This window comes from Streptomyces sp. NPDC028368, assembly GCF_055565615.1.
Map to the genome: position 1 here is coordinate 1,116 of NZ_JBVHTY010000006.1, position 56,757 is coordinate 57,872.

52 protein-coding genes (1 of these 52 cut by a window edge) are annotated in these 56,757 nt (G+C 72.5%); 35 read left to right on the plus strand and 17 right to left on the minus strand.

What is annotated here, in order from left to right; translation table 11 throughout:
- On the plus strand, window positions 1-864 hold an 864-nt coding region (locus tag ACZ4S3_RS15205; protein ID WP_467934254.1), incomplete at its 5' end, for a hypothetical protein.
- A complete protein-coding gene (locus ACZ4S3_RS15210) occupies window positions 801-1,577 on the plus strand; it encodes a tetratricopeptide repeat protein (protein WP_467934206.1) in 777 nt (258 codons plus the stop codon). The genes ACZ4S3_RS15205 and ACZ4S3_RS15210, both read left to right, overlap by 64 nt.
- Window positions 1,578-1,644: 67 nt before the next feature.
- Here the strand turns inward: ACZ4S3_RS15210 and ACZ4S3_RS15215 are convergent, their stop codons facing one another.
- The 5 genes from ACZ4S3_RS15215 to ACZ4S3_RS15235 all read right to left on the minus strand — a co-directional run bounded on the left by ACZ4S3_RS15215 (window position 1,645) and on the right by ACZ4S3_RS15235 (window position 8,467).
- Window positions 1,645-3,441, minus strand: a complete 1,797-nt coding sequence (locus ACZ4S3_RS15215; RefSeq protein ID WP_467932571.1) for an IucA/IucC family protein — start codon at window positions 3,439-3,441, stop codon at window positions 1,645-1,647.
- Window positions 3,438-4,007, minus strand: a complete 570-nt coding sequence (locus ACZ4S3_RS15220; RefSeq protein WP_467932575.1) for a GNAT family N-acetyltransferase — start codon at window positions 4,005-4,007, stop codon at window positions 3,438-3,440. Before ACZ4S3_RS15220 ends, ACZ4S3_RS15215 begins: the two co-directional genes overlap by 4 nt.
- Window positions 4,004-5,338: a lysine N(6)-hydroxylase/L-ornithine N(5)-oxygenase family protein gene (locus ACZ4S3_RS15225; protein ID WP_467932579.1), complete on the minus strand. Its 1,335-nt coding sequence runs from the start codon at window positions 5,336-5,338 to the stop codon at window positions 4,004-4,006. Before ACZ4S3_RS15225 ends, ACZ4S3_RS15220 begins: the two co-directional genes overlap by 4 nt.
- Window positions 5,339-5,432: 94 nt before the next feature.
- Complete coding sequence (locus ACZ4S3_RS15230) at window positions 5,433-7,028, minus strand: pyridoxal phosphate-dependent decarboxylase family protein (RefSeq protein ID WP_467932584.1); 1,596 nt, start codon at window positions 7,026-7,028, stop codon at window positions 5,433-5,435.
- A gap of 173 nt (window positions 7,029-7,201) precedes the next feature.
- A complete protein-coding gene (locus ACZ4S3_RS15235) occupies window positions 7,202-8,467 on the minus strand; it encodes a DUF1015 family protein (protein WP_467932589.1) in 1,266 nt (421 codons plus the stop codon).
- A 166-nt stretch (window positions 8,468-8,633) separates the two neighbouring features.
- Between ACZ4S3_RS15235 and ACZ4S3_RS15240 the strand changes: the two genes are divergently transcribed.
- A complete protein-coding gene (locus ACZ4S3_RS15240) occupies window positions 8,634-9,656 on the plus strand; it encodes an HAD-IIA family hydrolase (RefSeq protein ID WP_467932594.1) in 1,023 nt (340 codons plus the stop codon).
- 38 nt (window positions 9,657-9,694) lie between these two features.
- Here the strand turns inward: ACZ4S3_RS15240 and ACZ4S3_RS15245 are convergent, their stop codons facing one another.
- Together ACZ4S3_RS15245 and ACZ4S3_RS15250 are read right to left on the minus strand one after the other, a co-directional pair.
- Entirely contained in the window at window positions 9,695-10,585 is an 891-nt protein-coding gene (locus tag ACZ4S3_RS15245) for a siderophore-interacting protein (RefSeq protein WP_467932597.1), read from the minus strand.
- Window positions 10,586-10,663: 78 nt separating this feature from the next.
- Window positions 10,664-11,692, minus strand: coding sequence for an ABC transporter substrate-binding protein (locus ACZ4S3_RS15250; RefSeq protein WP_467932600.1), 1,029 nt, complete (start codon window positions 11,690-11,692; stop codon window positions 10,664-10,666).
- Between the two features lie 87 nt (window positions 11,693-11,779).
- On the opposite strand from ACZ4S3_RS15250, the gene ACZ4S3_RS15255 reads away from it, so the two are divergent.
- The 3 genes from ACZ4S3_RS15255 to ACZ4S3_RS15265 all read left to right on the plus strand — a co-directional run bounded on the left by ACZ4S3_RS15255 (window position 11,780) and on the right by ACZ4S3_RS15265 (window position 14,818).
- Window positions 11,780-12,829 carry a FecCD family ABC transporter permease gene (locus ACZ4S3_RS15255; RefSeq protein ID WP_467932604.1) on the plus strand — a complete coding sequence of 350 codons (1,050 nt, stop codon included), beginning with the start codon at window positions 11,780-11,782 and terminating at the stop codon, window positions 12,827-12,829.
- Window positions 12,826-13,914 carry a FecCD family ABC transporter permease gene (locus ACZ4S3_RS15260; protein ID WP_467932609.1) on the plus strand — a complete coding sequence of 363 codons (1,089 nt, stop codon included), beginning with the start codon at window positions 12,826-12,828 and terminating at the stop codon, window positions 13,912-13,914. Before ACZ4S3_RS15255 ends, ACZ4S3_RS15260 begins: the two co-directional genes overlap by 4 nt.
- A gap of 82 nt (window positions 13,915-13,996) precedes the next feature.
- Entirely contained in the window at window positions 13,997-14,818 is an 822-nt protein-coding gene (locus ACZ4S3_RS15265; RefSeq protein ID WP_467932612.1) for an ABC transporter ATP-binding protein, read from the plus strand.
- Here the strand turns inward: ACZ4S3_RS15265 and ACZ4S3_RS15270 are convergent.
- On the minus strand, window positions 14,802-15,149 hold the full coding sequence (locus tag ACZ4S3_RS15270; protein ID WP_467932617.1) for a sterol-binding protein: 348 nt from the start codon (window positions 15,147-15,149) through the stop codon (window positions 14,802-14,804). The genes ACZ4S3_RS15265 and ACZ4S3_RS15270 overlap by 17 nt on opposite strands.
- Before the next feature lie 74 nt (window positions 15,150-15,223).
- Between ACZ4S3_RS15270 and ACZ4S3_RS15275 the strand changes: the two genes are divergently transcribed.
- The 3 genes from ACZ4S3_RS15275 to ACZ4S3_RS15285 are packed head-to-tail and all read left to right on the plus strand — an operon-like array spanning window position 15,224 to window position 17,296.
- The gene (locus tag ACZ4S3_RS15275; RefSeq protein ID WP_467932621.1) at window positions 15,224-15,535 is read left to right on the plus strand and encodes a hypothetical protein; all 312 of its coding nucleotides are present in this window, start codon (window positions 15,224-15,226) and stop codon (window positions 15,533-15,535) included.
- Window positions 15,536-15,542: 7 nt separating this feature from the next.
- The gene (locus ACZ4S3_RS15280) at window positions 15,543-16,358 is read left to right on the plus strand and encodes a TlyA family RNA methyltransferase (RefSeq protein ID WP_467932625.1); all 816 of its coding nucleotides are present in this window, start codon (window positions 15,543-15,545) and stop codon (window positions 16,356-16,358) included.
- Complete coding sequence (locus ACZ4S3_RS15285) at window positions 16,355-17,296, plus strand: NAD kinase (protein ID WP_467932630.1); 942 nt, start codon at window positions 16,355-16,357, stop codon at window positions 17,294-17,296. The genes ACZ4S3_RS15280 and ACZ4S3_RS15285 overlap by 4 nt, the downstream gene beginning before the upstream one ends.
- On the opposite strand, the gene ACZ4S3_RS15290 is transcribed toward ACZ4S3_RS15285, so the two are convergent.
- Window positions 17,232-17,825, minus strand: a complete 594-nt coding sequence (locus tag ACZ4S3_RS15290) for a hypothetical protein (RefSeq protein ID WP_467932634.1) — start codon at window positions 17,823-17,825, stop codon at window positions 17,232-17,234. The genes ACZ4S3_RS15285 and ACZ4S3_RS15290 overlap by 65 nt on opposite strands.
- A gap of 417 nt (window positions 17,826-18,242) precedes the next feature.
- Here ACZ4S3_RS15290 and recN point away from each other — a divergent pair, with 417 nt between their 5' ends.
- The 4 genes from recN to ACZ4S3_RS15310 all read left to right on the plus strand — a co-directional run bounded on the left by recN (window position 18,243) and on the right by ACZ4S3_RS15310 (window position 23,331).
- Window positions 18,243-19,970: a DNA repair protein RecN gene (recN, locus tag ACZ4S3_RS15295; RefSeq protein ID WP_467934209.1), complete on the plus strand. Its 1,728-nt coding sequence runs from the start codon at window positions 18,243-18,245 to the stop codon at window positions 19,968-19,970.
- 312 nt (window positions 19,971-20,282) lie between these two features.
- Entirely contained in the window at window positions 20,283-21,071 is a 789-nt protein-coding gene (locus tag ACZ4S3_RS15300; protein ID WP_467932638.1) for a hypothetical protein, read from the plus strand.
- Between the two features lie 367 nt (window positions 21,072-21,438).
- Window positions 21,439-22,599, plus strand: a complete 1,161-nt coding sequence (locus ACZ4S3_RS15305) for a glycosyltransferase family 4 protein (RefSeq protein ID WP_467932642.1) — start codon at window positions 21,439-21,441, stop codon at window positions 22,597-22,599.
- Window positions 22,600-22,671: 72 nt separating this feature from the next.
- Window positions 22,672-23,331 carry a LysE family translocator gene (locus ACZ4S3_RS15310; protein ID WP_467932646.1) on the plus strand — a complete coding sequence of 220 codons (660 nt, stop codon included), beginning with the start codon at window positions 22,672-22,674 and terminating at the stop codon, window positions 23,329-23,331.
- On the opposite strand, the gene ACZ4S3_RS15315 is transcribed toward ACZ4S3_RS15310, so the two are convergent.
- Together ACZ4S3_RS15315 and ACZ4S3_RS15320 are read right to left on the minus strand one after the other, a co-directional pair.
- Window positions 23,328-24,962 (minus strand): PucR family transcriptional regulator, encoded by a 1,635-nt coding sequence (locus tag ACZ4S3_RS15315; protein WP_467932650.1) that lies wholly within the window; start codon window positions 24,960-24,962, stop codon window positions 23,328-23,330. The two genes, ACZ4S3_RS15310 and ACZ4S3_RS15315, sit on opposite strands and share 4 nt — an antisense overlap.
- 72 nt (window positions 24,963-25,034) lie before the next feature.
- Window positions 25,035-26,096: a LacI family DNA-binding transcriptional regulator gene (locus ACZ4S3_RS15320; protein ID WP_467932653.1), complete on the minus strand. Its 1,062-nt coding sequence runs from the start codon at window positions 26,094-26,096 to the stop codon at window positions 25,035-25,037.
- Between the two features lie 154 nt (window positions 26,097-26,250).
- Between ACZ4S3_RS15320 and ACZ4S3_RS15325 the strand changes: the two genes are divergently transcribed.
- The 3 genes from ACZ4S3_RS15325 to ACZ4S3_RS15335 all read left to right on the plus strand — a co-directional run bounded on the left by ACZ4S3_RS15325 (window position 26,251) and on the right by ACZ4S3_RS15335 (window position 29,865).
- Window positions 26,251-27,222, plus strand: coding sequence for a glycoside hydrolase family 16 protein (locus ACZ4S3_RS15325; protein WP_467932657.1), 972 nt, complete (start codon window positions 26,251-26,253; stop codon window positions 27,220-27,222).
- The gene (locus tag ACZ4S3_RS15330; protein ID WP_467932660.1) at window positions 27,219-28,421 is read left to right on the plus strand and encodes a beta-1,3-glucanase family protein; all 1,203 of its coding nucleotides are present in this window, start codon (window positions 27,219-27,221) and stop codon (window positions 28,419-28,421) included. Before ACZ4S3_RS15325 ends, ACZ4S3_RS15330 begins: the two co-directional genes overlap by 4 nt.
- Before the next feature lie 94 nt (window positions 28,422-28,515).
- A complete protein-coding gene (locus tag ACZ4S3_RS15335) occupies window positions 28,516-29,865 on the plus strand; it encodes an MFS transporter (RefSeq protein ID WP_467932664.1) in 1,350 nt (449 codons plus the stop codon).
- A gap of 52 nt (window positions 29,866-29,917) precedes the next feature.
- Here ACZ4S3_RS15335 and ACZ4S3_RS15340 read toward each other — a convergent pair whose 3' ends face one another.
- Complete coding sequence (locus ACZ4S3_RS15340; RefSeq protein ID WP_467932668.1) at window positions 29,918-31,726, minus strand: glycoside hydrolase family 15 protein; 1,809 nt, start codon at window positions 31,724-31,726, stop codon at window positions 29,918-29,920.
- 405 nt (window positions 31,727-32,131) lie between these two features.
- On the opposite strand from ACZ4S3_RS15340, the gene ACZ4S3_RS15345 reads away from it, so the two are divergent.
- The 10 genes from ACZ4S3_RS15345 to ACZ4S3_RS15390 all read left to right on the plus strand — a co-directional run bounded on the left by ACZ4S3_RS15345 (window position 32,132) and on the right by ACZ4S3_RS15390 (window position 44,301).
- Entirely contained in the window at window positions 32,132-33,787 is a 1,656-nt protein-coding gene (locus ACZ4S3_RS15345) for a CTP synthase (protein WP_467932673.1), read from the plus strand.
- 98 nt (window positions 33,788-33,885) lie between these two features.
- Entirely contained in the window at window positions 33,886-34,512 is a 627-nt protein-coding gene (locus ACZ4S3_RS15350) for an NUDIX domain-containing protein (protein ID WP_467932678.1), read from the plus strand.
- Window positions 34,513-34,680: 168 nt separating this feature from the next.
- Entirely contained in the window at window positions 34,681-36,855 is a 2,175-nt protein-coding gene (locus tag ACZ4S3_RS15355) for a tetratricopeptide repeat protein (protein WP_467932682.1), read from the plus strand.
- Window positions 36,856-37,023: 168 nt separating this feature from the next.
- A complete protein-coding gene (gene ald, locus ACZ4S3_RS15360; RefSeq protein WP_467934213.1) occupies window positions 37,024-38,139 on the plus strand; it encodes an alanine dehydrogenase in 1,116 nt (371 codons plus the stop codon).
- Between the two features lie 488 nt (window positions 38,140-38,627).
- Entirely contained in the window at window positions 38,628-39,644 is a 1,017-nt protein-coding gene (locus ACZ4S3_RS15365) for a ParA family protein (RefSeq protein WP_018087947.1), read from the plus strand.
- Window positions 39,641-40,219, plus strand: coding sequence for a hypothetical protein (locus tag ACZ4S3_RS15370; protein WP_467932690.1), 579 nt, complete (start codon window positions 39,641-39,643; stop codon window positions 40,217-40,219). Before ACZ4S3_RS15365 ends, ACZ4S3_RS15370 begins: the two co-directional genes overlap by 4 nt.
- Before the next feature lie 27 nt (window positions 40,220-40,246).
- Complete coding sequence (locus ACZ4S3_RS15375) at window positions 40,247-41,317, plus strand: segregation and condensation protein A (RefSeq protein WP_467932695.1); 1,071 nt, start codon at window positions 40,247-40,249, stop codon at window positions 41,315-41,317.
- Window positions 41,314-42,009, plus strand: coding sequence for an SMC-Scp complex subunit ScpB (gene scpB / locus ACZ4S3_RS15380; RefSeq protein WP_467932700.1), 696 nt, complete (start codon window positions 41,314-41,316; stop codon window positions 42,007-42,009). Before ACZ4S3_RS15375 ends, scpB begins: the two co-directional genes overlap by 4 nt.
- Window positions 42,009-43,199: a pseudouridine synthase gene (locus tag ACZ4S3_RS15385; protein ID WP_467932702.1), complete on the plus strand. Its 1,191-nt coding sequence runs from the start codon at window positions 42,009-42,011 to the stop codon at window positions 43,197-43,199. The genes scpB and ACZ4S3_RS15385 overlap by 1 nt, the downstream gene beginning before the upstream one ends.
- A gap of 73 nt (window positions 43,200-43,272) precedes the next feature.
- Window positions 43,273-44,301, plus strand: a complete 1,029-nt coding sequence (locus tag ACZ4S3_RS15390) for an ADP-ribosylglycohydrolase family protein (RefSeq protein WP_467932704.1) — start codon at window positions 43,273-43,275, stop codon at window positions 44,299-44,301.
- 416 nt (window positions 44,302-44,717) lie between these two features.
- Here ACZ4S3_RS15390 and ACZ4S3_RS15395 read toward each other — a convergent pair whose 3' ends face one another.
- A complete protein-coding gene (locus tag ACZ4S3_RS15395; RefSeq protein ID WP_467932708.1) occupies window positions 44,718-45,404 on the minus strand; it encodes a nucleotidyltransferase domain-containing protein in 687 nt (228 codons plus the stop codon).
- Window positions 45,405-45,604: 200 nt separating this feature from the next.
- Here ACZ4S3_RS15395 and aroH point away from each other — a divergent pair, with 200 nt between their 5' ends.
- The 5 genes from aroH to der all read left to right on the plus strand — a co-directional run bounded on the left by aroH (window position 45,605) and on the right by der (window position 50,053).
- Complete coding sequence (gene aroH / locus ACZ4S3_RS15400; RefSeq protein WP_467932712.1) at window positions 45,605-45,967, plus strand: chorismate mutase; 363 nt, start codon at window positions 45,605-45,607, stop codon at window positions 45,965-45,967.
- Complete coding sequence (locus tag ACZ4S3_RS15405; RefSeq protein ID WP_467932716.1) at window positions 45,964-47,049, plus strand: prephenate dehydrogenase; 1,086 nt, start codon at window positions 45,964-45,966, stop codon at window positions 47,047-47,049. The genes aroH and ACZ4S3_RS15405 overlap by 4 nt, the downstream gene beginning before the upstream one ends.
- A 98-nt stretch (window positions 47,050-47,147) precedes the next feature.
- Entirely contained in the window at window positions 47,148-47,870 is a 723-nt protein-coding gene (cmk, locus tag ACZ4S3_RS15410; protein ID WP_467932721.1) for a (d)CMP kinase, read from the plus strand.
- A complete protein-coding gene (locus ACZ4S3_RS15415) occupies window positions 47,867-48,523 on the plus strand; it encodes a lysophospholipid acyltransferase family protein (RefSeq protein ID WP_467932725.1) in 657 nt (218 codons plus the stop codon). Before cmk ends, ACZ4S3_RS15415 begins: the two co-directional genes overlap by 4 nt.
- Before the next feature lie 66 nt (window positions 48,524-48,589).
- The gene (gene der, locus ACZ4S3_RS15420; protein WP_467932729.1) at window positions 48,590-50,053 is read left to right on the plus strand and encodes a ribosome biogenesis GTPase Der; all 1,464 of its coding nucleotides are present in this window, start codon (window positions 48,590-48,592) and stop codon (window positions 50,051-50,053) included.
- Between the two features lie 34 nt (window positions 50,054-50,087).
- Here der and ACZ4S3_RS15425 read toward each other — a convergent pair whose 3' ends face one another.
- The gene (locus tag ACZ4S3_RS15425; RefSeq protein WP_467932733.1) at window positions 50,088-50,432 is read right to left on the minus strand and encodes a hypothetical protein; all 345 of its coding nucleotides are present in this window, start codon (window positions 50,430-50,432) and stop codon (window positions 50,088-50,090) included.
- Between the two features lie 117 nt (window positions 50,433-50,549).
- Entirely contained in the window at window positions 50,550-51,350 is an 801-nt protein-coding gene (locus ACZ4S3_RS15430) for a hypothetical protein (protein WP_467932737.1), read from the minus strand.
- 296 nt (window positions 51,351-51,646) lie between these two features.
- Here ACZ4S3_RS15430 and ACZ4S3_RS15435 point away from each other — a divergent pair, with 296 nt between their 5' ends.
- The 4 genes from ACZ4S3_RS15435 to ACZ4S3_RS15450 all read left to right on the plus strand — a co-directional run bounded on the left by ACZ4S3_RS15435 (window position 51,647) and on the right by ACZ4S3_RS15450 (window position 55,245).
- The gene (locus tag ACZ4S3_RS15435) at window positions 51,647-52,186 is read left to right on the plus strand and encodes a transglycosylase family protein (RefSeq protein WP_467932742.1); all 540 of its coding nucleotides are present in this window, start codon (window positions 51,647-51,649) and stop codon (window positions 52,184-52,186) included.
- Between the two features lie 196 nt (window positions 52,187-52,382).
- Window positions 52,383-53,642: a glycosyltransferase family 4 protein gene (locus ACZ4S3_RS15440; RefSeq protein WP_467932746.1), complete on the plus strand. Its 1,260-nt coding sequence runs from the start codon at window positions 52,383-52,385 to the stop codon at window positions 53,640-53,642.
- A complete protein-coding gene (locus ACZ4S3_RS15445; protein ID WP_467932750.1) occupies window positions 53,639-54,589 on the plus strand; it encodes a hypothetical protein in 951 nt (316 codons plus the stop codon). The genes ACZ4S3_RS15440 and ACZ4S3_RS15445 overlap by 4 nt, the downstream gene beginning before the upstream one ends.
- A gap of 440 nt (window positions 54,590-55,029) precedes the next feature.
- Complete coding sequence (locus tag ACZ4S3_RS15450) at window positions 55,030-55,245, plus strand: I78 family peptidase inhibitor (protein ID WP_467932755.1); 216 nt, start codon at window positions 55,030-55,032, stop codon at window positions 55,243-55,245.
- Window positions 55,246-55,347: 102 nt separating this feature from the next.
- Here ACZ4S3_RS15450 and ACZ4S3_RS15455 read toward each other — a convergent pair whose 3' ends face one another.
- A complete protein-coding gene (locus ACZ4S3_RS15455; RefSeq protein WP_467932759.1) occupies window positions 55,348-56,382 on the minus strand; it encodes a phosphatase PAP2 family protein in 1,035 nt (344 codons plus the stop codon).
- Window positions 56,383-56,669: 287 nt separating this feature from the next.
- A protein-coding gene (locus tag ACZ4S3_RS15460) for a hypothetical protein (protein ID WP_467932762.1) crosses the window boundary here: on the minus strand, window positions 56,670-56,757 show its end. It continues 1,091 nt past the right edge of the window; only the last 88 of its 1,179 coding nucleotides appear in the window; its start codon lies off the right edge, out of view; it ends in the stop codon at window positions 56,670-56,672.

Sequence of the window (56,757 nt, forward strand, 5' to 3'; positions counted from 1 at the left end):
TCCGCGGTGGCGACCGGCGCGATGACCGTCCGTCGGGCGGCGACCGCGGGGGATTCCGCAGGGACGACCGTCGCGATGACCGTCGGGATGACCGTGGTGGAGACCGCCCCGGCTTCCGGCGTGATGACCGTCCGTCGGGTGGCGATCGTGGTGGGTACCGCGGTGGCGACCGGCGCGACGACCGCGGCGGTGACCGCGGGGGCGACCGTGGTGGGTTCCGCAGGGACGACCGTCCGTCGGGCGGCGACCGTGGGGGCTTCCGCAGGGATGACCGGCGGGACGACCGTCGCGATGACCGGGGTGGCGACCGCGGTGGGTTCCGCAGGGACGACCGTCCGTCGGGTGGCGACCGTGGTGGGTACCGCGGTGGCGACCGGCGGGATGACCGCGGCGGTGACCGTGGTGGTTTCCGGCGTGATGAGCGTCCGTCCGGTGACCGTGGTGGGTTCCGTAGGGACGATCGCCGCGATGACCGCGGGGGCGACCGCGGGGGCGACCGTGGCGGATTCCGCAGGGATGACCGTCCGTCCGGTGGTGAGCGCGGTGGGTTCCGGCGTGATGAGCGTCCGTCGGGCGATCGTGGCGGGTTCCGTGGTGGCGACCGGCGCGATGACCGCGGGGGCGACCGTGGTGGGTTCCGTCGGGATGACCGGGGGCCGCGGCGGGATGACCGGGGCGGGTTCCGTCGGGATGATGAGCGTGGCGGGCGTCGGCCGTACGGCGGCGGGCGTGGGCGTGATGACCGGCGCGACGACCGTCGGGACGACCGGCGTGACCGGGACCGGGAGCCGATCAAGCGGATTCCGATTCCGGAGGACGTCACCGGTGACGAGATCGACAAGGACGTGCGGCAGGAGCTGCTGAGTCTGCCGAAGACGCTGGCCGAGGATGTCGCCAAGAACCTGGTGATGGTCGCGAAGCTGCTGGACGAGGACCCGGAGAAGGCGTACGGGTACTCGCGGGTGGCGCTGCGGCTGGCGTCCAGGGTCGCGGCGGTGCGTGAGGCCGCGGGGTTCGCGGCGTACGCGGTCGGTAAGTACAACGAGGCGCTGGCGGAGTTCCGGGCGGCGCGGCGGATGACCGGCAGTGTGGAGCTGTGGCCCGTCATGGCGGACTGCGAGCGCGGTCTCGGCCGGCCGGAGAAGGCGATGGCCATGGCCGGTGAGCCCGAGGTGCAGCGGCTGGACCGGGCCGGGCAGGTCGAGATGCGGCTGGTCGCGGCGGGTGCCCGCCGGGACATGGGCCAGGCGGACGCGGCGGTGGTGACGCTGCAGAGCCCCGAGCTGGCGTCGAACGCGGTGCACCCGTGGACCGCACGGCTGCGGTATGCGTACGCGGACGCGCTGCTGGAGGTCGGGCGCGAGGGCGAGGCGCGCGAATGGTTCGCCAAGGCGCTGGAGGCCGACCAGGCCGGTACGACGGATGCCTCGGACCGGCTCGCTGAGCTGGACGGTGTCCAGTTCACCGATGCGCTGGAGGACGGCGACGAGGAGGACGGCGACGAGTTCGACGAGGGTGTCGAGGAGGCCGTGGGTGAGGCCGACGACGATGGCGAGGAGCGGCCCGAGAAGGGCTGAGTAGCGAAGCGGTAAGGCGAAGGGCGGGACCCCGGTGGGGTCCCGCCCTTCGGCGTTGTGGGGGGTGTCAGGGGGCGTACGGGGCGATGGGGTTGCGGAGGGTGCCGATGAGCTGGAGGGCGCCGGCCGGGTCCTCGAGGTCGACCATCTGCTGGTTGTTGCGCAGCTGGAGACGGTTGAGGCAGGAGAGCGCGAACTCGTCGGCGAACAGGTCGTAGGAAGCGAACTTGTCGGCGAGGTGGGGGTGGGAGGTCTGGTAGGCGGTGATGCAGTCGGCGACCGTACGCCAGAAGGTGTCCTCGGCGAGGGTGCCGCAGTCGGCGAGGGTGCCGGACAGGAAGCGGAAGAAGCAGTCGAAGACGTCGGTGAAGAGGGAGAGGAGCTTTTTGTCCTCGGGGACGTCGGCGCGGATGCGTTCGACGGCGGGCGGCAGGACCGCGTCGGGGTCCATGACGGCTATCTCTTCGGCGATGTCCTTGAAGATCGCGCGGGCCACCACGCCGTCCTCCAGGACGAGGATGACGTTCTCGCCGTGCGGCATGAAGACCAGGTCGTAGGCGTAGAAGGCGTGCAGGACGGGGGTGAGATAGGCGTCGAGGTAGCGGCGCAGCCAGGTGGCGGGCTCGAGGCCGGACTCTTCGACGAGGGCCGCGGCGAAGGAGGCGCCGTCGTGGTCGGTGTGGAGGAGGGAGGCCATGGTGGCGAGGCGCCGGCCCGGTTCCAGGGTGGGGACGGGGCTCTCGCGCCAGAGGGCGGCGAGCATTTTGCGGTACGGGGAGCCCTTGGTGGTGGCGTCCTCGTACTGGCGGTGGTGGTAGCCGATGGCGGCGCGTTCGCGGATGATCGAGAAGCCGGCCGCCTGGAAGGTGCCGTCGGCGGCGATCAGGCGGGCCAGCCAGTCGTTGATGGCCGGGGTGGCTTCCATGTAGGAGGCGGAGAGGCCGCGCATGAAGCCCATGTTGAGGACGGACAGGGCCGTCTTCACGTAGTGCTTCGTGGGGGTGGTGGTGTTGAAGAACGTGCGGATGGACTGCTGGGCGAGGTAGTCGTCGTCTCCGGGGCCCAGGCAGACCAGGCGCTGCTGGGCGACCTCGGCGGCGAAGGTGACGGAGAGCTTGTTCCACCACTGCCAGGGGTGGGTGGGGAAGAAGTAGTAGTCCGAGGGGTCGACGCCCAGGTCGGTGAGGGCGGTGGTGAAGCGGTTAACGGTCGCTTCGGTGAGTTCGGTGCGGATGAGGGTGTCGTAGTCGAGGCCGTCGCCGGCGGTGAAGGTGGCGTGGTCGCGGCGGGCGGCGAGCCAGATCAGCCGGAGGGGGGCCGCGGTCTCGGGGGCGTAGGCGTGGTACTCGTGGAGTCCGAAGCCGAGGCGGCCGTTGTTGGCGACGAAGCAGGGGTGGCCCTCGGTCATGCCGGTTTCGATGTCCTGGAAGCCGGACTTGGCGAGTTCGGCGGCGCTGGGCCGGCCGGCGGCGAGTTTGTAGGCGGTGCCGGAGAGGGTGGAGCTGATCTCCTCCAGGTAGACCGGGAGGATCGACGGGGCGATGCCGAGCGCGGCGCGGAGTTCGATGAAGAACTCCAGGGCGTCCAGGGGGAGTTCGGTGTGGTCGCGGTGGCGGGTGATGCTGTCGGGGTCGACCTGCCAGTGGTCCAGGGCCCTTCTGCGGGCGGCGAAGCGGTATTCGGTGGTGCCGTCGTCGCTGCGGACGGTGTAGTGGCCGTCCTGGGGGAGGCGCTGGGGCGTGAGCAGGCGCTCGTGGGCGAATTCGGCGAGGGCCTTGCGGATCAGGAGGCGGTTGGCCCGTGCCCACAGTGCCGGGGTGAGGTGGGCGACGGCGTCCTGGGCGGCGAGGTCGCGGGTGGTCATCGGTTCTCTCCTCGGGTGGCCAGGTACTGGTCGCGGGTGCAGGTGCTGAGGTAGGCGTCCTTGGAGGGGAGCGAGACGGTGCGCTGGATCTCGAAGCCGACGGCCTTGTTGAGGGCGTGGACGGCGGTGTTGCGGGCGTCCGGTTCGACGACGATGCGGCGGGTGGCCGGGTCGGCGAAGAGCATCTCCATGACGGTGGTGATGACGGCGCGGGTGAAGCCGTGCAGGGGGACGGCGGTGGGGGCCGTGAGGAAGTGCATGCCGACGTCGCCGGGTCCGGCGGCGTGGATGCCGACCAGTTCGCGGTGCGCGGGGTCGTAGCGCTCCACGAGGAAGGCCGGGGTGCCGTTGTGCAGGCCGAGGAAGGCGTCGTGGAAGGGGTCGGCGGCTATCCGCGTGAATTCCTTTTCGACCGCGGCCAGGTCGCAGTCCTGCATGAGCCAGAAGACGGCTTTGGGGTGGGTGACCCAGGAGTGCAGGAGTTCGGCGTCGGCGGGCGGGTCGACGGGCCGTAGGGAGAAGTCCCCGAGCGTGGCGTCGGTGCGGGTGAAGAGGGGGGTGCTCATGCTGCGGAGGTCTCCAGGGGGTGGTGCGGGGCGGCCGGAGCGGCGAACTCCTGGAAGGCGATGGCCTTTTCGACCGGGTAGTACTCGCGGCCGAGCAGCTCGCGGATGATGCAGGAGTTGCGGTACGCGGCCATGCCGAGGTCGGGGGTGACGAAGCCGTGGGTGTGCAGCTCGGCGTTCTGCACATAGATGCCGTGGCCGGTGGTGTCGATGCTGTAGTTGCGGGCGACGTCGTAGCGGCCGGAGTCGTCCCAGGCGATGCGGTCGTGGACGGGGGCGAGGAAGTCGGGGACGCGGTAGCGGTAGCCGGTGGCGAGGATCAGGCCCTGGGTGTCGAGGGAGAAGTCCGTGCCCTGTTCCTCCTGGTGCAGGCCGAGGGTGTAAGTGCCGGTGGCCGCGTCGTAACTTGCCTGGTTCAGGGCGGTGTTGGTGAGGAGGCGGGTGGGGACGGGGCCCGCGAGGTTCTTCTGGTAGAGGAGGTCGAAGATGTCGTTGATGAGGGCGGAGTCGATGCCCTTGTAGAGGTGCTTCTGGGTGGTGGTGAGGCGGTCGCGGGTGGCCGCGGGGAGGGCGTGGAAGTAGTCCACGTACTCCGGCGAGGTCATCTCCAGCGTGAGCTTGGTGTATTCGAGGGGGAAGAAGCGGGGGGAGCGGGTGGCCCAGGTCAGGTGATAGCGGTGGCTGTCGATGTCCTGGAGGAGGTCGTAGTAGATCTCGGCCGCGCTCTGGCCGCTGCCGATGAGCGTGATGGAGTCCTTGGCCTGGAGGACGGGCTTGGCGTCCAGGTAGTCGGCGTTGTGCAGGAGGTCGCCGCCCAGGCCCTGACAGGCGTCGGGGACGTGCGGCGGGGTGCCGGTGCCCAGGACGAGTTTGCGGGCGCGGTAGGCCGTGCGGTCGCCGGTGGGGAGGTGCTCGGCGTGGACGACGTACAGCTCTTCGCGTTCGTCGTACTCGACGGTGGTGACCTGGTGGGCGAAGCGGATGGAGCCGATTTTCCCGGCCGCCCAGCGGCAGTAGTCGTTGAACTCGGCCCGGAGGGGATAGAAGCTCTCGCGGATGTAGAAGGGGTAGAGCCGGCCCGATTCCTTGAGGTAGTTCAAGAAGGAGAAGGGGGAGGTGGGGTCGGCGAGGGTGACCAGGTCGGCCATGAAGGGCACCTGGAGGTGGCTGCTGTCCAGCATCATGCCGGGGTGCCAGTCGAAGGCCGGCTTGTTGTCGAGGAACAGGCCGTTCAGTCCGTCGATCGGCTCGGTCAGGCAGGCCAGGCCGAGGTTGAAGGGGCCCAGGCCGATGGCGATGAAGTCGTACGGGGCGGAGTGCGGGGCGGACACGGGGTCTCCGATGGGGGTGGTCGGCTCTGTGGGGGCACTCCCCCAGCTACCGCTGGGGGACCCCCAGCCATGCCGTTGAGGCATGGGGGGAGGGTCAGCGTGCGCTGAGCGCCGGCTGGGGCCGCTCGGCCAGGTAGCTGCCTGCGTGCTCGGCGATCAGGTCGAGGACGGTGGCGATGTCCTCGAGCGTGGTCTCCGGGTTGAGCAGGGTGAACTTGAGGTAGTGGCGGCCGTCGACCTTGGTGCCCGCGACGATCGCGTCACCGGAGGCGAACAGGGCATCGCGGGCATGCAGATTGACCAGGTCGGCGAGCTCGGGGTCGAGATCGCCGCCGGGGACGTAGCGGAAGACCAGGGTGCTCAGCCGGGGCTCGACGACGACCTCGAAGCGGGGATCGTCGTGGAGGAGTTTCCAGGCGTCCGAGGCGCGGTCGATCACCTCGTCGAAGAGCTCGCCGATGGCCGGTGCGCCCATGATGCGCAGGGTGAGCCAGAGTTTGAGGGCGTCGAAGCGGCGGGTGGTCTGGATCGACTTGTCGACCTGGTTGGGGACGCGCTTCTCGGCCGTCCGGCGCGGGTTGAGGTAGTCCGCGTGGTAGGTGACGTGCTTCAGGGTGGCGCGGTCGCGGACCAGGATGGCGCTCGAACTGACCGGCTGGAAGAAGGACTTGTGGTAGTCGACGGTCACCGAGTCGGCGCGTTCGATGCCGTTCAGCAGCTCGCGGCGGCGGGAGACCAGCAGTCCGCAGCCGTAGGCGGCGTCGACATGCATCCAGGCGCCGTAGCGGGCGCACAGGTCGGCGATCTCGGGGAGCGGGTCGATGGAGCCGAAGTCGGTGGTGCCGGCGGTCGCGACGACCGCCATGGGTATCAGGCCGTCGCGGTGGCAGCGCGCCAGTTCGTCGGCCAGGTCGGCGGTGCGCATCCGCTTGTGCTCGTCGGCCGGGACGGCGATGACGGCCTCCGCGCCCAGGCCGAGCAGGGTGGCGGACTTGCGGATGCTGAAGTGGCTGCACTCGGAGGTGAGGATGCGCAGCCGGGGCAGGACGTCGGTGAGCCGGGCGCCGTCAGGCGCGCCGCGGGTGAGTTCCCGGCGGCAGGCCTCGTCCCGGGCGAGCAGCATGGCCTGGAGGTTGGACTGGCTGCCGCCGCTGGTGAAGATGCCGTCGGCCTGCGGGCCGAGGCCTGCGCGCTCGGCGGTCCAGTCGATCAGTCGCCGCTCGATGAGGGTGCCGCCGGCGCTCTGGTCCCAGGTGTCCAGGGAGGAGTTGACGGCGGCGAGGACGGCCTCGCCGACGAGGGCGGGGATCACCACGGGGCAGTTGAGGTGCGCGAGATAGCGCGGGTGGTGGAAGTAGACGGCGTCGCGGAGGTAGACCTCTTCGAGTTCGTCGAGTGCGGCGGCCGTCTCGTACAGCGGCGCCTCGAGGTCGACGGCGGCCACGGTGGGCGTGAGGCCGTCGACGGAGATGCCGGTGAACGGGCGTGCGGTCGCGGCGATTTTGGCGCTCACCCGGGCGACGGAGTCGGTGACGGCGGCGCGGTAGCGGGCGGCCGTGGCGTTGTTGAGCAGGTGGGTCCTGCTGTCGGCCGGTTCGGTGACCGGGTCGGTCACGGAGGTGCCGGCCGGGTCGGGGGCGGATGTGTCGGCGGGCGACGGGTCCTCGGCGAAGGGCGCGAGGAGGCTCATGAAGGTGTCCTCCCTGATACGGACTTGGCCACGTCCTGCGCAGGGCGGAGGGGTGCGCAGAGGTGGAGAACCCACCCGGGCGACGTAGTGAGGTAAGCCTAACCTAACTAGTCATCCGGGTGGGTGCGGGGTGCCGTCCAGGGGGCTGCCTCAGGGGCCGGCCCGCGGTGGGTTCAGTTCTCCTCGTCCTCCAGCGAACGCAGTACGAGGCCGGTGGCCGGCTTGGGGCCGAAGGAGGTGGACTTCCGCGGCATCGTCACGCCGTGGCGGGCGAGTTGACGGACCGTGTCCTCGGAGGTGGCGCGCATCAGGACGGCCGTGCCGCCGTGCCGGGCGGCCTGCGCGACGGCGGCCTCGGTGTGATGCAGATAGCCGATGTCCGACGGATGGTCAGGAATGCGCCAGACCTCGTCCAGAAGAACGGAGTGCAGCACGGTGGCATCCAGCCGCCGCCAGGCCTCGGGCCGGTCGGTGCGGATCGTGCGGTCGAGCAGCGCGGGGTCGGGGCGGTCCAGGAGATGGAAGGAGTCCGGCCCGTCGGTCAGGACGAAGGCGTTGCCGGGTGTCTCCTGCAGCGCCTCGAGGGCGGCGGTCAGCTCGCCCGGCAGCCGGCGGACGCGAAAGGCGCCGGCCACCCCCATCAGCGCCTTGCTGAGCGGCAGATGCGGCAGTACGCGATGGATCGCCCGGACCTGGAGGGGATAGCGGGCCGTGTCGACCAGCAGCACCAGGCCGGACGCCCAGGGGGAGGCCGGAGTGGCGCCCGGCTGCTGCTCGTACAGCCGCTGATACGTGGCCCAGCGGTGGTGGCCGTCCGCGATCAGGGCCTCCCGGCGCGCGAGATCGTCGTCGATGGCGGCCAGGTCGGCGGGGTCGGTGACGGCCCAGAGGCGGTGCGCGAAGCCGTCCTCCGTGGTGGTGGCGAGCAGCGGGGCGGACTGGACGGTCCGCTCGATCACGGCGGTGGCGCCGGTGGCCGTGCCCTGGCCGCGGTAGGAGAGCAGCAACGGCTCGAAATTGGCGGCCGCCGCACGCATCAGCGCGACCCGGTCCTCGACCACCTCGGGGATGACGTCCTCGTGCGGCAGCACCGGCCCGTCCAGGCGCAGCGCGCCGATCAGCCCGCGCTGCAGGACCTCGCCGCTGCGCTGCTCGTACACATACAGCGCGGGCTTCGCGTCCGGCGTCAGGATGCCCTCCTCGCGCCAGCGGCGCAGGGTGTCGGCGGCCTGGCGGTGGCGGGCGGCGGGGTCCGGGGCGTGCGGAAGGATCAGCCGGACGATGTTGTAAGGGTCCGCGGTCTCCAGTTCGCGCACGCCGTCCGGCCGGACCACGACGTCGTACGGCGGGGAGGTGACAGCGGTGAGGCTGCTGACCCGGTCCGGGGCATAGCGCAGCCCACGGAACGGGAGGAGGCGAAGGCCGTCGGTGCTGGTCATTGAAGAATGCTATGCCGCTTGCGCAATGAGGGAAGATCGGGGTTCAGCCTGCATGTGGCTGGAAATATCGGTATCCGCGCGTCGGAGCACGGCCCCCGGAGCGCACACGTCCGGGCGTGCGTCGGACACTTCTCGTACGACGCGTGGGAGTGAGGAGCGAGACGGCATGAACGAGGTTCGTAGGCAGCCCGACGGGTGCGAGCGTGCGCTGACCGAGGCGTATGACACCGCGCTGCTGGATCTGGACGGGGTCGTCTACGCGGGTGGGGAGGCCATCGCCCACGCCGTTCCGTCGCTGACGGCGGCGCGCGAGCGCGGGATGCATCTGGCGTATGTGACCAATAACGCCGCCCGTACCCCGCAGACGGTCGCCGATCAGCTCACCGGCTTCGGGCTGCCGACCGGCCCGGACGATGTGATCACCTCGGCGCAGGCGGTGGCGCGGCTGATCTGTGAGCAGGTGCCGGCCGGTGCGCGGGTGCTGGCCGTCGGGGGCGAGGGGCTGCGGGTGGCGCTGCGCGAGCGGGGCCTGGTGCCGGTGGAGTCGGCGGACGACGATCCGGCGGCCGTGGTGCAGGGCTTCGACCCGGCGCTGGACTGGGCGCGGCTGGCGGAGGCGGCGTACGCGGTGCAGCGCGGGGTGCCGTGGTTCGCGTCCAACACCGATCTGACCATCCCCAAGGAGCGCGGGATCGCCCCCGGCAATGGCGCGTTGGTGGCGGCCGTACGGATCGCCGCGGGCGGGAGTCCGCAGGTGGCGGGCAAGCCGCAGCCGCCGATGCACCGCGAGACCGTGCTGCGGACCGGCGCGAAGCGGCCGCTGGTGATCGGTGACCGGCTCGATACCGACATCGAGGGCGCCTGCAACGGCGGGGTGGACTCGCTGCTGGTGCTCACCGGCGTCACCACCGCGGCGGAGCTGCTGGCCGCGCCGCCGCAGCACCGCCCGACGTATGTGGACGCCGATCTGCGGGGTGTGCTGGGGCCCCAGCCCGCGGTGACCCGGGAGGACGACGGTTTCCGGTGCGGTGGCTGGCGGGCCTCGGCGGCCGGGGACACGCTCGTCCTGGAGGGCGACGGTGCGCCGCTGGACGGGCTGCGGGCGCTGTGCGCGGCGGCCTGGACGGTGGCGGGGGAGGGCAGTTGTGCGGCGGACGCGGGGAAGGCGCTGGCGCGGATCGGGAGGTGAGGAGTGGGGGCCCCGCGCTGTGCGGGGTCCCCGCCGGCTCAGTCCTCCTCGGGCGCCGCCGTGCCCGCGGTCAGCTCCGCGATCAGGTCCTCCTCGGTGGCGCCGCGACGCCAGTAACCGGTGAACTTCACCGCCCTGCGGTCGATTCCGCGCTCGCTCACGAGATGCCGGCGGACCGCCTTGACGGTCCCGGCCTCGCCGGCGATCCAGGCGTACGGGGTCCCCTCGGGCAGCTCCGCGGCGCGCAGCGCCTCCAGCACCGGCTCGCGGTGCGCGGCGCCCGCCCCGTCGCGTACCAGCCAGGTGATGTCGGCGTCGGCGAAGGTGGGCAGCTGCTGCCGGTCGTCGTCGTGGGCGATCTCGATCCAGACCTTGGCGTGGGTGCCGGGGGAGAGCCAGGACAGGATGCCGGCGATGGCGGGCAGCGCCGTCTCGTCGCCGGTGAGCAGGATCCAGTCGGTGCCGAGCGGCGGACGGAAGTCGACGCCGCCGTTGTCCTCGACGGCCGGGGCGAGGACGGTCAGCCGGTCGCCGGGCCGGGCGCGGGCGGCCCAGTGGGCGGCGGGCCCGCCGGCCGGGGAATCCGCCGCCGTCCCGGCGCCGTGCAGCGCGAAGTCGACGTCGAACTCCCGTGGCTCGTGGCGCTGTTCGCGGATCGTGTACGAGCGCATCACCGGGCGCTCGGCCGGGTCCTGTGCCCGCCAGGCGGTGTACCAGCCCTCCGAGGTGTCCTCGAAGGCCGGCCGGTCCTGGTGGGGCTGCGGAAGGAAGAGTTTGAAGCGCTGGTCGCGGCCGCCGGACGCCAGCTCCTCCAGCCGCTCGCCGCCGAAGGTGATCCGGACCACGGAGGTGCTCACCCGTCTGGCGCTTACGACCTGCACATCGAAGAAGCGGAAGGGCGCGGTGGCGGGGGCGGCGGTCGTGGTCATGTCGGGGACCTTCCGTACGGGGGCGGGGGTGGGTGAGGCCGCGGTGGCCCAGGGCCGGCGATCCACCGCGGCCGTACGTCAGTTGACCTTCTTGGCGTTCTCGATGGCCTTGGCGAGCGACTCGATGAGCGGCGCGGCGCCCGCGTAGGAGAAACGCGGCTCGCTCGACCACGGGGTGATCTGGCCGGCCTTGACGGCGGGCAGCTTGGTCCAGGAGGGCTTGGCGGCCAGGTCCTTGGGCTGGAGGGTGGCGGTCCGGTTGTCCAGCAGCAGGACATCGGCCGGGTACTTGTCGGCGTTCTCCCAGCTCAGGCTCTCGAAGTAGCCGCCCTTGTCCAGGTGGTCGGGGACGATCAGATCGACGCCGAGGGACTTGTAGTACATGAGGTCGGCGTTGATGCCGGGGTTGGAGGCGTAGAAGAGGTCGGGGCTGCCGGAGCAGGCGAGCACCTTGACCGGGTTGCCCTTGGCGGCCTTGCGCAGCGCCGCGGCGGCCTTCTCGAAGCGGGCCTTGGCGTCGGTGACCTTCGTGGCCTCCAGGTCGGCGCCGAGCGACTTCGCCAGCGCGGCGTACCGCTCGATGATCTTGACGAGCGGGACCCGCGCGGAGGTGATGGCGACGGACTCGGCGAGCGGCGTGATCTTGCTCTTGCTGTCGTCCGGGACGAACCACAGTGCGCCCGGCTCGTACATGTTGGTGACCAGCAGATCGGGGGCCAGGCTCGCGTACTTCTCGACGTTGAACTGGTTGTAGGCGTTGCCGATGATGGTGACCTTGCCGATGTCGAGGGCGCCCGCCTGCGGGTCGGGCTTGCCGTTCTTGAGCTTGGTCGGGCCGAAGACGCCCACTATCCGGTCGTCGATGCCGAAGTCGTGCAGGGCGGCGGCGGTGCCGGTGAAGGCGACGATGCGCTGCGGGGTGTGCCCCAGGGAGACCTTCTTCCCGCGGTCGTCGGTGAAGGACCAGGGGCCGCCCTTGGCGCCGCCGTTGGCGCTCCCCGAGCCCTTGTCGCCGCCGCATGCGGCGAGCAGGGCGCCGATGCCGACGGCGCCGCCCGCGGCCAGGATTCCGCGGCGGGACACGGTTACGCTTCGGGGGGTGCTCATGGGGTGCGCTTCTCTCTGGAGGGGCCCGGCACGCTCGCCGAGGGAGGGCCTGCAATATCGATGTGAGGGTAGGCTAACCTAACCGTCGTGTTGGTTGACAGTCCCCCCGAAGCAACAACGGCCCCGGCCCGAGCGGCGCCGCGGCGTCGGCAGCTCACGCGCTCCGCGGGGCTGGTCGCCTCCGTGGCCGTACTGGCCCTCGTCACCGTTCTCGGCATCGCCGTCGGCGCCAAACAGATACCCCTCGACCAGGTATGGCACGGGGTGTTCCACTACTCCGGCTCCGATACCGACGTCGTCATCCGTGATGTGCGCCTGCCCCGCACCCTCCTCGGCGTCATCGTCGGCGCCGCCCTGGGACTGGCCGGCACGGTCATGCAGGCACTGACCCGAAACCCCCTCGCGGACCCCGGAGTTCTCGGCATCAACGCCGGCGCCTCGGCCGCGGTCGTCACCGCCATCAGCTTCTTCGGCGTCACCTCGCTGACCGGCTATGTGTGGTTCGCCTTCCTCGGCGCCGCGGTGGTCTCCGTCGCCGGGTACATCCTCGGCGGCACCCGCAGCGCCACGCCCGTCCGGCTCGCGCTGGCCGGCACCGCGCTCACCGCCGTCCTGACCGGCTACCTCAACGCCGTCAACCTCATGGACACCGCGGCCCTGGACAAGATGCGCTTCTGGACGGTCGGTTCGCTGGCCGCCGCCACCATGCCGATCGTCACCGAGATCGCGCCGTTCCTCGCGGTGGGCGCCGTCCTCGCGCTGCTGCTCGCCCGGCCGCTGAACGCCATCGCGCTCGGCGACGACCAGGCGCGGGCACTGGGCACCCGGCTGACCCGCACCCGCGTCCTGGCGATGGCCGCGATCACCCTGCTGTGCGGCGGGGCGACCGCGGTCTGCGGGCCGATCGTCTACGTCGGCCTGATGGTTCCGCATGCCGTACGCGCCCTCACCGGGCCCGACATGCGCTGGATCCTGCCGTACTCCGCCGTGCTCTCGCCGGTCCTGCTGCTGGGCGCGGACATCCTCGGCCGGGTGGCGGCCCGGCCGGGGGAGCTGCAGGTCGGCATCGTCACGGCCGTCATCGGCGGCCCGGTCTTCATCTATCTCGTACGGCGTCGGAGGATGGCCCAGCTGTGAACTCGACTGTGCAGCCCGAGGAGGGCACGACGCGTCAGGTGCGGGCCGCCCGGCGGGTGAGGTCCGTACGTATCAGGGGCGGGCTCTCGCTGCGGCTGGACGTACGGGCCGGGGCGGTCTGCCTCGTGCTGGCGGCCCTCGCGCTGGCCGCCGGTATCGCGCTGATCGGCTCCGGCGACTACCCGATGACGCCGGCCGAGGTGCTCGGCACGCTCACCGGCGGCGGCAACCCCGGCCAGACATTCATCGTCCAGGACCTCCGGCTGCCGCGGGTCCTGGTGGGGCTGCTGGTCGGCGCCGCTTTCGGGATCTCCGGCGCGGTCTTCCAGACCGTCTCCCGCAATCCGCTCGGCAGCCCCGATGTGCTGGGTTTCGCCCAGGGGTCGTCCGTCGGCGCGCTGGTCGTCATCGTCTACTTCCAGGGCGGGACCTTCGCGGTCGCCGCCGGGTCCGTCGTCGGCGGCGTGGCCACCGGCATCGCCATCTTCCTGCTCGCCTGGAAGCGCGGCATCCAGGGCTACCGCTTCGTGCTCGTCGGCATCGGCGCCTGCGCGATGCTCTACGCCGTCGTGCTCTACCTCCTGACCAAGGCGAACATCGTCGAGGCGACCCGGGCCACCACCTGGATGAACGGCTCCCTCAACGGCCGGGACTGGGACCAGGTCTGGCCGCTGGCCGCGGTCTGCGCCGTTCTCGTCCCGCTGGTGCTGCTCCACGGACGGCCGCTGCGGATGCTGGAGATGGGCGACGACGCCGCGTACGCGCTCGGGGTACGGGTCGACCGGGTCCGCATCGTGACGCTGCTGGCCGCGGTCCTGCTCGTCGCCTCCGCCACCGCCGCGGCCGGGCCGATCTCCTTCGTCGCCCTCACCGCACCCCAGCTCGCCCGGCGCCTGACCGGCTCGCCCGGCCCCAACCTGCTGCCCGCCGCCCTGATGGGCGCCGCGCTGCTGGTCGCCGCCGACTGGGCCTCGCAGCGCGTCTTCGGCGCCGACCAGCTGCCGGTGGGCGTGCTGACCGGCGTGCTCGGCGGCGGCTATCTGCTGTGGCTGCTGGCGACCGAACGCAGGGCGGGGCGGATGTGAGCGGGCGACCGCGCACGGCCCGGAACCGGTCCGGCCCCTGCCGGGCCACAGCAGTGATCACGACAATCCCAGGAGTCCCGAAGTGAGCCGTCTCGCGGCCGAGAACGTCACCCTCGCCTACGACCAGCGGGTCATCGCCGAGAACCTCTCGGTCACCATCCCCGACCACTCCTTCACCGTCATCGTCGGCCCCAACGCCTGCGGCAAGTCCACGCTGCTGCGCGCCCTGTCGCGGATGCTCCGGCCCAGCAGCGGATCCGTGCTGCTGGACGGTACGGCGATTTCCTCGCTCCCGGCCAAGAAGGTCGCACGGACACTGGGGCTGTTGCCGCAGTCCTCGATCGCCCCGGACGGGATCACCGTGTCGGACCTGGTGGCACGCGGCCGCTACCCCCACCAGGGGCTGCTGCGGCAGTGGTCGGGCGAGGACGAGCGGATCGTTTGGGAGTCGATGGCGGCGACCGGCGTCGGCGAACTGGCCGGCCGCTATGTCGACGAACTCTCCGGCGGACAGCGCCAGCGCGTCTGGATCGCGATGGCGCTGGCCCAGCAGACGCCGCTGTTCCTGCTGGACGAGCCGACGACATACCTGGACATCCAGCACCAGATCGAGGTCCTGGACCTGTGCGCGGAGCTGCACGAGGAACAGGGGCGCACCCTCGTCGCTGTGCTGCACGACCTCAACCACGCCGCCCGTTACGCGACCCATCTCATCGCCATGAAGAACGGCGCGGTCATCGCCGAGGGAGCGCCGTGCGACATCGTCACGGCGGAGCTGGTGGAGCGGGTCTTCGGGCTGTCCTGCCAGGTCATCGACGACCCGGAGACCGGCACCCCGCTGGTCGTCCCGGCGGCCCGCAAGCCCCGTAAGGCGGCGGTCGCCGCGGCTACAGCAGCGTCCTGAGCCGCAGCAGGTCGCGCAGGCTCGCTTCGAGCTTGATGCGGCCGCTGCCCCAGGCCCTGGCGAAGTTGAGCCGGCCGTCCACCAGCGCCACAAGATCGTCCCCTGCCATGGAGAGGCGGATCTCGGCCTTTTCCGGCGGCGGGCCGGGGACGCTGGTGACGCCCGTGATGGTGCCGTCGGCCAGCCGTCCGAGGAACGTCACATCCAGGTCGGTGATGCGGCAGCTGAGCGAACGGTCGAGTGCGGCGGCGCTGCGTACGTCGCCGTCCGCCGTGGTCATGTTCTGGGCCAGCCGGTCGAGCGCGGCGCGGCACTGGTCGAGGGTTGCCATCGTGAGCGACGATACGCCAGGTCGTGGGTGGCTCGTCCGTCGTCGATGCCATCGGCCAAGGTAGCGTCGGGGGTATGGAAGAGCCGACGTCCGGCCAGGGGCCGGAGGCAGCCACGGGGGGCGGTCCTGCGGGGGCCGCCGAGCCGGAGTGCGCCGAGCCTGCCGGGCCTGCCGGGCCCGAGCCGCTCGGCGTTGCGCTCACGCCGACCGGCGATGCGGCGGTCGACGACCGGCTGCGGCGTCTCGCCGATGCCGACCACCTCCCGGCGAGCGGCCACCTCGAGGTGTACGAGGATGTGCACCGTGGGCTGCGCGATGCGCTGGCCGCTCTCGACCAGCGCCCCGGGCCGCCCGCCCCCGCCATGACGTACGACAACAGGAGCTGAACCACAGGTGGCAGGAGTGGCACGACGCCGACTCGACGCGGAGCTGGTGCGCCGCAAGTTGGCCCGCTCGCGCGAGCACGCGAGCCAGCTGATCGCCGCCGGACGGGTGACCGTCGGCGGAACCACCGCGACCAAGGCGGCCACCCAGGTGGAGACCAGTGCCGCCCTGGTCGTACGCGAGGACGCCGACGACCCCGACTACGTCTCGCGCGGCGGCCACAAGCTGGCCGGCGCGTTCGCCGCCTTCGTCCCGCTCGGCCTGCAGATCAAGGGCCGCCGGGCGCTGGACGCCGGCGCCTCGACCGGCGGCTTCACCGATGTCCTGCTGCGCGCCGGTGCCGGTCATGTGGTCGCCGTCGACGTGGGGTACGGGCAGCTCGCCTGGTCACTGCAGAGCGACGACCGGGTCACCGTGAAGGACCGGACGAACGTACGTGAGTTGACGCTCGAGCAGATCGACTCGCAGCCCGTCGACCTCGTCGTCGGCGATCTCTCGTTCATCCCGCTGGGGCTCGTGCTGCCCGCTCTCGTTGGCTGCGCGGCACCGGACGCGGACCTCGTCCTGATGGTCAAGCCGCAGTTCGAGGTCGGCAAGGAGCGGCTGGGCAGCGGCGGGGTGGTGCGCAGCCCGGAGCTGCGGGCCGAGGCGGTGCGCGCGGTCGCGGGCCGGGCCGCCCAGCTGGGGCTCGGTGTACTTGGCGTGACGGCGAGCCCGCTGCCTGGACCTTCCGGGAATGTCGAGTACTTTCTGTGGCTGCGCGCCGGGGCGCCTGCACTCGACCCGGCGGATGTCGACCGTGCAGTGGCGGAGGGGCCTCGTTGACCACAACCAAGGCAGTTGAAGGCAGCGCAGCACACGAGGACAACGGCGCGAGGCGCACCGTCTTCCTGCTCGCGCACACCGGCCGCCCCGCGGCCATCCGCAGCGCCGAACTCGTCGTCCAGGGGCTGCTGCGCTGCGGCATCGGCGTGCGGGTGCTGGCGGAGGAGGCCGCGGACCTGCCGCTGCCGCCCGAGGTCGAACTCGTCGCCTCCGAGCAGTGCGCGGCCGAGGGCTGCGAACTGCTGGTGGTCCTCGGCGGCGACGGGACCCTGCTGCGCGGCGCGGACTTCGCCCGGACGTCCGGGGTGCCGATGCTCGGCGTCAACCTCGGCCGGGTCGGCTTCCTCGCGGAGGCCGAACGCGACGATCTCGACAAGGTGGTCGACCGGGTCGTCACCCGCGCCTACGAGGTCGAGGAGCGGATGACCCTCGATGTCCTGGTACGCAACAACGGCAGCGTCGTGCACACCGATTGGGCCCTGAACGAGGCGTCCGTGGAGAAGGCCGCGCGGGAGCGGATGCTCGAGGTCGTCACCGAGGTCGACGGCCGGCCCGTCTCGCGCTTCGGCGGCGACGGCGTGGTCTGCGCGACCCCCACCGGCTCGACGGCGTATGCCTTCTCGGCGGGCGGCCCGGTGGTCTGGCCCGAGGTGGAGGCTCTGCTGATGGTCCCGATCAGCGCGCACGCCCTCTTCGCCAAGCCGCTGGTGACCTCCCCGCGTTCGGTGCTGGCGGTCGAGGTCCAGCCCAAGACCCCGCACGGCGTGCTGTGGTGCGACGGCCGCCGCACCGTCGAACTCCCCGCGGGCGCCCGCGTGGAGGTCCGCCGCGGCGCCGTGCCCGTACGCCTGGCGCGGCTGCATCATGCCTCCTTCACCGATCGCCTGGTGGCCAAGTTCGCCCTGCCGGTGGCCGGGTGGCGGGGGGCGCCGCACTAGGGCCTGCCCCAGGGCCGTACGGCCCTGGGCGTGCGCCCGCTCCGCGCAGGGCCGCCGGACCGTGGGTACGGGCCTTGGTGAACACCGGGTCCAGGGCACGGCCGAGCTCGGCGACATCGCCGGCGTGGTCGCCCTTCTTGGTGTAACCGGCGAACTGGGTGACCCGGAAGTAGCCGATGCGGCCGGGGAGATCGGCGTAGGAGAGCTTGCCCCCTGCCCAGTGGCGCTGAGTGACATCCGGCCCGGGATTCGCGGCGAGCGCCTTGTCGACGCGGGCGGTGGACTCGGGGGTGGGAAGGACGGTGCCGGGGCGTTTGCCCGCGAACCACTTGCCGGGGCCCGCCACGACCCGCGTGTGCGCGTCGTGCAGCGGCTCGATCATCTTGCGCAGCACCGCGAAGAGTTCGTCGTCGGTGGTCTTCGCCGTGATCCGGGGGTGGTAGCGGTCGCGGACCGCCGTCCAGTCGATCTTCTTCGCGCGGAAGAAGGGGTAATTCTCGGCGTAGGTCTGCCAGAAGATGTCGAACACCGTCCGGGGGCCGTGCGACGGGCGCTTCGTACAGCGCTCGGGCAGGGCTCCGATGCGCCGCAGGCTGCGCCGGCCGACGCGGTGCTTCCCGCCGCGCCACGGCCCCGCGTCTCCCCGTCCTTCGCGCGGGCCGGGGCGCCGCAGGCGGCGGTGGTGACGAGGGCGGTGAGCACCGTCATGGTGGTGAGGAACAGGGGCACCGTGTTCCTCGGGCGGGAGCGGCGGCGCTCGGCGCTGATCATGAGGACACCTTTCGTTGCTGTTCATGACTCAGCGTGACGGGTGGAGGTGGCCCGCACCATGCGGAATTCCACCGGGTCAAGGTGGGGTCTTCCGCAGGGTGTCGGACAGAAGACAGGGGGAGGCCGTCGCGGGGCGGCCCCCGGACCTCGTAAGGTCGTATCCGTGTTGGAGGAGATGCGGATCCGGTCCCTGGGTGTCATTGATGACGCCGTTGTCGAGCTGTCCCCGGGCTTCACGGCGGTGACCGGCGAGACGGGCGCGGGCAAGACCATGGTCGTCACGAGCCTCGGCCTGCTGCTCGGCGGACGCGCGGACCCCGCCCTGGTGCGGATCGGCGCCAAGTCGGCGGTCGTCGAGGGCAGGGTCACCATCGGGCCCGGGTCGCCGGCGGCCGTACGGGCCGAGGAGGCCGGCGCGGAGCTGGACGACGGCGCGCTGCTGATCAGCCGTACCCTCTCCGCCGAAGGCCGCTCCCGGGCGCATCTCGGCGGCCGGTCCGTCCCCGTCGGCCTGCTGGGGGAGTTGGCGGACGACCTGGTCGCCGTACACGGCCAGACCGACCAGCAGGGGCTGCTGCGCCCGGCCCGGCAGCGCCAGGCCCTGGACCGCTACGCCGGGGACGCGGTCGCCGTCCCGCTCGACAAGTACACCTGCGCCCACCGCCGGCTGCGGGCCGTCGCCACCGAGCTGGAGGAGCTGACGACCCGGGCCCGTGAGCGCTCCCAGGAAGCCGATCTGCTGCGCTTCGGCCTGGACGAGATCGCCGCCGCCGAACCGCAGCCGGGCGAGGACACCGAGCTCGCCGCCGAGGCCGAGCGGCTGGGCCACGCCGAGGCGCTGGCCTCCGCCGCGACCGCCGCGCACGCCGCGCTGGCCGGCAACCCCGAAGACCCCGAAGGCGTCGACGGCACCACCCTGGTCGCCGGCGCCCACCGCGCGCTGGACGGCGTACGCAGCCACGACCCGGAGCTGTCCGCGCTGGCCGACCGGCTCGGCGAGATCGGCATCCTGATGGGGGACGTGGCGGGCGAGCTGGCCAGTTACGCGGACGGCCTGGACGCCGACCCGCTGCGGCTCGCGGTGGTCGAGGAGCGCCGCGCCGCCCTGAACCATCTGACCCGCAAGTACGGCCGGGACATCGCGGGCGTCCTGGCGTGGGCCGAGGAGAGCGCCGCCCGCCTCGCCGAACTGGACGGCGACGACGACCGCATCGGCGACCTGACCGCGGAGCGGGACGCGCTCCGCGCCGAACTGGGCGGTCTCGCACAGACGTTGACCGACGCCCGGACGGCATCGGCGGAGCGTTTCGCCGACGCGGTGACCGCCGAGCTCGCCGAACTGGCCATGCCGCACGCCCGGGTGAGCGTGCAGATCCGGCAGACCGAGGTGGCGGAGGAGGCCGACGGCATCGAGGTCGGCGGCCGCACCGTGGCCTACGGACCGGCCGGCGCCGACGAGGTCGAGCTCCTCCTCGCCCCGCACCCGGGCACCCCGCCCCGCCCGATCGCCAAGGGCGCGTCCGGCGGTGAGCTCTCCCGGGTGATGCTCGCCGTCGAGGTGGTCTTCGCCGGGTCCGACCCCGTACCGACCTACCTCTTCGACGAGGTCGACGCGGGCGTCGGCGGCAAGGCGGCCGTCGAGGTCGGCCGGCGGCTGGCCCGCCTCGCGAAGTCGGCGCAGGTCGTGGTGGTCACCCACCTCCCGCAGGTCGCGGCGTTCGCGGACCGGCAGCTCCTGGTGGAGAAGACCCACGACGGATCGGTCACCAGGAGCGGGGTCACGGTCCTGGAGGGCGAGGAACGGGTCCGGGAGCTCTCCCGGATGCTGGCCGGCCAGGAGGACTCCGAAACGGCTCGGGCGCACGCCGAGGAACTGCTGGAAACGGCGCGCACGGGACGTTAGCCGCATGCCGGGCGGGGAGCACGCGGGCAGGGAGTCGGGCGGGCCGGGGGTACGGGCCGCGGCACTGCCGGGCGGATGGGGCTTTCGGGCGGGTTGACGGGGCTCTTGGGCGTGCGGATCAGGCCGCTGGACGGGCGGACGGCGCCCCTGGGTGGTGGGCGAACAGATCCCGTAGGGGATGCGAGCGCCCCCTACGGGGCCACAACGAGGCGGTCACGGGCGGGTATTCCCGCGGCGCATCGTGGCCTCGGCGGGACGCCCTTTAGGGTGGCGGGAGTTGAGCCCGGCACGGTGCCGGGCGAGGGGAGTGACATGGCGGCGGCAGGCGGCAAGGTGCTGGGGCGGATCGTGGCGCTGCTCGGGGCGGCGGGGGCGGCCCGGGCCGCGTACGGGGCGCTGCGCAGCCGTCCGCCGGGCGGGGCCGTCCTGTGGGACCGGAAGAACTACGCGGGGCGGACCGTCGACCTGCACGCCGGACTCGCCACGGCCACTGGCACCGCACTCGCCGCCGCCACCGCACCGGGGCTGTCCGCCCGCACCCGGGGCGCCACGGCCCTCGCGGTGCTGGCCGCCGGGGGCTGCGGGGCGTACGACGACGTCTTCGGTGCCGGTGACACCCGGCGCGGGTTCCGGGCACACCTCTCGGCGCTCCGCCGGGGCGAGGTCACCAGCGGGGCGGTGAAGCTGTTCGGCATCGGCGCCGCGGGGCTCGCCGCCGGCGCCCTCATCGAGCGGCGGCCGGCCGACAAGCTGCTGGCCGGCGTGGTGATCGCGGGCTCGGCCCACCTGGTGAACCTCCTGGACGTCCGGCCGGGCCGGGCCGCCGGCGCCGTACTGGCCATCGGCGCACCGGGGCTGCTGCGGGGCGGCGAGGCCGGGGTGCTGTCCGCCGCGCCCATGGGGGCCGCGGCCGCGGTCATCGGCGACGACCTCGCCGAGCGCACGATGCTCGGGGACGCCGGGGCGCACGCGCTCGGCGCGGCCCTCGGGCTCGCCATCGTCGCCGGGAACGGCCGCAAGGGGCTGGCCGTGCACGCCGCGGGGCTGATTGCCGCCGCGGCCGCGGGCGACCGCGTCAGCCGGGCGGCCGCCGCGGTCTGAGGGCGCATCGGGGGCGCCGGGCGCCCGCCCGTACGCCGCCGGGTCCGCCGTTCCGCCGGATCCGCCGGGCGGCGGCTTCCGGTCGGTTCCGCAGCCCCACGGCGCCCGTCCGGACGGGCGGTTTGTCGCCCATGTGGGTGATCCCGTGAGGCCGGGGGTGAGACATCCCACCGGAACGGCGGCCGGACGGTGCCGAACCGGTGCCTCGGGGCTGGCATCCTGGGCGCGGTGCGGTGCGGGCACGCTCGCCCCGCCCGGCCGGGAGACGTCTCCCGCGCCACCGGCAGCGTGCCGCAGCGCCTTGCCGCACTCGGACCGCACCGCCGGTACGGTCCCTACCGTCCGCCGACCCAGGAGCCCCGACCACGTGACCAGCACCCCGGCCTCACCGCACGGGCAGTCGCCGCTGCGCACGGTCCAGGTGCTCGGGCACGGCAGCGCCGGCAGCGCGGCGCACGTCCGCTCGCTGGCCCAAGGGCTGGTCGCGCGCGGCGTACGGGTCACGGTCTGCGCCACGGCCGACACCGAGCAGACCTACGACTACACCGGCGCGGGCGCACGGTTCACACAGGTCGGCCCGCGGATGGATCCGGCAGGCGTGGCCTCGCTGCGCAGCGCCTGCTGGGACGCCGATCTGGTGCATGCGCACGGGCTGCGGGCCGGGCTGCGGGCCGCGATGGCCCTGCGCGGGCTGCGCGGTCCCCGGGGCGCGCGCGTACCGCTCGTCGTCAGCTGGCACACCAAGGCGCACACCGAGGGCGCGCGGGCCGGGCTCGTGCATCTGATGGAGCGGCGGGTGGCGCGGGCCGCCGCCGTCGTCCTGGGAGCCTGCTCCGACCTCGTGGACCGGGCGCGCGAGCGGGGCGCGCGCGATGCCCGGCTGGCGCCGGTCGCGATTCCGCGCCCCCGCCCCGTCCGCGCACCGTCCGAGCCCGAGGACCAAGACCGGATGCGGCGCAAGGAACGGGCCGAACTGGGCGCGGTGGACCGGCCGTTGCTGCTCGCGGTCGGCCGCCTCGATCCGCATCACGGCCATGACCTGCTGCTGGACGCGGCGCATGCCTGGTGCTCGCTCGACCCGCAGCCGCTGCTCGCCATCGCGGGCGAGGGCGAGCAGCGGGCCGCGCTGCAGCGGCGCATCGACGCCGAGCAGCTGCCCGTCCAGCTCCTGGGCCGCCGCGACGATGTCCCCGGACTCCTTGCCGCCGCCGACCTGGTGGTGCTGCCCAGCCGCTGGGAGGCGCGCTCCCTGATCGCCCAGGAGGCGCTGCGGGCCGGTGTCCCGCTGGTCGCCACCGACACCGGGGGCACCCGCGAACTGGTCGGCCCGGCCGCCGAACTCGTCCGCTACGGGGACGCCGCCGCCCTGGCCCGCAGTGTCCTGGGGCTCCTCGCCGACCCCGTACGCCGCGATGCGCTGGCGGCGGCGGGCCGTATCCAGGCGGCCGGCTGGCCGACCGAGGACGATACGGTCGCGCAGGTCCTCAGCGTCTACGACGAGTTGACCGAGCCGCTGCCCGCGCTCTGAACCCGCAGGCCGCCCGGCCGGGGCGCCGGATAGGCTCGCAGGGCCCGGACCCCGGTACGACAGGAGGCCGCCGTGACGGCTGCGGTAATGGGATTTGCGCTGTTCGCCCTGCTGATGACGATGGCTCCCGGCCCGGACACCCTTCTGGTGCTGCGCAACTGCGTACGCGGCGGACGGCGGACGGGCGCCGCCACGGCCATCGGTGCCGCGATCGGCTCGCTGGCCTGGGCGGTCGCCGCGGCGGTCGGGCTCGCCGCCGCGCTGCAGCGGTGGGACACGGCGTTCACGGTCGTACGGCTGGCCGGTGCGGCCTATCTGGTGGTGCTGGGCGGGCAGGCGCTGTGGGCCCAGCGGCGGGCCGGCGCGGCGGGGGAGTCCGGGGCCGCGCCCGTCGTGGCGGAAGCGGCGGACCGCCCCGCGCGCCTCGGGGCCGTACGCGCCTTCCGGCAGGGGCTGTTGAGCTGCCTGCTCAACCCCAAGGTGGGCATCTTCTTCGTCGCCGTGGTCCCGCAGTTCCTGCCCGAGGGGCACTCGGTCCTGGGTGCCACGCTGCTCCTGGGGGCCGTCGACGCGGTCATAGCGGCGGGCTGGCTGCTGCTGGTCGTGGTGTGCGCGGACCGCCTGCTGGACCGGCTGCGGCGGCCCCGGGTGCACCGCAATCTGGAGCGCACGACGGGCGGCGTGCTGGTCGCGCTCGGCGTGGGCACCGCGGCGGAGACGGCCGTGGGCTAGGACTTGTCCGTGTGGCGCCTCGCGCGCAGGGCCAGGCGCAGGCCCAGGACGGTCTGGGGGTCGTCCAGGTCGGTGCCCAGGAGCTGGGAGATACGAGCCAGGCGGTCGTAGAGGGTCTGGCGGTTCACGTTCAGGTCACGGGCGGTTTCGGCCTTGCGGCCGGCGCTGGCCAGGTAGGCCTCCAGGGTCGGCAGCAGCGGCTGGCGGGCGCCGCGGTCGTGGGCGAGGAGCGGGCCGATGGCGCGGTCCACGAAGTCGGCCAGTACGCCCTGTTCGCCGTGTTCACGCATCCGCCACAGCAGCAGCTCGATGTCCAGGCGGCGCGCGTCGTACCAGGGCTGCTCGGGCAGCCCCTGGGCCGCGGCCGCCGCCTCCGCCGCGTGCCGTAGCCCGGGGCCGGCTGCCGCCCAGTCGCCCGCCGTACCGACGACGACCACCGGGCGGTGCGCGGCCGGGCGGTCGAGGCCCGCGCGGACGACCCCGGCGTGCAGGGCCTCGGCGATGCGGTCGGCGAGCGCGTCGCGGTCCTGGCCGGCGCGCAGCGACACCAGCACCGGGACGCGGCTTTCCACGGGCCGTACGCCAAGGAGCACCGGCACCCCGGGGGCGGCGAGTTCCTCGCGCAGGGCCTGGGCGAGCAGGGCCCAGCTGCCGGGGGTGGGGAGGCCGGCGGGCAGCCGCATGACGACCGGGAGTACGGGTTCCGCGCCGGGACGGAAGCCCAGCAGGCGGGCCTGCGCGGGGGCCTCGGCCGCGGAGATCCGGCCCTCCGCCAGGTCGGCGAGGAAGTCGCCGCGTCCTCGTGCGGCCAGTACCTCCTCCTGGCGGGACTGGAGCATGACGACGGCGAGGAGGTCGGCGGCGCGTTCGGCGGCGATCCGGTGGACCGGCGCCAGGGGGGTGTTGACGGGGAGCAGGACCAGGCGGGCGCGGACGGCGTCGGGGCCGTGGCCGCCGCCGGGGATGTCGATGCGTACGCCGGTGTCGCGCAGGCCCTCCCAGGCCAGCAGGGGGTCGGCGCCGGCGGGGCCGTCATCGTCGTCGCCGTCGGGGCCCGCCGCGTAGAGCGGGCTGCCGTCGGGGGCTTCCAGGCAGAGGGGGTTGCCGGTGAAGACGGCGAGCAGCCGGAGCACCTCGGGGGCGCCGCCGCCGCGGAGCAGGACGTCCGTACAGCGCCGCAGGATCTCGTCGGCCCGGCGCAGCAGCGCGTAGTGGCTGTTGATGATCTCGGTGTGGATGGCCTCGGTGACCGTGACGTAGGGGACCTCGCGGTGCAGCTGGATCAGTGGGAGGCCGCAGTCCCGGGCGCTGTCGATCAGCGCCGAGGGCAGCGATTCGAAACGAGAGCCGAGCTCCACGACGAGAGCGGCGATCTCGCGGTCCGCGAGCTTGCGGATGAAGGCGCGCTGTTCGGACGGCCGGGTGCCCAGTCCCAGGCCGGTGGTCAGCAGCAGCTCACCGCCCTTGAGCAGCGAGGCGATATGCGGCACTTCGCCCGCGTGCACCCAGCGCACCGGCCGGTCCAGCCGGTCCTCACCGGCCAGTACCTCCGGCAGGCCGCGCCGCAGCGCGGGCAGCTCCAGTGCCCTGCGTACCGTGATCTCGGCTTCGATTTTCGGTTCCGGCCCCATGGCGACGAACGGTACCCGTAGTCCGCTATCCGGAGTCGCACGGTCCGCAGGGCACCGGGGGACGGCGGCCCCTCACCCCGACTCCCGTACCACCAGCCTCGCCTCCGTGATCACCGGCGCGAGCTCCTCGCCGTCCGTCGTGCGGACCCCCAGCCGCCGCAGCAGCAGGCGGGCCATCAGCCGGCCCATCTCCTCCACGTCCTGCCGCACGGTGGTCAGCGGCGGGTCCGCCCACTGCGCGGGCTCGAGGTCGTCGTAGCCGACCACCGCCACATCGTCGGGCACCCGGCGGCCGCGGGCCCGCAGGGTGCGCAGTGCGCCGTTGGCCATCAGGTCGGAGCAGGCGAAGACGGCGTCCAGGCCGGGGACGGCGTCAAGGAGCCGGGCCATGGCGCGCTCGCCGCCGTGTGCGGTGAATCCGCCGTCCGCGATGAGCCGCGGGTCCGGCTCCGCGGCGCCCAGGGCATCGCGGTAGCCGTCGAGGCGGTCCCGTGCGGAGGTCTGGTCGAGCGGGCCGGTGATCACCGCGATCCGGCGGCGGCCGCGGCCGAGGAGATGGCGTACGGCCTGGCGGGCGCCGTCGCGGTTGTCGGCGTCGACGTAGAGCGGCCGCGGTGCGCGGTCGGCGCCCGCCCAGCCGGGACGGCCGCCGTAGACCGTGGGCAGTCCGGCGCGTTCGGCCAGGGCCGGCAGCGGGTCGTCGCCGTGCAGCGAGAACATCAGCGCGCCGTCGACATGCCCGGCCGCCAGATAGCGGCCGATGCGGTCGTAGTCGTCGCGGTGCTCGACGAACAGCAGCAGGAGCTGGGCGTCGGCGGCGGACAGTTCGCGGCTGATGCCGCGCAGCTGGCGGCCGAAGAACGGGTCGGTGAAGACCCGGGTCTCCGGCTCGGCGATGATCACGGCGACCGCGCCGGTGCGGCGGGTGACCAGGGAGCGGGCCGCGCTGTTCGGTACGTATCCCAGCTCGGCCACCGCCTGCCGGACCCGTTCCTCGACCGCGGCCCGTACGCCCGCGGCGCCGTTGACCACGCGGGAGACCGTCGCGCGGGAGACCCCGGCGCGCGCCGCGACCGCCTCCAGCGTCGGCCGGGGGCCGTGCGCGGGGTGCGGACCATGGGCTTCAGAGGTCATCCGGCACCGTCCAACTCCTTTTTCTCCGTGATGACTTGACGGTATGCCGCCGAGTCGGCAGGGTTCCCCTTGGATGCGGTATGAGAGCGCTCTCACACCGCGTACCCCTCAGGACACCTCACTACCCCCCACCGTGCGAGGGAATGTCATGAGCATGAAGAATGCGAGAGCGGTGCTCTTCGCCGCGAGCGCCGCACTCCTCGGCGCCTCTCTCCTCACCCTCCCGACGGCGTCCATCGCCGCGGGAGCCGCCCCCGCCGCTCCCGCCCCCTTCCAGGAGGTCTGGCGCACCGACTTCGAGGGCGCCGGCGGATCGCGGCCCTCCGCCGACGACTGGATCACCGACACCGGCACCGGCTACCCGGGAGGCCCGCCCAACTGGGGCACCGGCGAGCGCCAGACCTACACCGACCGCCCGGACAACCTCCAGCTCGACGGCGCGGGCCATCTCAAGATCACGGCGCTGAAGGACGGCGCCGACTGGACCTCGGGCCGGATCGAGTCCCGGCGCACCGACTTCGCGGCCCCGGCCGGCGGCAAGCTCCGCATCGAGGCGAGCATCCGGATGCCGGATGTCTCCGGCGACGCCGCGCTCGGCTACTGGCCGGCGTTCTGGACACTCGGCGACGCCTTCCGGGGCAACTACGGGAACTGGCCGGGCATCGGCGAGTTCGACATCATGGAGAACGTCAACGGCATCAACAAGGTCTGGGGCACGCTGCACTGCGGCGTCAACCCCGGCGGGCCGTGCAACGAGACGCAGGGCAAGGGCAGTTCGCGCGCGTGCCCGGACACCGCCTGCCAGGCCGGATTCCATACGTACGCGCTGGAGCTCGACCGCACCGATGGCGCCGCGGAATCGCTGAACTGGTACGTGGACGGGCAGCGCTACCACACCGTCAACGCCTCCGAGATGGACGCCGACACCTGGGCGAAGGCCACCCACCACGGCCACTTCCTGCTGCTCAACCTCGCGATGGGCGGCGGCTTCCCGGACGGCGTCGCCGGCTTCGCCACGCCCACCGAGGCCACCCGGCCGGGCGGCTCACTGCTCGTCGACCATGTCGCCGTATCCGTCGCACAGCCCGCCCAAGCCCGTACCGCACGGCAAGGAGCCGCATCGTGATCTCCCGCCGCACCCTCCTCGGCGGCCTCGCCGCCGGCGCCGCCACCGCTTCCGGACTCGCCCTCGCCGGCCGCGCCCTCGGCACCCCGGCCCCGGCCGGCCGCGCCGCCGCCGGACTGCCCCTGCACATCGTCAACAACTCCGGGGAGTACGCCAATTCCTCGGTGTGGATATACATCGTCGGCAATGACGGTACGCAGCAGGTGCGCGCCACCACCGACGGTGAACTCAAGCCCGTAGCCCTCGCCGACAACGGCCCGGACGGCTTCACCGACTACGCCATACCCCTCGCCGCCACCGGCACCACGACCCTCCAGCTGCCGCAGATGTCCGGCCGGATCTACACCGCGCTCGGCGGCAAGCTCAAGTTCAAGGCCGTCGAGGACGGCAACGGCAAGGCGGCGCTCGCCTATCCGGCGGGCTGGGTCGCGTCCGACCCCAACTACGACGTGCTGCACGACTGCACCGAGTTCACGTACAACTCCGGCGGCATGTACTGCAACACCACCATGGTCGACATGTTCAGCGTCCCGCTCGCGATCAAGCTCGCCGGGGCCAAGGAGCAGACCACCGGCACGCTCAAGGACGGCGCCCGCGCCAAGGTCTTCGCGGACGTCAAGGGCGCCGAGGGCTTCGACCGTCTCGTCATCGGCGACAAGCGGGTCATCGCACCCGGTCACGGCCTGGACAGCGGGCTGTTCGGGAAGGACTATCTCGCCCCGGCCATCGACGAGGCCTGGTCCGTCTACGGGGCCAAGGACCTGTCCGTCACGACGAACGCGGGCACGTTCACCGGCCGGGTCAGCGGCGGCAAGCTCTCCTTCACCGTCCCCCAAGGCCTTAAGGGCCAGGGAGGTGCCCCCATCGGCACCGTCTCCTTCGACAAACCCTCCACCCGCGACGTCCTGTTCTGCGACGGCACCCTCGCCGCCCCCAACGACGGCACCCTCGGCCCGGTCGCCGCCATCCTGGGCGCCGCCCTGAACCGCTCCACGCTCACCGCGCACGCCGCCCAGCCCACCACCGACCCGGCCGCCTTCTACCAGGAGCGGCTCACCAACCACTACGCCAAGGCCATGCACGCGGCGACCCAGGACGGCAAGGCGTACGGCTTCGCCTTCGACGACGTGGCCGGGTTCGCCTCGTACATCGAGGACGGCGCCCCCAAGGAGCTCACCCTCACGCTCACCCCGTTCTGACCCACCGCCCCGTTCTGGCCCCCCCTGGGTTCTGACCCACCCCTCTGTTCCGGCCCATCCCCACGCGGGCCCGTGTCTCCGTACGCTGTGGCGCATGTCAGGTACCGCGCAAGCCCGCAACGACCCCGCCGACCGCGGTGATCCCGCCGGCCGCGGGGGCCGTGCCGACGGACGATCTCCGGACGGCGAACCCGCAGGAATAGCCCAGGGCCCGGACCGTGCCGCCGTGCAGCGCCGCACCGTCCGGGTCCTGATGTCGGTCCAGGTCGTGGCCGGGATCGGGATGGGCTCGATGCTCTCCTCCGGCTCGCTGCTGGTCGGCCGGCTCACCGGCTCCGAGGCCGCGGCGGGCCTCGCCACCACCTTCATCACCCTCGGCGCGGCGCTGCTCGGCATCCCGCTCGCCGCGCTCTCCCGCTCCCGGGGCCGCCGCGCCGGGCTCGCCGCCGGCTGGCTGCTCGGCGCCCTGGGCTCGCTGCTGGTGCTCGCCGCGGCCCGGCTCGGCTGGTTCCCCCTGGTGCTCGCCGGGATGCTCCTCATCGGATCCGGCACCGCCGCCAATCTCCAGTCCCGCTACGCGGCCACCGATCTCGCCGATGACGCCCACCGGGCGGGCGCCCTGTCCCTCGTCGTGTGGTCCACCACCGCCGGCAGCGTCATCGGGCCCAACCTCAGCGGCCCCGGCGAGCCGGTCGCCCGCGCCCTGGGCCTGCCCGAAGAGGCGGGCACCTTTGTGTTCTCGGTCGGCGCGTTCCTGATCGGCGGGGTGCTGATCCGGCTGCTGCTCCGCCCGGACCCGCTGCTTCTCGCGGCCACCACGGCACCGACGGCGGACAGACCCGCGCCCGCGGCCCCCTTCACCGCCCGGATCACCGCCGCCCTGCGGCACGTCCGCGCCGCTCCCGAGGCACGGCTCGGCCTGATCGCCCTCGTCCTCGGGCACGCCGTCATGGTGTCCGTGATGACCATGACGCCGATCCATCTCGCCCACCACGGCGCGACGCTGAGCGTCGTCGGCTTCACCATCAGCCTGCACATCGCCGGGATGTTCGCGCTCTCGCCGCTCGTCGGATGGCTCACCGACCGGATCGGCCGGATCCGCGTCCTCCTCGCCGGCCAGGCCGTCCTGCTCTGCGCCGCCGCCGTCGCCGGCACCGCGGGCGGCACCCAATGGGCCGTCACCGCCGGACTGTTCCTGCTCGGCCTCGGCTGGTCCTGCGCCACCATCGCCGGTTCGACGCTGCTGACCGAGGCCACGGCGGCCGCCCACCGCTCCGAGGTCCAGGGCTTCGCCGACACCCTGATGAATCTGGCCGGGGCGGGCGGCGGCGCGCTGGCCGGGGGGATCGTGGCGCTGATCGGCTACGGAGGGCTGAACGCCGCCGTGGCCCTGCTGATCCTGCCGGTCATCGTCCTCGCACTGGCCCCGCGCCCGCGGAGCTGAGACACACCGCCCGCGTGCCGGGTGGATTCACCGGGCACGCGGGCCGGCGGCACTATCCGCCCCCGTACGCCCCGCTCGCCGTCAGCCGCAGCGCCGTGTCGATCAGCGGGACATGGCTGAACGCCTGCGGGAAGTTGCCCACCTGCCGCTGAAGCCTGGAGTCCCATTCCTCGGCGAGCAGGCCCAGGTCGTTACGGAGCGAGAGCAGCTTCTCGAAGAGCTTGCGGGCCTCGTCCACCCGGCCGATCATCGCCAGATCGTCGGCGAGCCAGAACGAGCAGGCCAGGAACGCGCCCTCCTCGCCCTCCAGGCCGTCCACGCCCAGGTCGTCCGCGCCGGAGGTGGGGTAGCGCAGGATGAAGCCGTCCTCGGTGGCCAGCTCCCGCTGGATCGCCTCGATGGTGCCGATGACGCGCTTGTCGTCCGGCGGCAGGAAGCCCATCTGCGGGATCAGCAGCAGCGAGGCGTCCAGCTCCTGGGAGCCGTAGGACTGGGTGAAGGTGTTGCGCTCCTTGTCGTAACCCTTCTCGCACACGTCCCGGTGGATGGTCTCGCGCAGGTCCCTCCAGCGCTCCAGCGGGCCGTCGACGTCCCCGGACTCGATCAGCTTGACGGTGCGGTCGACGGCCACCCAGGTCATGACCTTGGAGTGGACGAAGTGCCGGCGCGGGCCGCGGACCTCCCAGATGCCCTCGTCCGGCTCGTCCCAGTGCTTCTCCACCCACTGGATCAGCTTGAGCTGGAGCAGGGAGGCGTAGTCGTTACGGGCCAGCCCGGTCATGTGCGCCAGGTGCAGCGCCTCGGTGACCTCGCCGTAGACATCGAGCTGGAGCTGGCCGGCGGCGCCGTTGCCGACCCGCACGGGCTGCGAATTCTCGTAGCCGGGAAGCCAGCTCAACTCGTTCTCCCCCAGCTCCCGCTCGCCCGCGATGCCGTACATGATCTGGAGGTTCTCCGGATCGCCGGCCACCGCCCGCAGCAGCCACTCGCGCCAGGCCCGCGCCTCTTCGCGGTAGCCGGTGCGCAGCAGGGAGGAGAGGGTGATCGCGGCGTCGCGGAGCCAGGTGAAGCGGTAGTCCCAGTTACGGACCCCGCCCACGCACTCCGGCAGCGAGGTCGTCGGGGCCGCCACGATGCCGCCGGTCGGCGCGTACGTCAGGGCCTTGAGGGTGATCAGCGAGCGGATCACCGCATCGCGGTAGGGGCCGTGATACGTGCAGTGCTCGACCCACTCGCGCCAGAATTCCTCGGTCGCGGTGAGGGACGCCTCCGGCTCCGCCACGGCGGGGGGCTGGTGGTGCGAGGGCTGCCAGCTGATCGTGAAGGCGATCCGGTCGCCGGGGGAGACGGTGAAGTCGGAGTACGTCGTCAGGTGCTTGCCGTAGGTCTCGGCCTCGGTGTCCAGCCATACGGAGTCGGGGCCGGCGACCGCGACGGTGCGGCCGTCCACCTTGTGGACCCAGGGCACCACCCAGCCGTAGGCGAACCGCATCCGCAGCTCGGAGCGCATCGGGACGCGTCCGCTGACGCCCTCGACGATCCGGATCACCTGCGGCGCGCCGTCCCGCGGCGGCATGAAGTCGATCACCCGTACCGTGCCGCGCGGGGTGTCCCACTCGGATTCCAGGACGAGCGAATCGCCCCGGTAGCGGCGGCGGTCGGCGGGCTTGGGCCCGGCGCCGGGACCGTAGGCCGGTCCCATCCGCCAGAATCCGTGTTCCTCGGTGCCCAGCAGCCCCGCGAAAACCGCCGGTGAGTCGAAGCGGGGCAGACACAGCCAGTCGACGGTGCCGTCCCGGCACACCAGCGCGGCCGTCTGCATATCGCCGATGAGTGCGTAGTCCTCGATGCGCCCGGCCACGTGCCTCTCCCGTCGAAGCTGGAGTGACGCCCCCCATGGGACGTGTGTGCTGTCCGTCCTGCCCATGAAACTTCGCCGAGCAGCGGGACCGGAAATCGGGCGGGGGTGGTGCCTTCCCGGGCGGCTCGTTAGCGAGTGTCCGAGCAGGATACGACGCAGATGAGCGATCCGCGCGACCCTCGCGAGGAGTGGGGTGGTCCGATCGGGTGGCCTGTGTCACCTGGACGTAACGAAGCGTGGGCGGGAGCGACCATGCCCGGTCGCTGATAGCCTGGTACCCCGTGGACCGGTGGGACCCAGCAGTAGTCACGGCACCCCCGAACCGCAGCGACGGCACCCCTGAAACACCAGGACCGGCCGCTTCGCACCTCTCCACCTCGCGACCACGGGAGCTCCCTCTTGGCCATGCCGCCCAAATCCACGACGACCAAGCACCTCTTCGTCACCGGGGGCGTCGCCTCCTCGCTCGGCAAGGGGCTCACCGCCTCCAGCCTGGGTGCGCTCCTGAAGGCGCGCGGCCTGCGGGTCACGATGCAAAAGCTCGACCCGTACCTGAACGTCGACCCGGGAACGATGAACCCGTTCCAGCACGGTGAGGTCTTCGTCACCAATGACGGCGCCGAGACCGACCTGGACATCGGCCACTACGAGCGATTCCTCGACGTCGACCTCGACGGCTCGGCGAACGTCACCACCGGCCAGGTCTACAACACCGTGATCGCCAAGGAGCGCCGCGGCGAGTACCTCGGTGACACCGTGCAGGTCATCCCGCACATCACCAACGAGATCAAGCACCGCATCCGGCGGATGGCGACCGACGACGTCGATGTCGTGATCACCGAGGTCGGCGGCACGGTCGGCGACATCGAGTCGCTGCCGTTCCTGGAGACCGTCCGCCAGGTCCGCCACGAGGTCGGCCGCGACAACGTCTTCGTCGTGCACATCTCGCTGCTGCCCTACATCGGCCCGTCCGGTGAGCTGAAGACCAAGCCGACCCAGCACTCGGTCGCGGCACTGCGCAACATCGGTATCCAGCCCGACGCGATCGTGCTGCGCGCCGACCGCGAGGTGCCCACCGCGATCAAGCGCAAGATCTCGCTGATGTGTGACGTCGACGAGGCGGCGGTGGTCGCGGCCATCGACGCGCCGTCGATCTACGACATCCCCAAGGTGCTGCACACCGAGGGCCTGGACGCCTATGTCGTACGGAAGCTGGACCTGCCCTTCCGCGATGTGAACTGGACCCAGTGGGAGGACCTGCTGGACCGTGTCCACAACCCCGACCACGAGGTCAAGGTCGCGCTGGTCGGCAAGTACATCGACCTGCCGGACGCCTACCTCTCGGTCACCGAGGCGCTGCGCGCCGGCGGCTTCGCGAACAAGACCCGCGTGAAGCTCAAGTGGGTCACCTCCGACGACTGCAAGACCCCGGCGGGCGCGGCCGAGCAGCTCTCCGACTGCGACGCGGTCTGCATCCCCGGCGGCTTCGGCGACCGCGGTGTGGACGGCAAGGTCGGCGCCATCACCTACGCCCGTGAGAACAAGCTGCCGCTGCTGGGCCTGTGCCTGGGCCTGCAGTGCGTGGTCATCGAGGCGGCCCGCAACCTGGCCGGTATCAAGGGCGCGAACTCCACCGAGTTCGACCCCGGCGCCGCCGACCCGGTGATCTCCACGATGGCCGAGCAGATGGACATCGTCGCGGGCGAGGGCGACATGGGCGGCACGATGCGGCTGGGCATGTACCCGGCCAAGCTCGCCGAGGGCTCGATCGTGCGTGAGGTGTACGGCGATGCGCCGTACGTCGAGGAGCGCCACCGCCACCGCTACGAGGTCAACAACGCCTACCGCGGTGAGCTGGAGAAGAAGGCCGGGCTGCAGTTCTCCGGCACTTCCCCGGACAACAAGCTCGTCGAGTACGTCGAGTACCCGCGCGAGGTGCACCCCTACCTGGTCGCCACCCAGGCGCACCCGGAGCTGCGGTCCCGTCCGACCCGCCCGCACCCGCTCTTCGCCGGGCTGGTGAAGGCCGCGGTCGCGCGGAAGACGGGTGCCGTCAAGTAGCACCCGCACGACGGATACGGTTGCCGGGGTACGGCCTCATTTGCCGAGGTCGTGCCCCGGTTTCTGCGTTGGCACAGGCACACACAGGAGGACGCGCCATGGCGATCAAGGACACCCCCGAGGAGTGGACGGTCACCGCTACCACGACGCCGTTCACCGGGAACAAGACCAGCGTGCGCACCGACGAGGTCGTGATGCCGGACGGCACCACCGTCAAGCGTGACTACCAGGTCCACCCGGGCTCGGTGGCCGTGCTGGCCCTCGACGACGCGGACCGGGTGCTGGTGCTGCGCCAGTACCGGCACCCCGTACGCCACAAGCTGTGGGAGATCCCGGCCGGGCTGCTCGACATCCCCGGCGAGAACCCGCTGCACGCGGCGCAGCGCGAGCTGTACGAGGAGGCGCACGTCAAGGCCGAGGACTGGCAGGTGCTGACCGATGTCTTCACCACACCCGGCGGCTGCGACGAAGCCGTACGGATCTTCCTCGCCCGCGGTCTGTCCGAAGCCGAGGGCGAGCGGTTCGAGGTCTCCGAGGAGGAGGCCGACATGGAGCTGGCGCGGGTGCCGCTGGACGAGCTGGTGCGCGGGGTGCTCGCCGGTGAGCTGCACAACAACTGCCTCGTGGTGGGCGTGCTGGCGCTGACCGCGGCCCGCGCCGGCGAGGGGACGGCCACGCTGCGGCCGGCCGACGCGCCGTGGCCGGCCCGTCCGTTCGTGGCCTGACCGCGCTGACCGGCACATTCCCTGCCGGTCTGATGATCTGCTGTTCCGATCGAGTGACTCAACCGCCGTGCACAACGCGGAGGGTGACGGATCGTGAACTACGCTCGGCAGCGTTCCCGTCGGCGATCGCGGCGGGCTCGTACGCGCAGGTGGACGGGAGCGTGGCCGGTGACGGATCAGGCGGTGGGCGGCGGGCAGCTCCCGCCGGAGGCGAAGCGCCGGCCGGCCGGGGGTGCCACGGCCGCGCCGTCCCGGCGGGCATCGGGGCCCCGCCGGGACGGCGCCACCGTCCCCGCGCCCGCCGCTCCGCTCTCCGCCGCCCGGATCGCCGGCCGCCGCCGCGAGCTCAAGGCACTGCGCGCCGACATCGAACGCACCGGCCTGGACACCCTCACCGGCCGCCGGGGCGCCCGCAGCCGTGTCCTGCTGATCGCCGGCCGGCCCGGCTCCGGCCGTACCGCGCTGGCCGAGGCGCTGCTGCGCGAGCTCGCCGCCGACTACCCCGACGGCGTGCTGCGCGCCACCCTCACCGGCCACGACGGCGAACCCGCCGCCACCGACACCGTCGCCCGCGAGCTGCTCACCGCGCTCGGCACCACCGCCCCGCCGGGCGCCGCCGAGGACGAGTTGGCCGAGCTGCTGCGCGGCGCGCTCGCCGGGCGCCGGGCACTGCTCTTCCTGGACGACGCGCCGGGCGCCGAACAGGTCGAACCGCTGCTCCCGGACGCCCCGGACTGCCTGGTCGTGGTGGTCTCCCAGGGGCCGCTGACCGGCATCCCCGACGTCCGGCCGTGCACCCTGGGCGGCCTGGACAGCGCGGCGGCCGTCGAGATCCTCGCCCGCTACGCCGGGCCGACCCGGATCACCGTCGACCCCCTGACCGCCGACGCGGTCGCCGAACAGTGCGCCGGCCAGCCCGCCGCCCTGGTCCTGGCCGGCGGCTGGCTCGCCGCCCGGCCGGGGTCCTCGCTCGCCGATCTGCACCAGGCGCTGGGCGCCGTACCGCTGCCCGCCGGCGTCTCCACCGCCGCCCGCCCGCTGTTCCGCGCCTTCCGCCTCGCCTACGACGCGCTGCCGCAGCCCGCCGCCCGGATACTGCGGCTGACCGCCCTGGCCCCGGGTGGCCTGCTGGACGCGCACACCGCCGCCGCGCTGGCCGGCTGCTCGGTCGTCACGGCCGGGGCCGCGCTGCAGGAATTCACCGCGTTGGGCCTGCTGCGGCCGGATGGGGGCATCTCCCCGCTCGAGCGAAGGCGAGAGCTCGGGGGAGGGCAGGACGCGGCGGACGCCGCCCCCGACGGCGCCGCGGGACACCCCCGGTACCGGCTGCCCGGCTGCCTCGCCCCGCTCGTGCGCACCCTGCTCGACGCCTGCGAGCGGCCCTCGGAGATCCAGCTGGCCCGCGCCCGGATGCTGCAGCGGACCGTACGGCTGCTGGTGTCGTGCCGGGCGATGAGTGAGGAGCCCGGTTCGCCCGCGCGCCAGAAGGTCGCCGGGCTGCCGCGCTCGCTGCGCTTCCCCTCGCGGGCCGCCGCCGCACAGTGGCTGCGCGGCCACCGCGGCACGCTGCTGGACGCGGCCCGGATCGCCGTCGCGGACGGTCAACTCGACACCCTGGACCGGCGGTTGATGGCGGCGCTGACCCGTACGCTGCTCGCGCACCAGGGCCCCGAGGAGGCCGCGCCGGACCTCTATGCGCTGCACGGGCTCGTCCTGGAGGTCGCCGAGCGCCGCGGGCTGTCGCACGAGAAGGCGGCCGCCCTGCTCAACCTCGCGGACCTCGACGCCCAGGCGGGGCGTACCGACGCGGCGCTCACCCGCTACCGCGGCGCACTGGAGGCGGCCCGCTCGGCGGGGGACCCGGTGGCCACCGGGCGGGCGCTGGAGTCGCTGGGCGGTACGTACGGCGAGCTGGCCGACTGGCAGCGGGCCGCGGACTGGTACGGACGGGCGCTGGAGCTGCGGCTCGCCCGGGGTGAGCGGGCGGACGCGGCGCGGCTGCACGGCCGGATCGGCGGCGCGCACGCCCAGGCGCGCCGGTGGGGCGAGGCGGTCAGGGAGTGGCGGGCCGCCGCGCGCACCTATCGCAGGGTCGGCGATCCGGCGGGCCAGGCGCGGGCGACCGGCGAGCTCGCCCGGGTCCAGGAGTGCGCCGGGCGGCCCGAAGAGGCGCTGCGGACCTGCCGGGAGGCCCTCGAAAGCGTCCGGAAAGCGGGCGACGGACACCTGGAGGCGGCGTTGCAGCTACGGATTGCGGACATCCTCGAGCGGCTCGGCGACCCAGCAGCGGCACGGCTCCACAGGGACGCGGGAGAGCGACTTCTCGAAGATCACCCCGAGTAGCCTACGAAATCGGTAGTGGTGCTGGCGAGAATTATTGCTTTACAAGGCTAGACAAGAAGAGCTCCTTCAATAGACTGGGTGGGCCGCGTACGGCGCGGTCAGTTCCGTCATGCACCGCATGAGGGGATAATTCCTCCTGCAAGCTCTCTTTCAAGGACCGTGATCGACGTGAAGGTCGGTATCCCCCGCGAGGTCAAGAACAACGAGTTCCGCGTGGCCATCACGCCCGCCGGTGTCCACGAGCTCGTCCGCCACGGCCACCAGGTCGTCATCGAGAAGGACGCCGGTCTCGGCTCGTCCATCACGAACGAGGAGTACGTCGCCGCCGGCGCCACCATCCTCGACACCGCCGACGAGGTCTGGGGCGCCGCCGACCTGCTGCTGAAGGTCAAGGAGCCGATCGCGGAGGAGTACCACCGCCTCCGCAAGGACCAGACGCTCTTCACCTACCTGCACCTGGCCGCCTCCAAGGAGTGCACGGACGCGCTGCTGGAGTCCCGTACCACCGCCATCGCCTACGAGACCGTCGAGACGGCCGGCCGCGCGCTGCCGCTGCTCGCCCCGATGTCCGAGGTCGCGGGCCGTATCGCCCCGCAGGTCGGCGCGTACCACCTGATGCGCCAGGCCGGCGGCCGCGGCGTGCTCCCGGGCGGCGTCCCGGGTGTCCAGGCGGGCAAGGCCGTCGTCATCGGCGGTGGCGTCTCCGGCTGGAACGCCGTGCAGATCGCCGTGGGCCTCGGCTTCCACGTCACCCTGCTCGACAGGGACATCAACAAGCTCCGCGAGGCCGACAAGATCTTCGGCACCAAGGTGCAGACGATCGTCTCCAACGCCTTCGAGCTGGAGAAGGCCGTCGTCGAGGCCGACCTCGTCGTCGGTGCCGTCCTGATCCCGGGCGCCAAGGCCCCGAAGCTGGTCACCAACGAGCTCGTCGCCAAGATGAAGCCCGGAAGTGTCCTTGTCGACATCGCGATCGACCAGGGCGGCTGCTTCGAGGACTCGAAGCCGACCACCCACGCCGAGCCGACCTTCCAGGTCCACAACTCGGTCTTCTACTGCGTCGCCAACATGCCCGGCGCGGTGCCGAACACCTCCACCTACGCCCTCACCAACGCCACGCTGCCCTACATCGTGGAGCTGGCGAACCGCGGCTGGGTCGAGGCGCTGCGCCGTGACCCGGCGCTGGCCAAGGGTCTGAACACCCACGACGGCAAGGTCGTCTACCCCGAGGTCGCCGAGGCGCACGGCCTCGAGTCGGTCGAACTGCGTACGCTCCTCGGCTGAGGCGTCAATCGAGCGCGTCAACGCTGTATAACCGGCCGGGCCTTGTCGACAAGGCCCGGCCGGTCGTATGTGCGACACGCCGGGAGCCGGCCACCGGCCGACGGGCTCTCAACTCGCCGTGAACGTAACCCTTTAACCGATTCGCGCACCCCCGAAACATCGGGCCGATGCCGCCTGCGCCCTTGACATCAGGGGGTCCGGTTACCGACACATCGTGCCGGGTCCGGTGGATTGTGTTGCTGCGAACGCCCGACACGCCATAGAGTCGCCAACCGTCGGCATGGTGCCACGCTGACCTATCGATAAGTTTCCTGGTCACATCCAAGGAGGTAAGACGACTTGTGAATGAGTCGACATTTTCTCCCGGAGGCGGTCGGCCAGGAGCGGTTGCACGGGGCCAGGGTCCCTCGGGGCTCGAGGCTGTCGGCTCCGTCGCGGTCCACACCTTCGCAGCCCACCAGAGCACTTCCTCGACAGCCCACCAGAGTATGGACGGCCATCACGTGAACGCCATGGCCGGCGACCGGGGCAGTGGAGAACCCGCCCGTCTCGCCGACTACGACGACCTGCCCGAGGGGCACTTCTACGATCCGGACGCGGAGTACGAACCGGATCCCGAGTACGCGGCGACGCTCGCGCCGGACGCCGCGCGTCAGCGCCGCGAACGCGTCGGCCCGACCGGGCGCCCGCTCCCGTACTTCCCCATCCCGGGACCGCTCTCGGATCACGGCCCCGCCAAAATCATCGCGATGTGCAACCAGAAGGGCGGGGTCGGCAAGACCACCTCGACCATCAATCTGGGTGCCGCACTCGCCGAATACGGACGACGGGTGCTGCTCGTCGACTTCGACCCGCAGGGTGCCCTGTCGGTCGGGCTCGGCGTCAACCCGATGGAGCTCGACCTGACGGTCTACAACCTGCTCATGGAGCGGGGCATGTCGGCCGACGAGGTCCTGCTCAAGACCGCGGTCCCCAACATGGACCTGCTGCCCAGCAATATCGATTTGTCAGCGGCAGAAGTGCAGTTGGTCAGCGAGGTCGCGCGCGAGTCGACCCTGCAGCGCGCCCTGAAGCCGCTGCTGGCCGACTACGACTACATCGTCATCGACTGCCAGCCTTCCCTCGGCCTGCTCACCGTCAACGCCCTGACGGCCGCTCACAAGGTCATCGTGCCGCTGGAGTGCGAGTTCTTCGCGCTGCGCGGTGTCGCGCTGCTGACCGAGACGATCGAGAAGGTCCAGGAACGCCTCAACCCCGAGCTGGAGCTGGACGGCATCCTGGCGACGATGTACGACTCCCGCACCGTGCACAGCCGTGAGGTCCTGGCGCGCGTCGTCGAGGCCTTCGACGATCACGTCTACCACACCGTCATCGGCCGTACGGTGCGCTTCCCGGAGACCACCGTCGCGGGCGAGCCGATCACGACGTACGCCTCCAACTCCGTTGGTGCCGCCGCCTATCGCCAGCTCGCCAGGGAGGTGCTCGCCCGGTGTCACGCCGAGTGAGTCTGCCCGGAGCCGACGAACTGTTCCGCACCACAGGGGGGAGTGGACTGCAGTCCACTCCGCCCCGGCGGCCGGCGAACGGCTCCCCGTCGGCCGGTGAGGCGCCCCGCGTGCCCGCACCGGCCGGCGAGGCCGATCCGGCGGCGGACGCGGCGGACGCGCCCTCCGTCGTACGGCAGGGCGACGCGCCCGGCTCGTCCGCCTCCCCGGCCGAGCACAGCGGCCGCGCGGCGGACACGGAGGCTCCCAAGGGCCACCGGCCGCAGCCGAGCCAGGCGAGCCAGGAGGCGGCCGCGGCGGTCGCGCAGAACGGCGCACAGGACCGCCGCCGGGGTGCCGGCCGCGGCGCCAACCGCCGCCCCAGCGGCCGCGAACGCCACGACGAGAAGATCACCGTCTATGTCTCCGCGGAGGAGCTCATGGACCTCGAACACGCCCGCCTTGTTCTGCGCGGCGAACACGGCCTCGCCGTCGACCGCGGACGCATCGTCCGCGAGGCGGTGGCCGTCGTCCTCGCCGACCTGGAGTCGCGCGGCGACGCCAGCATCCTGGTGCGGCGGCTGCGCGGGCGCTAGACCCGTACGGGATAGCCTGCCCCTCCGATGCCGACGACGAACGACCACGCCCCCGCTCCCCGCGCCCGCCGCCCCCTGGGGCGAGGCCCGGGGACGGACCCGGCGGACCCGGCGCAGGAACCGGCGGACGAGCCGCAGGCCCCGGCACCGCCGCCGGACGCGCCCCTATCGCAGGACGTCCCCGCATCTCAGGACATCCCCGTATCGCAGGATGTCCCTGCCGCCCCCGCCGAGCCTGCCGCTCCCGTCGCCCCCGCCGATCCCGGCGATCCCGGCGACGGCAGATTCACCGTCCGGCTGGACAACTTCGAGGGTCCCTTCGACCTCCTCCTGCAGCTGATCTCCCGGCACAAGATGGACGTCACCGAGGTCGCGTTGTCGAAGGTCACCGACGAGTTCATGGCGCACATCCGGGCCATGGGGCCGGACTGGGACCTGGACCAGACCACCGAGTTCCTGGTCGTCGCGGCGACGCTGCTGGATCTGAAGGCGGCCCGGCTGCTGCCTGCCGCCGAGGTGGAGGACGAGGCGGATCTCGCGCTGCTGGAGGCCCGTGACCTGCTCTTCGCCCGGCTGCTGCAGTACCGCGCGTACAAGCGGATCGCGGACATCTTCAGCGAGCGGCTGACGGACGAGGCACGGCGCTACCCCCGCACCGTCGGCCTGGAGCCGGAGCACGCCGAGCTGCTGCCCGAGGTGGTCATCAGCATCGGGGCGGAGGGGTTCGCCAGGCTGGCCGTCAAGGCGATGCGGCCCAAGGCCAAGCCGCAGGTCTACATCGACCACATCCACGCGCCGCTGGTGAGCGTGCGCGAGCAGGCCGACGTGGTGATGGCGTACCTGCGTGCCGCGGGCGAGGCCGGCTTCCAGGAACTGGTGGCGGACGCCCCGGACACCCTCACCGTCGTGGCGCGCTTCCTGGCGCTGCTGGAGCTCTACCGGGAGCGGGTGGTGGTCCTGGACCAGGAAGAGGCTCTGGGAGCGCTGACGGTCCGCTGGACGGGCGCGGAGGGGGCCGTGCCCGTCGTCACGGACGAGTTCGACCAGGAGGCGGCGGAGCGTCCGGAGGATGCCCGGGAGAGCGAGGAGACGCGATGAGCGTGGCGGGAGCCCACGAGGAGGCGTACGAGGAGGCCTACGAGGTCCAGGAGGCGGGGTCCGGGGGCCCCGCGCCCACCGGAGCGCTCGGCGTCGCGGAGCTGGCGCTGAAGCCCGCCCTGGAGGCCGTCCTGATGGTCGTGGACGAGCCCGCGACCGAGGAGCACCTGGCGAAGGTGCTGCAGCGCCCGCGCCGCGCGGTGGCCCTCGCGCTGCGAGAGCTGTCCGACGACTACGCCCGCCAGGGCCGCGGTTTCGATCTGCGCCTGGTGGCCGGCGGCTGGCGGTTCTACTCCCGCGCCGAGTACGCGGATGCCGTGGAGAGCTTCGTCCTGGACGGCCGGCAGGCCCGGCTCACACAGGCCGCATTGGAGACTCTGGCCGTGGTCGCGTACCGTCAGCCGGTCAGCCGTTCCCGTGTCTCGGCCGTTCGCGGCGTGAACTGTGACGGTGTGATGCGCACGCTTCTCCAGCGCGGCCTGGTGGAGGAGGCGGGGACGGAACCTGAATCAGGTGCGATCCTGTACAGGACGACGAATTACTTTCTGGAGCGGATGGGCCTGCGCGGCCTGGACGAGCTCCCTGAGCTCGCACCGTTCCTCCCGGAGGCGGACGCGGTCGAGGGTGACTCCGCGGAAGGTATCCCGTCGTTCGACGTAGACGACAGCGGCGACTCTCAGACGGATCATTGATGCGAAGCAGCGGCAGGAACAACAGGGACAGCGGCCGGGGCAACTACCGCGGCGCGGAGGGCGGACCCTCCCGGCCGAAGGCAGGGGGGAAGCGGGACGACAAGCAGCAGCGCGCGGGCCGTCCCCGTCCCGAGGAGCGCCGCTACGACGTGGGCGGATCCGACGGTCCCGGCGGCTCGTCGGAGCGCAAGAAGGACGAGCGCGGGGGCGGCGCCAAGAGCGGGGGCGGCGCCAAGAGCGGCGGCGGCGCCAGGAGCGGCGGCGGCAGCCGGGGCGCGGCGGCCCGCGGCGGTGCCAAGGGCGGTCCCCGTACGGGTGCCAAGTCCGGCCCCGGCGCCAAGGGCGGCCCGCAGCGCGGCCGCGGCCAGGCGCCCGCACGCCCCCGTGAGCTGGACGCCAAGATCGAGGAGCGCAACCGCGCCCGCCACAACAAGCCGCAGGTCAAGACCCCCAAGACCTTCGGCGAGGAAGAGGGCGAGCGGCTGCAGAAGGTGCTGGCCAGGGCCGGTATGGGCTCGCGGCGGGCCTGCGAGGAGCTGATCGACCAGGCGCGCGTCGAGGTCAACGGCCAGATCGTCATGGAGCAGGGCGTCCGGGTCGACCCGCAGAAGGACGAGATCAAGGTCGACGGCCTGACGGTCGCCACCCAGTCCTACCTCTTCTTCGCGCTGAACAAGCCGGCCGGTGTCGTCTCCACGATGGAGGACCCCGACGGCCGCCAGTGCCTGGGCGACTACGTCACCAACCGCGAGACCAGGCTCTTCCACGTCGGCCGTCTCGACACCGAGACCGAGGGCATCATCCTGCTCACCAACCACGGCGAGCTGGCCCACCGCCTGACCCACCCGCGCTACGGCGTCAAGAAGACCTACCTGGCGGCCATCCAGGGCCCCCTCCCGCGCGACCTGGGCAAGCAGCTCAAGGACGGCATCCAGCTGGAGGACGGCTACGCCCGCGCCGACCACTTCCGGGTCGTGGAGAACACCGGCAAGAACTACCTCGTCGAGGTCAGCCTGCACGAGGGCCGTAAGCACATCGTGCGCCGGATGCTCTCCGAGGCCGGTTTCCCGGTCGACAAGCTCGTGCGGACGGCCTTCGGCCCGATCGCCCTGGGCGACCAGAAGTCGGGCTGGCTGCGCCGGATGACCAACACGGAGGTCGGGATGCTGATGCGCGAGGTCGAGCTCTAGCCTTCCCGCGAAACAGCTTGCGGTACGGCCTCACCACCCCTTAACGTCACCATGACGTTAAGGGGTGGTTTTCATGGTGTCCACGGGGTCCGCCGCAACCGGCGCGCTGATCGGCCTCGCTCTCGGCGATGCGCTCGGCTTTCCCACCGAGTTCAACGACGTGCCGTCGATCCTGGCCAAGTGCGGACCGTGGCGGCAGATGGAGCTGCCCGATCCTGCCTTCGTCACCGACGACACCCAGATGACGCTGGCGCTCGGCCGCGGCCTGCGTACGGCCATGGAACGCGGCGAGCTCGCACCGCAGCGCCTCATCCGCCCCGTACGGGAGGAGTACGTCGACTGGTGGCGCTCGCCGGACAACAACCGGGCACCGGGCGGCACCTGCCTGCGGGCCTGTCAGCTGCTCAGCGACGAGGACCTGCCGTGGGCCGCGGCGAGCCAGATCGGGTCCAAGGGCTGCGGCGCCAACATGCGGGTCGCGCCCATCGGGCTCGCGCCGGGCCTGAGCCCCCGGCAGCGCTCCGGCGCCGCCCAGCTCCAGTCGGCGCTCACCCACGGCCACCCCACCGCGCTCGCCGCGAGCGACCTGACCGTGTATGCCGTACGCGCCCTGGCCGACGGTGCGGGCCCCGCCGAGCTGCCCGGCCTGCTGCGCGCGTACGCCCACGCCCACCGCACCGACTACCGCGAGGACTGGCTCGGCGACCTCTGGAGGCGCTCCCAGGACCCGACGCCCACGTCCTTCATCGCGCGCGGCTGGGACGACTGCCTCGGCGTCCTGGACCGGCTGGACGCGGCGCTCGCCGCACCGGACCCGGAGACCGACCCGTGCCTGGCCACCGGCGCCGGATGGATCGCGGAAGAGGCGCTGGCCACCGGCCTGCTCTGCTTCCTGCTCTTCCCCGACGCACCGCTCACCGCCCTGCGCCGCGCCGCCTGCACCTCCGGCGACTCCGACTCGATCGCCTGCCTCACCGGCGCGTTCGCGGGCGCCCACGCCGGCTCCGGCGCCTGGCCCGAGGAGTGGGCCGCGCGCATCGAGTACCGGACGGAGCTGGTGGCGCTGGGGGCGGCCTGGGATCGCCCGTCCGCTGCGCTCTAGCCTTCGCCCCACGTAGTCGCTGCGCTTGGCGGGCCTCCCACGTTGTTGGCTTTCCCGCCGTGGTGGTTTGTCGCCGTTGCGCCTGCGGCGGGCGTGGGTTTGTCGGGTGCGGTGCCACGCCTCCGGACTTCGTCCTGCGGCGCGGCCCCTCCCACGGGTGGGTGGGAAGAGGGGCCGGTGGGGGTGTGCGTTGAGGGTTTGGTGCACCTGGGATCCACAGGGCACAGCTGACCCCGTACGTGCACTCCCACCGGCCTTTCTTTTTCCCACCCTCTACGGGGAGGGGGCGGGCCGTAGCGGCGGAGCCGTGTAGGGCCGGTCCCGCTGCCGAACAGCCCCGCGCAGCGGCACCGCCCGCCGCAGGCGCAACGGCGGCAAACCACCACGGCGGGACGGCCGACAACGTGGGGCGAAGGCTAGAGCGCAGCGGACCTGGCCCGGTACAGGAAGTCCGCCACCCGGGGCCGGTCCGGTTCGGCGGGTAGGGGGGAGCCGGGCAGCGCCGCATCGGCCTCCTCGGACAGGGCTGCGATCCGGCGCTCCACCTCTTCCCACGGCACCTCGCCGCGCTTGACCGCCAGCAGCTCCTCGCGGGCCGCGCCGACGTCGAGTGTGAGGGTGCCCGTACGGAGCAGATCGCGGGTGGTGGCCAGCAGCCGGAGCAGATGCATGGCGGGCTTCCAGCGGGGTGCGCCATGCGCCCGGACCTGCGCGCGCAGCTTGTCGAGGTGTCCGGTGGCGTAGCCCGTGAAGGTGTGGTGGACGTGCCGGGAGAGGAAGGCGTCGCGCAGGGCGAGCAGCTCCCGGCCGGTGGTGTCGATGCGCTCGACGAGGGGGGAGTGCAGGCACTCCAGGACGGTGGGGTTGGCGCGCAGCGCCAGCTCGCAGAAGCGTTCCAGCTCCCAGGAGAACTCCTCCTCGCGCGGGCCCTCCACATGCGTCGGCGGCTTCTCGAAGCGCCAGAAGTGTGCGGTGGGGGCGAGGTAGACCCCGCGCCGGTCGGTGTCGCTGGCCTCGGTGGCCAGTCCGAAGGCGCGCGAGCCCATCACGCATGCGTAGACGGTGTGCTCGGTGACCAGGGCGTGGCCTGCGGCTTCGGACATGGCGGCGATTGTGGCGGGCGCGAGAGGGGAATGTCACCGGGTTTTGCGGCCGACGGGGCGGTGGCCGGGGAACGGGCCGCCGCGCTCCGCCCGGTCGTCTCGCCGTCCGGCCGCCGCGTACGGAATGTCGGTGCCGCTGGTTACGCTGATCAGTGCGTACGCAGGCGCGTGCGCGGCACAGGACGCAGGGGAGCAGTGACGTGGCGGTACGAGCGGTCCGGGGGGCCGTCCAGCTGGAGCGGGACGACGCGGAGCATATGCGGGAGCAGGTCGTGGAGCTGCTCACCGCCATCCTGGAGCGCAACGACCTGGTGCCGGACGACCTGATAAGCGTGTGGTTCACCGCCACCCCGGATCTGCACAGCGACTTCCCGGCGGCCGCGGCGCGCGGTCTGGGGATCACCGATGTGCCGCTGATCTGCGCGCAGGAGCTGGCCGTGACCGGCGCCATGGAGCGGGTGGTGCGGGTCCTCGCCCACGTCGAGACCGGGCTGTCGAAGGCCGGGATCGCCCACGTCTACCTCGGGGCCGCCGGGGCGCTGCGGAAGGACATCGCGCAGTGAGGACCGCACTCGTCATCGGAACGGGCCTGATCGGCACCTCGGCCGCGCTGGCGCTGAACGCCCGCGGCGTGCAGGTCTACCTGGAGGACCACGACCAGGCCCAGGCCCTGACGGCCGCCGCCCTGGGCGCGGGCACCGCGGAGGCGCCGCCCGGCCCCGTCGACCTGGCCGTCGTGGCGGTGCCGCCCGCCCATGTCGCGGGGGCGCTGGCCGATGCCATACGGCGCGGTGCGGCCCGCGCGTACATCGACGTGGCCAGCGTCAAGGGCGGCCCGCGCCGCGAGCTGGTGGCGCTGGGCTGCGATCTGTCCGGCTACCTCGGCACGCACCCGATGGCCGGCAAGGAGCGTTCCGGGCCGCTGGCCGCCACCGCCGACCTCTTCGAGGGCCGGCCCTGGGTGCTCACCCCGACCCGCGACGGCGACACCGAGGTCCTCAACCTCGCCCTGGAGCTGGTCGCCCTGTGCCGGGCCGTCCCCGTGGTGATGGACGCGGACGCCCACGACCGCGCCGTCGCGCTGGTCTCGCACACCCCGCAGCTGGTCTCCAGCCTCGTCGCCGCGCGCCTCAAGGGCGCCGATGAGACCGCGGTGCGGCTGTGCGGCCAGGGCATCCGGGATGTGACGCGGATCGCGGCCTCCGATCCGGCGATGTGGATCGACATCCTGTCCGCCAACCCGGGCCCGGTCGCAGATGTGCTGTCCGAGGTCGCCGCCGACCTGGATGAGACCGTACGGTCGCTGCGCGCCCTGGAATCCGCCGACGAGGACAAGCGCGGCGGCGGCGTCGGCGGCATCGAGGACGTCCTGCGGCGCGGCAACGCCGGGCGCGAGCGGGTGCCGGGCAAGCACGGCGCGGCCCCGGCCGCCTACGAGACCGTCGCCGTGTACATCGGTGACCAGCCGGGCGAGCTGGCCCGGATCTTCGCCGACGCCGGGCGGGCCGGGGTCAATATCGAGGACGTCCGTATCGAGCACGCCACCGGCCAGCAGGCCGGCTTCATCCAGCTCACGGTCGAGCCGGCGGCGGTGCCGGTGCTGACCGCGGAGCTGAGGGAGCGGGGCTGGTCGATCCGGCAGTGAGACCGTGGACGGGGCGGTGCGGGTGAGCCAGTAACCTTGTCCGAGGCCTCTATGGGCCTTGGACCTCCGCCCCGTGTACAGGAAAGGTGTTCGTCACCGTGGAAACCGCCGCCCGGACCGCCCCGGCTGCAGTGATTGTCGCCATCGACGGCCCCGCAGGCACGGGCAAGTCCAGCACGTCCAAGGCCGTCGCCGCCAAGCTGGGCCTCGGCTACCTCGACACCGGCGCCCAGTACCGCGCGATCACGTGGTGGATGCTGTCCAACGGCATCGACGTCAATGACGCCACCGCCGTGGCCGACGCCGCCGCCAAGCCCCAGATCGTCTCCGGTACGGACCCGGCCGCCCCGACCATCTCGGTCGACGGCCTGGACGCCGCGGGCCCGATCCGCACCCAGGAGGTCACCGCCGCGGTCAGCGCGGTCAGCGCGGTCCCCGAGGTGCGCGCCCGGATCACCGACCTGCAGCGCTCCATCGCCGCCGAGGCCCCGAACGGCATCGTGGTCGAGGGCCGCGACATCGGCATAACGGTCCTGCCTGACGCCGACCTGAAGGTCTTCCTGACCGCTTCCGCCGAGGCCCGCGCGGCCCGCCGCAGCGGTGAGCTCAAGGGCAAGGAGGCCACCGACCTGGCCGCCACCCGCGAGGCACTGATCAAGCGGGACGCCGCCGACTCCTCCCGTAAGACCTCCCCGCTGGCCAAGGCGGACGACGCCGTCGAGGTGGACACCACCGACCTGACCCTGGAGCAGGTCATCGAGTGTGTGGTGACTCTCATCGAGGGCGCGAGCGCCGAAAAGGCGGGACGGGCCGCCCGGTGACCGAGAGCGGCAAGGCGCCGAGCCCGGCGGGCGCCGCGGTCGGCCGGCGGATCGGCATCGGCCTGATGTACGGGCTGTGGAAGCCGCGGGTGCTGGGCGCCTGGCGCGTCCCGTCCGCGGGTCCGGTGATCCTCGCCGTCAACCACTCGCACGGCATCGACGGCCCGATGCTGATGGGCACCGCGCCGCGGCCGGTGCACTTCCTGATCAAGAAGGAAGCTTTCGTCGGCCCGCTGGACCCGTTCCTGCGGGGCATCGGCCAGCTGAAGGTCGACCGCAGCGCCGCCGACCGCAAGGCGATCACCGACGCGCTCGGGGTGCTGGAGCGCGGCGGCGTACTGGGGATCTTCCCCGAGGGCACCCGCGGCGAGGGCGATTTCGCGTCGCTGCGGGCCGGTCTTGCGTACTTCGCGGTGCGCTCCGGGGCCTCGGTCGTGCCCGTCGCGGTGCTCGGCAGCACCGACCGCAAGAGCCGGCTGCACCACGCCGTACCCGCGCTGCGCGGGCGCGTCGACGTCGTCTTCGGTGACGCCTTCGAGGCGGGCGACGGGAGCGGGCGGCGCACCCGTAAGGCGCTGGACGAGGCGACCGTACGGATCCAGGAGCGGCTGACCGCCCACCTGGCGGAGGCCAGGCGCCTGACCGGGCGCTGACCCACACTTGAGTAGTGGGCTGCGTATGTGCGGCCCACCGATGATGATGAACGAGGAACGGACTTCATGAACGACCAGATCCACACCGGCGACGAGCACGGTGCGCTTGGCGACGCCGAGTACGCGGAGTTCATGGAGCTCGCCGCGGAAGAGGGCTTCGACCCCGAGGAGGTCGAGGGCGACATCGCCGCGGCCGGCCATGGCCCGCTGCCCGTCCTCGCCGTCATCGGCCGCCCCAATGTCGGCAAGTCGACCCTGGTGAACCGCATCATCGGCCGCCGTGAGGCGGTCGTCGAGGACAAGCCGGGCGTCACCCGCGACCGCGTCACCTACGAGGCCGACTGGAACGGCCGCCGCTTCAAGGTCGTCGACACCGGCGGCTGGGAGCAGGACGTCCTCGGCATCGACGCCTCCGTGGCGATGCAGGCCGAGTTCGCCATCGAAGCCGCCGACGCGGTCGTCTTCGTAGTGGACTCCAAGGTCGGCGCGACCGACACCGACGAGGCCGTCGTCAAGCTGCTGCGCCGCTCCGGCAAGCCCGTGGTCCTGGTCGCCAACAAGGTCGACGGCCCCTCGGGTGAGGCCGACGCCTCCATGCTGTGGTCGCTGGGTCTCGGCGAGCCGCACCCCATCTCCGCGCTGCACGGCCGCGGCACCGGCGACATGCTCGACGCCGCGCTGGAAGCGCTTCCCGAGGCGCCCGCGCAGACCTTCGGCGCGGCCCTCGGCGGCCCCCGCCGGATCGCGCTGATCGGCCGCCCGAACGTCGGCAAGTCCTCGCTGCTGAACAAGGTCGCCGGCGAGGAGCGGGTGGTCGTCAACGAGATCGCCGGCACCACCCGCGACCCGGTCGACGAGATGATCGAACTCGGCGGCAAGACCTGGAAGTTCGTGGACACCGCCGGTATCCGCCGCCGGGTGCACCTCCAGGAAGGCGCCGACTACTACGCCTCGCTGCGCACCGCGGCGGCCGTGGAGAAGGCCGAGGTCGCGGTCATCCTGATCGACGCCAGCGAATCCATCAGCGTGCAGGACCAGCGGATCATCACGATGGCCGTGGAGGCCGGACGCGCCCTGGTCATCGCGTACAACAAGTGGGACACCCTCGACGAGGAGCGCCGCTTCTACCTGGAGCGGGAGATCGAGCGGGACCTCGTGCAGATCCCGTGGGCGATGCGGGTCAACGTCTCCGCGCGCACCGGCCGCCACATGGAGAAGCTGGTCCCGGCGATCGAGACCGCGCTGGCCGGCTGGGAGACCCGGATCCCGACCGGACGGCTGAACGCCTTCCTCGGCGAGATCGTGGCCTCCCACCCGCACCCGATCCGTGGCGGCAAGCAGCCCCGCATCCTCTTCGGCACCCAGGCCGGCACCAAGCCCCCGCGGTTCGTCCTCTTCGCCTCCGGCTTCCTGGAGGCCGGCTACCGCCGCTTCGTCGAGCGTCGGCTGCGCGAGGAGTTCGGCTTCGACGGGACGCCGATCCACATCTCGGTGCGGGTGCGCGAGAAGCGCGGCACCAAGAAGAAGTAGCCGCAAGAAGCGGCGGCGGGCCGGTGGCGGGGGTTCAGTGCCCCTGCGACCGGGCGTCGCGCTGTCCCGGCGGCAGCGCCGCCGGGACATGCCCCCGTGGGTGGTACGGCTGCCGGCCCACGACCTCCCAGTGGCCCGTCGACGCCGTCGTACGGCCCCAGTTCCCGTTGCCGCGCAGCGATTCCGGGAGCTCCGCCTCGTCCGTACGGTCCCCGGGCAGAGCCCTGAAGGAGCGGCGGTACTCGGCGTACAGCGCGTCGTAGATCGGCGTGGCCGAGGCGCGGTTCGCGGTGTGCGTCGCCCCGGGCTCGTGCGACGGGCGCATTCCGGGGATCGGGTGGGGGTACTGGGCGCGGGAGGAGGGGTCGTATGCGTGCACGTATGTGCCAACGACCTTGATGCTCGTGGGATGCGGCTTTCGGCCGGAAATGGCTGATCGCGGGGGCAATACCGCCCATCAGGCGGTGCCGCTCCCGCGATCGGTGTGCCGCTCGGCTCAGGTGCCGGCCAGCGGCATCGCCGCGGCCACCAGGACGCCCTGTGTGGCGGCCTGCTCCAGCGCCTGGCGCATCAGGTCCTCACGCGGCTGGTGGCCGATGGTGCCCGCGGGGGCGGCGTACATCAGCACGGTCTGTGCCTTGTTGGCCGCGGCGCGCCAGCCGTCGGAGACCGCCAGCGGCTGATGGGCCTGCCACCAGGCGGCCTGGCTGCCTGCGGCGCCCGGCTGCAGCACGGCGTGCAGCTTGCCCATGGCGAGCAGCGCGGACCAGCCCGGGTTGGGTGCGGGGAGCTGGTTCATGTCCGTGACGTTGCCGAAGCCCTGCTCCCGCAGCAGCGGGAGGAAGTCGTCCTGCATGCTCGTCGAACCGGGGCGGGCGATCGGGCCGTTGGGCTCGACGACCAGCGCCGGGCGCAGCTCGCCCTCGATCAGCACCAGGCCGCAGGTGATCCCCAAAGTCGCCTGGCGTTCGCCGGCGGGGGCCGGGCCGGGCTGTGACGCGGGGGTGCGGGCGGCGGCGTCCTCGCCGGTGATGGAGCGTACGGCTCCCTTGAGCTGTTCTTCCGACACCGGGACGACCTGCGAGGGAATGCAGGTGGCGTGCGCGAACGCGAGCACCGCCGTCTCCTCGCCCACGAACAGGACGGTGCTGGTGCGCTCCTGCTCGCTGTCGCCGGGGGTGCGGCAGGAGGTGCAGTCATAGCTGCCGGGGGCGTCGCCACCGGCCAGCAGGCGGTCGGCTTCTTCGTCGCCGATCTCGGCGCGAACGTCGTTGCTGACGTCGAGCATGCGCGGCACGGGTGGCTCCTCGATCTCTGAGCGGCTGCCGGGCGGTCTCCCGGCTCGTACAAGGACAACGGGTGACCTGCGGCCGGAGTCACGCGCGGGCGGGAACAGAATCGAACCAATCGACGCACAGGGAAGAACAGCGGAATGTGTTCCCAAAACGGTCGCATGCGATCAATATTTGCGGTGAAATGCGCATCGAATGTGGCGCAGATGGCTGCTTTTCGTACACCGGACCGGGTGGAGTGAGCGGCGCCACGGGCGCGGCGCAGGGGTCCTCGGGGGGCGGCCGCTTAGCGTGACCGGCCATGTCCGACCACTTTCCGGCGCCGCGGCGCCGCGTGGCCGCCGCGGGGCTGCTCACCGCGGCGGCCACGGCCCTGCTCCTGTGTCTGCCCGGCGGCGCATCCGCCATGGAGCCGCGCCCCGCGGGACGGGACGGCGGCGCGGCGGACAAGTACGCCTGCGCCGACGACCAGTGGCCGTGGGGCTGCGTCGCCAAGTGCGAGAGCGGCGGTAACTGGAAGGCCAACACCGGCAACGGCTATTACGGCGGCCTCCAGTTCGGGCGGCGCACCTGGAAGGGCTACGGCGGCCTCGACTTCGCGCGGCGTGCCGATCTCGCCACCCGCGACGAGCAGATCGCGGTCGCCGAGAAGGTCCTCGCCTCCCAGGGCTGGCGCGCCTGGCCGGTGTGCGCCAAGCGCTACAGGCTCAGCGGCACGTCGTACATCCCGCGCCCCGACCCGCTGGACGAGCTTCCCCCGTCCGGGGCGGCGGCGCGGTGGCTGCGCGCTGCCGCGCACCTCAGCCCGTCCGCCGCCGCGGAACTGTGGCGGGGGATGTGATCCACGGCCCGCAGGTTCCCTGACGTTGCTACCGATGACCTAACTTTTTCGGAACAACTTGGCGAAAGCCCTAAACCCGGAACCCCTTTTCGCGGTCCTACCGTTCAGCAGTGGGACACGCGATGCCGCCGGGGGGCGCGCGGCGTGGTCCGCGGGGAGACCAGGCACGACCGAAAGACCAGGGGACACGGGGCGGATGCACATCTCATTCCTGATTCACAACGCGTACGGGATCGGGGGGACGATCCGGACGACGTTCAACCTCGCCCGTACGCTGGCCGAGCGGCACGACGTCGAGATCGTCTCCGTACTGCGCCACCGCGACACCCCGGTCTTCGACCTCGGAGCCGGTGTCACGCTGCGGCACCTCGTGGACATCAGGGAGACCAGCCCCGGCTACGACGGCGAAGACCCGGCCCACCACCGCCCCGCCAAGGTCTTCCCCGCCGCCGAGGGCCGCTTCGCCCAGTACAGCGAGCTGACCGACCGCCGTATCGCCCAGCATCTGCGCCGGACCGAGGCGGACGTGGTGGTCGGCACCCGGCCCGGACTGAACGTCCACATCGCCCGGCAGGCCCGCCGCGGCCCGGTGCGCATAGGCCAGGAGCACCTCACCCTGGACACCCACTCCCGGCCCCTCAAGCTGGCGCTGCGCGGCGCCTATCCGCGGCTGGACGCGGTCACCACCGTCACCGAGGCCGACGCCCGCGCCTACCGCCGCACGCTGCGGCTGCCCGGTGTCCGCGTCGAGGCGGTGCCCAACAGCGTGCCCGCGCCCGGCCTGCGACCCGCCGACGGCAGCGGCAAGTGGGTCGTCGCGGCCGGCCGGCTCGCCCGCGTCAAGCGCTACGACATCCTCATCCGGGCCTTCGCCGAGGTCGCCGCCGCACGCCCCGACTGGCGGCTGCGGATCTACGGCGGCGGCGCCGAGAAGGCCGCGCTGCGCGCCCTGATCGATGAACTCGGCCTGTACAACCATGTCTTCCTGATGGGCCCGGCCAACCCGCTGGAGCCCGAGTGGGCCAAGGGCTCCATCGCCGCGGTCTCCTCCAGCCTCGAATCCTTCGGGATGACGATCGTGGAGGCGATGCGCTGCGGCCTGCCGGTGGTCGCCACCGACTGTCCGCACGGGCCCGGCGAGATCATCGACGACGGGGTGGACGGCAAGCTGGTGCCGGTCGGCAATCCGCCGGCGCTGGCCGCCTCGCTGCTGGACCTGATCAACGACGACGACGCCCGCAAGCGGATGGGCCGCGCCGCGCTCGCCGCGTCCGGCCGCTTCGACCCCGCCATGGTCGCCGGACGCTACGAATCGCTCTTCGAGGAGCTGCTCGCGCGCCGTCGGGGCAACCGCCTGCGCGGCGCCTGGCACCGCACCCGCGGTGCGCTGCTCAGCGGCGCCTATGCCACCAAGGACGCGGCCCGTGCCGCGACGAGCGGGGTGCGTACGGCATGAACGCCCCGACGCGGCCGCCCACGACCACCTCCCGCACACCCGAACCGCCCACGACGAAGGAGCATCCGGCCATCGATCAGGAACCCAAGGTTCCGGCAGCCGACCCGGTGGAGCTGCGGGCCGACTGCATAGCCGACTCCGCGGGCGGCCTCACCTTCGACCTGAACACCCCCGGTGACACCCACGTCTCCTGGAACGCCGCCCTGGTGCTGCGGCTGCGCGGCGGCGACGGCGCCGACGACGAGGTGCGGCTGCCGCTCGGACCGAACGGCTCCGGGCGGCTGCGCGCCGTGCTGCCCAGCACCGTCGCGCTCGCCGAGGGCCGCTGGAACGCCTACGCGGACCTGGGCGACGGACACGACCCGCGGCGCCTGCTGCCGGGCGTCAACGACCTGCGCTCCCTGGTGGACCGCCGCCCGCTGGCGGGCATCGGCCGGCTCGGCGTGCGCATCCCGTACGCCACCAAATTCGGCAATCTCGCGCTGCGCAGCTGGCTGCGCGGCCCGCACGCGGAGGCCGGCGACATCCTGGTGGCACCCGACGGCCTGACGGTCTCCGGCCGGCTCTACGGGGCGTCCCCGGCGGCCGGCGCCCAGGCCGAGGCACGCGCCCGCCGCACCTCTACGGGCGACGGCGCCCGGAAGGCCACCGTCACCGCCCCGCTGACCATCGAGGGCTCCGACTTCACCTTCACGCTGCCCTACGAGGAGCTGGCGGGCGGCTGGCGGCACGGCAACGAACCGTGGGACCTGTGGCTGCGCCCCGCCGCGGGCGCCCCGCCGGTGCGCATCGCCCGCCTCCTGGACGACGTACCGGACAAGAAGCAGGTCTTCAGCTATCCCGCGCTCCCGGTCCGGGCCGCCGCCGGACAGGTCAGGATCGGCCCGTACTACACGCTCGACAACGACCTGGCGATACGGGTCGCGGGCCCGGAGGGGCGGGAATGACGTACGGCGCCTGAGGCAGGAGGCGGTGGCCGTCGCGTTCGGGCCGTGGTGCGCCCGGACAGCCGCGGGCCGGGTGCCCGCCTGCGGGGCGATGTGCGGGAAATGTGTGTGGAGTGTGTCTCGTTGGACAATTTCCCGGCGGCTGGTAATTGGCCTCGGGTATGCGGAATCCCCGCCCGGTGCGGGATGAATTTCCGGACGCCGGCCGATCCCGGGCGTTGTGCCCGCACCCCGATTTACATCTGATCAAGGGGGAATTCAGGCCGCTTTGTTTTCCACCCGGTTGCGGCATCACCCGGCGCGTACGGGTGACGGAAGTTACCGCAAACGCACCAGCCTTGGCTGTGACACAAGTGTGACCAATGAAGTACCGGACAGACACCGGAACGTGCGCCGGACGGGCCTTCCGCGCATCGGCGCGGGCACCTACGGTGGCTGTCATGGCACCCGTACCAGATCTCCCGAACGAACCCCAGGACGACATCGAGGCCTATGTCGGCCTCGCACAGCAGGACGCCGAGGAGCGGGCCCGAGAGCGCGGCTGGACGAGTGTCCGGTCGCTGGCGCCGGGCGCGATCATCACCATGGAATACCTCGTCGGCCGGCTCAATTTCGAGGTGAAGGACGGCCAGGTGCACCGCAGCTGGCAGGGCTGACGCCCCGTGCGCAGACGAAGGCCCCGGCCGCTCGCGAGGAGCGGCCGGGGCCTTCGGCGCGGGGCAGCGGGTGTGCGTACCGGCCCCGCGGCTGTGCGGCGGTCAGCCGGTCCCGTTGTGGCCGCGCCCGGAGGTCGGGCTCAGCGGTGCGGTGCGCGGGACGCGGTCCGCGTGCGGGGGCCGCCGGCTGCCCGCCGGGGTGACCGGTGAGCGCTCGGAGCGGAGGGTGTACGGGCGCGAGGGGTGGTGCGGCCAGCCGTCCTGGGGGCGGGTGCCGGCGCGGCCGCCGGTGCCGGCGCCGATGGTCTCGCGGACCAGCACCTCGCCGTCGGGGGCCACCCGCTGGCGGGAGACCCCGGGGGCCAGCGCGCCGACCGGCAGCGGGCCGCGCAGCGAGCCGGGCCGCAGCCGCAGCCACAGCCGCAGAAGGATGCCCATGAGGCGGTCCTCCACCCAGGTGATCCCGGGCTCCAGCCAGGGCATCGCCAGCAGCACCAGCAGGCCCGCGGCCCAGCCGAGCAGCACATCGCTGACCCAGTGCGTACCGAGGTAGACGGTGGTCATGCCGACGCCCAGAGCGCCGAGTGCGGCGATCAGCGACAGGGTGCGGCGGCGCAGCGGGGTGGTCGCCAGGTAGGCCAGCACGCCCCAGGTGACCACGGCGTTCGCGGTGTGACCCGACGGGAATATATCGCCGTTCAGCCACATGTCATTGGAGCCGACCGTCGTCGCGTAGTGCGGACCGAGCCGGCCCATACCGATCTTGGCGGCGCCCACCGTGATGTTCAGCAGCAGCAGAGAGGCGCCCAGCACCAGCAGCGGGTGGAGGTTGCGCTGGCGCCAGCAGCGCCAGCCCAGCCAGGCCGCCACCGCCACCGCGGTCGGGCCGCGCTGGCCGAGCACCACGAAGTAGTCGAGGAAGGCGTGGATCTCCGGCCATTGCTTGTAAGGCCGGAAGAACATGACCTGCCAGTCGAAGGTGACCAGCCATGTAGAGGCCAGCACTCCGACCACGATCGCGATGTACACCGCCAGCGTGCCGCCGAACAGCCACAGGCGGGTCCGGGTCATCGGGGGCGGTTGAACGCGATCGGTCGGGCGCTCCTCCATCTGGTCGAGCTTGTCATCGGTACGCACTCAATCGACGTTACCGCGTGTGATGTAGGCGCTTGGTCAAACTGTGAGCTTTGTAATGACGATGTGATGTGGAATGGGTCTCAAGCGCGGCTTCGCCGCCGGGATTTGGAAGCGAATTCGGCGCGTTTCCGATTCTCCTACGGACGCCCGCGTGTCGTCACCATGAGTGCTTATCTGCTTTTCTCCGGAGGAGTTTATCTCCGATTTTCCCGGGCGTCGCGGGAAGTTTCCCTTCACGGGGGTTCACGGAGGGAGATCTTCCGCTCACGAGACCGATCATGCACCCGTCACGGAGGGCCGGACCCGTTCAGCCAGAAGGCCCCGTAGACCGCCGAACCGGCCGCGACCAGCCCGACGACCAGCCAGGACCGCACC

Bases quoted from the DNA above. Each gene is read 5' to 3' on its own strand.
- ACZ4S3_RS15320 (WP_467932653.1), bottom strand. From the start codon at position 26,096: ATGACCTCTGAAGCCCATGGTCCGCACCCCGCGCACGGCCCCCGGCCG.
- ACZ4S3_RS15230 (WP_467932584.1), bottom strand. From the start codon at position 7,028: ATGAGCCTCCTCGCGCCCTTCGCCGAGGACCCGTCGCCCGCCGACACA.
- ACZ4S3_RS15375 (WP_467932695.1), top strand. From the start codon at position 40,247: ATGCCGACGACGAACGACCACGCCCCCGCTCCCCGCGCCCGCCGCCCC.
- ACZ4S3_RS15235 (WP_467932589.1), bottom strand. From the start codon at position 8,467: ATGACCAGCACCGACGGCCTTCGCCTCCTCCCGTTCCGTGGGCTGCGC.
- ACZ4S3_RS15385 (WP_467932702.1), top strand. From the start codon at position 42,009: ATGCGAAGCAGCGGCAGGAACAACAGGGACAGCGGCCGGGGCAACTAC.
- ACZ4S3_RS15315 (WP_467932650.1), bottom strand. From the start codon at position 24,962: ATGGGGCCGGAACCGAAAATCGAAGCCGAGATCACGGTACGCAGGGCA.
- ACZ4S3_RS15350 (WP_467932678.1), top strand. From the start codon at position 33,886: ATGGCGATCAAGGACACCCCCGAGGAGTGGACGGTCACCGCTACCACG.
- ACZ4S3_RS15345 (WP_467932673.1), top strand. From the start codon at position 32,132: ATGCCGCCCAAATCCACGACGACCAAGCACCTCTTCGTCACCGGGGGC.
- der (WP_467932729.1), top strand. From the start codon at position 48,590: ATGAACGACCAGATCCACACCGGCGACGAGCACGGTGCGCTTGGCGAC.
- ACZ4S3_RS15450 (WP_467932755.1), top strand. From the start codon at position 55,030: ATGGCACCCGTACCAGATCTCCCGAACGAACCCCAGGACGACATCGAG.
- ACZ4S3_RS15445 (WP_467932750.1), top strand. From the start codon at position 53,639: ATGAACGCCCCGACGCGGCCGCCCACGACCACCTCCCGCACACCCGAA.
- ACZ4S3_RS15215 (WP_467932571.1), bottom strand. From the start codon at position 3,441: ATGACCACCCGCGACCTCGCCGCCCAGGACGCCGTCGCCCACCTCACC.
- recN (WP_467934209.1), top strand. From the start codon at position 18,243: ATGCGGATCCGGTCCCTGGGTGTCATTGATGACGCCGTTGTCGAGCTG.
- scpB (WP_467932700.1), top strand. From the start codon at position 41,314: ATGAGCGTGGCGGGAGCCCACGAGGAGGCGTACGAGGAGGCCTACGAG.
- ACZ4S3_RS15275 (WP_467932621.1), top strand. From the start codon at position 15,224: ATGGAAGAGCCGACGTCCGGCCAGGGGCCGGAGGCAGCCACGGGGGGC.
- ACZ4S3_RS15270 (WP_467932617.1), bottom strand. From the start codon at position 15,149: ATGGCAACCCTCGACCAGTGCCGCGCCGCGCTCGACCGGCTGGCCCAG.
- ACZ4S3_RS15335 (WP_467932664.1), top strand. From the start codon at position 28,516: ATGTCAGGTACCGCGCAAGCCCGCAACGACCCCGCCGACCGCGGTGAT.
- ACZ4S3_RS15365 (WP_018087947.1), top strand. From the start codon at position 38,628: ATGGACGGCCATCACGTGAACGCCATGGCCGGCGACCGGGGCAGTGGA.
- ACZ4S3_RS15250 (WP_467932600.1), bottom strand. From the start codon at position 11,692: ATGAGCACCCCCCGAAGCGTAACCGTGTCCCGCCGCGGAATCCTGGCC.
- ACZ4S3_RS15395 (WP_467932708.1), bottom strand. From the start codon at position 45,404: ATGTCCGAAGCCGCAGGCCACGCCCTGGTCACCGAGCACACCGTCTAC.
- ACZ4S3_RS15435 (WP_467932742.1), top strand. From the start codon at position 51,647: ATGTCCGACCACTTTCCGGCGCCGCGGCGCCGCGTGGCCGCCGCGGGG.
- ACZ4S3_RS15300 (WP_467932638.1), top strand. From the start codon at position 20,283: ATGGCGGCGGCAGGCGGCAAGGTGCTGGGGCGGATCGTGGCGCTGCTC.
- ACZ4S3_RS15240 (WP_467932594.1), top strand. From the start codon at position 8,634: ATGAACGAGGTTCGTAGGCAGCCCGACGGGTGCGAGCGTGCGCTGACC.
- ACZ4S3_RS15220 (WP_467932575.1), bottom strand. From the start codon at position 4,007: ATGAGCACCCCCCTCTTCACCCGCACCGACGCCACGCTCGGGGACTTC.
- ACZ4S3_RS15440 (WP_467932746.1), top strand. From the start codon at position 52,383: ATGCACATCTCATTCCTGATTCACAACGCGTACGGGATCGGGGGGACG.
- ACZ4S3_RS15325 (WP_467932657.1), top strand. From the start codon at position 26,251: ATGAAGAATGCGAGAGCGGTGCTCTTCGCCGCGAGCGCCGCACTCCTC.
- ACZ4S3_RS15390 (WP_467932704.1), top strand. From the start codon at position 43,273: ATGGTGTCCACGGGGTCCGCCGCAACCGGCGCGCTGATCGGCCTCGCT.
- ACZ4S3_RS15245 (WP_467932597.1), bottom strand. From the start codon at position 10,585: ATGACCACGACCGCCGCCCCCGCCACCGCGCCCTTCCGCTTCTTCGAT.